The 57671-nt window shown below is 66.0% G+C and carries 51 protein-coding genes, 1 tRNA gene and 2 pseudogenes (1 of these 54 running past the window's edge); 24 read left to right on the plus strand and 30 right to left on the minus strand.

The features are described 5' to 3' along the window. From ACH34R_RS09895 to ACH34R_RS09910, 4 genes and pseudogenes are all read left to right on the plus strand, one after another. Window positions 1-554: pseudogene (locus ACH34R_RS09895) on the plus strand (hypothetical protein); the annotation flags it as partial. Between the two features lie 23 nt (window positions 555-577). Then, a complete protein-coding gene (locus tag ACH34R_RS09900; RefSeq protein WP_397561040.1) occupies window positions 578-1468 on the plus strand; it encodes a replication-relaxation family protein in 891 nt (296 codons plus the stop codon). Beyond that, window positions 1465-2379 (plus strand): C40 family peptidase, encoded by a 915-nt coding sequence (locus tag ACH34R_RS09905; protein ID WP_397561041.1) that lies wholly within the window; start codon window positions 1465-1467, stop codon window positions 2377-2379. The genes ACH34R_RS09900 and ACH34R_RS09905 overlap by 4 nt, the downstream gene beginning before the upstream one ends. A 294-nt stretch (window positions 2380-2673) precedes the next feature. After that, window positions 2674-4168: pseudogene (locus ACH34R_RS09910) on the plus strand (ISL3 family transposase); the annotation flags it as partial. A gap of 664 nt (window positions 4169-4832) precedes the next feature. On the opposite strand, the gene ACH34R_RS09915 reads toward ACH34R_RS09910, so the two are convergent. The 6 genes from ACH34R_RS09915 to ACH34R_RS09940 all read right to left on the minus strand — a co-directional run bounded on the left by ACH34R_RS09915 (window position 4833) and on the right by ACH34R_RS09940 (window position 10177). Beyond that, complete coding sequence (locus tag ACH34R_RS09915) at window positions 4833-7166, minus strand: ATP-binding protein (RefSeq protein ID WP_397561042.1); 2334 nt, start codon at window positions 7164-7166, stop codon at window positions 4833-4835. Beyond that, window positions 7163-7606 carry a hypothetical protein gene (locus ACH34R_RS09920; protein ID WP_397561043.1) on the minus strand — a complete coding sequence of 148 codons (444 nt, stop codon included), beginning with the start codon at window positions 7604-7606 and terminating at the stop codon, window positions 7163-7165. The genes ACH34R_RS09915 and ACH34R_RS09920 overlap by 4 nt, the downstream gene beginning before the upstream one ends. 390 nt (window positions 7607-7996) lie before the next feature. Then, window positions 7997-8257 carry a hypothetical protein gene (locus tag ACH34R_RS09925; protein WP_397561044.1) on the minus strand — a complete coding sequence of 87 codons (261 nt, stop codon included), beginning with the start codon at window positions 8255-8257 and terminating at the stop codon, window positions 7997-7999. Window positions 8258-8500: 243 nt separating this feature from the next. Next, window positions 8501-9148: a hypothetical protein gene (locus ACH34R_RS09930; protein ID WP_397561045.1), complete on the minus strand. Its 648-nt coding sequence runs from the start codon at window positions 9146-9148 to the stop codon at window positions 8501-8503. Window positions 9149-9271: 123 nt separating this feature from the next. Continuing rightward, window positions 9272-9526, minus strand: coding sequence for a hypothetical protein (locus ACH34R_RS09935; RefSeq protein WP_397561046.1), 255 nt, complete (start codon window positions 9524-9526; stop codon window positions 9272-9274). Between the two features lie 144 nt (window positions 9527-9670). Then, window positions 9671-10177 (minus strand): hypothetical protein, encoded by a 507-nt coding sequence (locus ACH34R_RS09940; protein ID WP_397561047.1) that lies wholly within the window; start codon window positions 10175-10177, stop codon window positions 9671-9673. A 358-nt stretch (window positions 10178-10535) separates the two neighbouring features. Here ACH34R_RS09940 and ACH34R_RS09945 point away from each other — a divergent pair, with 358 nt between their 5' ends. Then, the gene (locus ACH34R_RS09945) at window positions 10536-11477 is read left to right on the plus strand and encodes a hypothetical protein (protein WP_397561048.1); all 942 of its coding nucleotides are present in this window, start codon (window positions 10536-10538) and stop codon (window positions 11475-11477) included. A 121-nt stretch (window positions 11478-11598) separates the two neighbouring features. On the opposite strand, the gene ACH34R_RS09950 is transcribed toward ACH34R_RS09945, so the two are convergent. The 8 genes from ACH34R_RS09950 to ACH34R_RS09985 all read right to left on the minus strand — a co-directional run bounded on the left by ACH34R_RS09950 (window position 11599) and on the right by ACH34R_RS09985 (window position 18972). Next, the gene (locus ACH34R_RS09950; protein ID WP_397561049.1) at window positions 11599-11934 is read right to left on the minus strand and encodes a hypothetical protein; all 336 of its coding nucleotides are present in this window, start codon (window positions 11932-11934) and stop codon (window positions 11599-11601) included. A 32-nt stretch (window positions 11935-11966) separates the two neighbouring features. Continuing rightward, window positions 11967-12329 (minus strand): hypothetical protein, encoded by a 363-nt coding sequence (locus ACH34R_RS09955; protein ID WP_397561050.1) that lies wholly within the window; start codon window positions 12327-12329, stop codon window positions 11967-11969. A gap of 50 nt (window positions 12330-12379) precedes the next feature. Further along, window positions 12380-12709 carry a hypothetical protein gene (locus ACH34R_RS09960; protein WP_397561051.1) on the minus strand — a complete coding sequence of 110 codons (330 nt, stop codon included), beginning with the start codon at window positions 12707-12709 and terminating at the stop codon, window positions 12380-12382. A gap of 72 nt (window positions 12710-12781) precedes the next feature. Beyond that, window positions 12782-13783 (minus strand): DUF932 domain-containing protein, encoded by a 1002-nt coding sequence (locus tag ACH34R_RS09965; protein ID WP_397561052.1) that lies wholly within the window; start codon window positions 13781-13783, stop codon window positions 12782-12784. A gap of 160 nt (window positions 13784-13943) precedes the next feature. Continuing rightward, window positions 13944-15179, minus strand: coding sequence for a hypothetical protein (locus ACH34R_RS09970; RefSeq protein WP_397561053.1), 1236 nt, complete (start codon window positions 15177-15179; stop codon window positions 13944-13946). Between the two features lie 937 nt (window positions 15180-16116). After that, window positions 16117-17754 carry a BTAD domain-containing putative transcriptional regulator gene (locus ACH34R_RS09975; RefSeq protein ID WP_397561054.1) on the minus strand — a complete coding sequence of 546 codons (1638 nt, stop codon included), beginning with the start codon at window positions 17752-17754 and terminating at the stop codon, window positions 16117-16119. Between the two features lie 151 nt (window positions 17755-17905). Further along, on the minus strand, window positions 17906-18271 hold the full coding sequence (locus ACH34R_RS09980; RefSeq protein WP_397561055.1) for a hypothetical protein: 366 nt from the start codon (window positions 18269-18271) through the stop codon (window positions 17906-17908). 83 nt (window positions 18272-18354) lie between these two features. Further along, complete coding sequence (locus ACH34R_RS09985) at window positions 18355-18972, minus strand: hypothetical protein (RefSeq protein WP_397561056.1); 618 nt, start codon at window positions 18970-18972, stop codon at window positions 18355-18357. 480 nt (window positions 18973-19452) lie between these two features. Here ACH34R_RS09985 and ACH34R_RS09990 point away from each other — a divergent pair, with 480 nt between their 5' ends. The 3 genes from ACH34R_RS09990 to ACH34R_RS10000 are packed head-to-tail and all read left to right on the plus strand — an operon-like array spanning window position 19453 to window position 21409. Further along, window positions 19453-20328 (plus strand): helix-turn-helix domain-containing protein, encoded by an 876-nt coding sequence (locus ACH34R_RS09990; protein WP_397561057.1) that lies wholly within the window; start codon window positions 19453-19455, stop codon window positions 20326-20328. After that, complete coding sequence (locus ACH34R_RS09995) at window positions 20325-20789, plus strand: hypothetical protein (protein ID WP_397561058.1); 465 nt, start codon at window positions 20325-20327, stop codon at window positions 20787-20789. The genes ACH34R_RS09990 and ACH34R_RS09995 overlap by 4 nt, the downstream gene beginning before the upstream one ends. Continuing rightward, window positions 20786-21409: an HAD family hydrolase gene (locus tag ACH34R_RS10000; protein WP_397561059.1), complete on the plus strand. Its 624-nt coding sequence runs from the start codon at window positions 20786-20788 to the stop codon at window positions 21407-21409. The genes ACH34R_RS09995 and ACH34R_RS10000 overlap by 4 nt, the downstream gene beginning before the upstream one ends. Window positions 21410-21452: 43 nt before the next feature. Here the strand turns inward: ACH34R_RS10000 and ACH34R_RS10005 are convergent, their stop codons facing one another. Next, a complete protein-coding gene (locus tag ACH34R_RS10005; protein WP_397561060.1) occupies window positions 21453-22328 on the minus strand; it encodes a DMT family transporter in 876 nt (291 codons plus the stop codon). Window positions 22329-22356: 28 nt separating this feature from the next. Beyond that, window positions 22357-23448, minus strand: coding sequence for a hypothetical protein (locus ACH34R_RS10010; RefSeq protein ID WP_397561061.1), 1092 nt, complete (start codon window positions 23446-23448; stop codon window positions 22357-22359). Between the two features lie 584 nt (window positions 23449-24032). Between ACH34R_RS10010 and ACH34R_RS10015 the strand changes: the two genes are divergently transcribed. The 3 genes from ACH34R_RS10015 (at window position 24033) to ACH34R_RS10025 (ending at window position 25924) form a co-directional block, all read left to right on the plus strand. Further along, complete coding sequence (locus tag ACH34R_RS10015; RefSeq protein WP_397561062.1) at window positions 24033-24380, plus strand: hypothetical protein; 348 nt, start codon at window positions 24033-24035, stop codon at window positions 24378-24380. Between the two features lie 79 nt (window positions 24381-24459). Beyond that, window positions 24460-24660, plus strand: a complete 201-nt coding sequence (locus tag ACH34R_RS10020) for a hypothetical protein (RefSeq protein WP_146607232.1) — start codon at window positions 24460-24462, stop codon at window positions 24658-24660. A gap of 376 nt (window positions 24661-25036) precedes the next feature. Further along, entirely contained in the window at window positions 25037-25924 is an 888-nt protein-coding gene (locus ACH34R_RS10025; RefSeq protein ID WP_397561063.1) for a phosphotransferase, read from the plus strand. A gap of 60 nt (window positions 25925-25984) precedes the next feature. Here ACH34R_RS10025 and ACH34R_RS10030 read toward each other — a convergent pair whose 3' ends face one another. The 8 genes from ACH34R_RS10030 to ACH34R_RS10065 all read right to left on the minus strand — a co-directional run bounded on the left by ACH34R_RS10030 (window position 25985) and on the right by ACH34R_RS10065 (window position 35934). Next, the gene (locus tag ACH34R_RS10030) at window positions 25985-27079 is read right to left on the minus strand and encodes a hypothetical protein (RefSeq protein WP_397561064.1); all 1095 of its coding nucleotides are present in this window, start codon (window positions 27077-27079) and stop codon (window positions 25985-25987) included. A gap of 1 nt (window position 27080) precedes the next feature. Next, entirely contained in the window at window positions 27081-29318 is a 2238-nt protein-coding gene (gene fxlM, locus ACH34R_RS10035) for a methyltransferase, FxLD system (protein ID WP_397561065.1), read from the minus strand. Between the two features lie 34 nt (window positions 29319-29352). Further along, window positions 29353-30609, minus strand: a complete 1257-nt coding sequence (locus ACH34R_RS10040; RefSeq protein ID WP_397561066.1) for a lanthionine synthetase C family protein — start codon at window positions 30607-30609, stop codon at window positions 29353-29355. After that, the gene (locus ACH34R_RS10045; RefSeq protein ID WP_397561067.1) at window positions 30606-33680 is read right to left on the minus strand and encodes a lantibiotic dehydratase; all 3075 of its coding nucleotides are present in this window, start codon (window positions 33678-33680) and stop codon (window positions 30606-30608) included. The genes ACH34R_RS10040 and ACH34R_RS10045 overlap by 4 nt, the downstream gene beginning before the upstream one ends. A 115-nt stretch (window positions 33681-33795) precedes the next feature. Then, window positions 33796-33969, minus strand: coding sequence for an FxLD family lanthipeptide (fxlA, locus tag ACH34R_RS10050; protein WP_397561068.1), 174 nt, complete (start codon window positions 33967-33969; stop codon window positions 33796-33798). A gap of 294 nt (window positions 33970-34263) precedes the next feature. Next, complete coding sequence (locus tag ACH34R_RS10055) at window positions 34264-35133, minus strand: helix-turn-helix domain-containing protein (RefSeq protein ID WP_397561069.1); 870 nt, start codon at window positions 35131-35133, stop codon at window positions 34264-34266. Window positions 35134-35143: 10 nt separating this feature from the next. Beyond that, entirely contained in the window at window positions 35144-35680 is a 537-nt protein-coding gene (locus tag ACH34R_RS10060; RefSeq protein WP_397561070.1) for a DUF6879 family protein, read from the minus strand. After that, on the minus strand, window positions 35677-35934 hold the full coding sequence (locus ACH34R_RS10065) for a hypothetical protein (protein ID WP_397561071.1): 258 nt from the start codon (window positions 35932-35934) through the stop codon (window positions 35677-35679). Before ACH34R_RS10065 ends, ACH34R_RS10060 begins: the two co-directional genes overlap by 4 nt. A 436-nt stretch (window positions 35935-36370) precedes the next feature. Here ACH34R_RS10065 and ACH34R_RS10070 point away from each other — a divergent pair, with 436 nt between their 5' ends. The 3 genes from ACH34R_RS10070 (at window position 36371) to ACH34R_RS10080 (ending at window position 40458) form a co-directional block, all read left to right on the plus strand. Then, entirely contained in the window at window positions 36371-37234 is an 864-nt protein-coding gene (locus tag ACH34R_RS10070) for a phosphotransferase family protein (protein WP_397561072.1), read from the plus strand. Between the two features lie 699 nt (window positions 37235-37933). Next, complete coding sequence (locus ACH34R_RS10075; protein WP_397561073.1) at window positions 37934-39013, plus strand: pentapeptide repeat-containing protein; 1080 nt, start codon at window positions 37934-37936, stop codon at window positions 39011-39013. A 380-nt stretch (window positions 39014-39393) separates the two neighbouring features. Further along, window positions 39394-40458, plus strand: coding sequence for an integrase core domain-containing protein (locus ACH34R_RS10080; RefSeq protein ID WP_397561074.1), 1065 nt, complete (start codon window positions 39394-39396; stop codon window positions 40456-40458). Here ACH34R_RS10080 and ACH34R_RS10085 read toward each other — a convergent pair. Then, entirely contained in the window at window positions 40433-40753 is a 321-nt protein-coding gene (locus ACH34R_RS10085; protein WP_397561075.1) for a hypothetical protein, read from the minus strand. The two genes, ACH34R_RS10080 and ACH34R_RS10085, sit on opposite strands and share 26 nt — an antisense overlap. Before the next feature lie 75 nt (window positions 40754-40828). Next, window positions 40829-41986 carry a hypothetical protein gene (locus ACH34R_RS10090; RefSeq protein ID WP_397561076.1) on the minus strand — a complete coding sequence of 386 codons (1158 nt, stop codon included), beginning with the start codon at window positions 41984-41986 and terminating at the stop codon, window positions 40829-40831. 290 nt (window positions 41987-42276) lie between these two features. Here ACH34R_RS10090 and ACH34R_RS10095 point away from each other — a divergent pair, with 290 nt between their 5' ends. From ACH34R_RS10095 to ACH34R_RS10115, 5 genes are all read left to right on the plus strand, one after another. Further along, the gene (locus ACH34R_RS10095) at window positions 42277-42513 is read left to right on the plus strand and encodes a transposase (RefSeq protein ID WP_397561077.1); all 237 of its coding nucleotides are present in this window, start codon (window positions 42277-42279) and stop codon (window positions 42511-42513) included. Window positions 42514-42655: 142 nt separating this feature from the next. Continuing rightward, a complete protein-coding gene (gene hsdR, locus ACH34R_RS10100; RefSeq protein WP_397561078.1) occupies window positions 42656-45115 on the plus strand; it encodes an EcoAI/FtnUII family type I restriction enzme subunit R in 2460 nt (819 codons plus the stop codon). An 86-nt stretch (window positions 45116-45201) separates the two neighbouring features. Then, window positions 45202-45675 (plus strand): hypothetical protein, encoded by a 474-nt coding sequence (locus ACH34R_RS10105; protein ID WP_397561079.1) that lies wholly within the window; start codon window positions 45202-45204, stop codon window positions 45673-45675. A 5-nt stretch (window positions 45676-45680) separates the two neighbouring features. Beyond that, on the plus strand, window positions 45681-47156 hold the full coding sequence (locus tag ACH34R_RS10110) for a class I SAM-dependent DNA methyltransferase (protein ID WP_397561080.1): 1476 nt from the start codon (window positions 45681-45683) through the stop codon (window positions 47154-47156). Further along, window positions 47156-48289, plus strand: a complete 1134-nt coding sequence (locus ACH34R_RS10115; protein WP_397561081.1) for a restriction endonuclease subunit S — start codon at window positions 47156-47158, stop codon at window positions 48287-48289. The genes ACH34R_RS10110 and ACH34R_RS10115 overlap by 1 nt, the downstream gene beginning before the upstream one ends. 232 nt (window positions 48290-48521) lie before the next feature. Here ACH34R_RS10115 and ACH34R_RS10120 read toward each other — a convergent pair whose 3' ends face one another. The 3 genes from ACH34R_RS10120 to ACH34R_RS10130 all read right to left on the minus strand — a co-directional run bounded on the left by ACH34R_RS10120 (window position 48522) and on the right by ACH34R_RS10130 (window position 52342). Continuing rightward, entirely contained in the window at window positions 48522-49175 is a 654-nt protein-coding gene (locus ACH34R_RS10120) for a RadC family protein (RefSeq protein ID WP_397561082.1), read from the minus strand. Between the two features lie 76 nt (window positions 49176-49251). Then, window positions 49252-50946 (minus strand): DUF262 domain-containing protein, encoded by a 1695-nt coding sequence (locus ACH34R_RS10125; RefSeq protein ID WP_397561083.1) that lies wholly within the window; start codon window positions 50944-50946, stop codon window positions 49252-49254. A gap of 208 nt (window positions 50947-51154) precedes the next feature. Then, a complete protein-coding gene (locus tag ACH34R_RS10130) occupies window positions 51155-52342 on the minus strand; it encodes a hypothetical protein (RefSeq protein ID WP_397561084.1) in 1188 nt (395 codons plus the stop codon). A 356-nt stretch (window positions 52343-52698) separates the two neighbouring features. Here ACH34R_RS10130 and ACH34R_RS10135 point away from each other — a divergent pair. From ACH34R_RS10135 to ACH34R_RS10150, 4 genes are all read left to right on the plus strand, one after another. Then, window positions 52699-52828, plus strand: a tRNA-OTHER gene (locus ACH34R_RS10135). 673 nt (window positions 52829-53501) lie between these two features. Beyond that, window positions 53502-53687 (plus strand): hypothetical protein, encoded by a 186-nt coding sequence (locus ACH34R_RS10140; RefSeq protein WP_397561085.1) that lies wholly within the window; start codon window positions 53502-53504, stop codon window positions 53685-53687. Between the two features lie 531 nt (window positions 53688-54218). Continuing rightward, on the plus strand, window positions 54219-55577 hold the full coding sequence (locus ACH34R_RS10145) for a helix-turn-helix domain-containing protein (RefSeq protein WP_397561086.1): 1359 nt from the start codon (window positions 54219-54221) through the stop codon (window positions 55575-55577). Window positions 55578-55867: 290 nt separating this feature from the next. After that, window positions 55868-56275, plus strand: a complete 408-nt coding sequence (locus ACH34R_RS10150) for a hypothetical protein (RefSeq protein ID WP_397561087.1) — start codon at window positions 55868-55870, stop codon at window positions 56273-56275. Window positions 56276-56921: 646 nt separating this feature from the next. Here ACH34R_RS10150 and ACH34R_RS10155 read toward each other — a convergent pair. Beyond that, window positions 56922-57275 carry a hypothetical protein gene (locus ACH34R_RS10155; protein ID WP_397561088.1) on the minus strand — a complete coding sequence of 118 codons (354 nt, stop codon included), beginning with the start codon at window positions 57273-57275 and terminating at the stop codon, window positions 56922-56924. Between the two features lie 290 nt (window positions 57276-57565). Between ACH34R_RS10155 and ACH34R_RS10160 the strand changes: the two genes are divergently transcribed. Next, window positions 57566-57671, plus strand: partial view of an ABC transporter ATP-binding protein gene (locus tag ACH34R_RS10160; protein WP_397561506.1) — the 5' end (the start) only. It continues 569 nt past the right edge of the window; 106 of the gene's 675 nt are visible here — the first part of the coding sequence; its start codon is at window positions 57566-57568; its stop codon lies beyond the right edge, outside the window.

A 57671-nucleotide genomic window follows, 5' to 3' on the forward strand; every position in this document is an offset into this window, starting at 1 on the left:
CCGAACGGGACTTGCGGAGAGCCGGATGCTCAGAAATGGGCACGTCCGGTTCGGGAAGCGGTCCGGAGAAACCCACCGGTGGAAACACTGGCAGGGCGCTCCGGGCCGACTTTCACCACAACTTCCTCAACCTGCCAGGCCACATCAGCGACGTCCTCGCCGAGGCGCGCGGCTACCGCCTCTCCCTCGTACTCGCCCATCAGCACCTGGACCAGCTCCCCGCCGACCTCCGCGAAGCCCTGTCGGCCGACGCCCGAAACAAGATCTTCTTCACCGCCTCTCCCAAGGACGCCAACGACCTCAAGGCGCACACCGCGCCTTTGATCACCCCGCACGACCTGGCCCACCTCGGCGCTTACCAGGCGGCCGTCCGGCTGATCATCGACGGTCGGCAAACCCAGCCCTGCACCGTACGCACCCGGCCGCTGCCACCGATCCAAAGCGGCCGTGAAGAAGCGATCCGCAAGGCCTCCCGCGAGCGCTTCTCAACCGCCGCCCCCGAACCGGCCCCGCGCAACAGACGACGCAAGCCCGCCGACCCACGCACCCGCTAGCAAACGAACAGGGAGAAGATCACATGCCGGTGACCAGGACGCCCATCGGACTGCCCCGCCTCGACGCCGCCGCACTGGCCGAGCTGGCCGCACGGCTGACCCCGCGCGACCACGAGATCCTCAGCCACTTGCACCAGCACCGAGTCCTGACCACCCACCAGATCCAAAAGATCTTCTTCAACCTGCCGCAGCCGACCCGTCGCCGCCTCGGCATCCTGCACGCGTTCCACGCCATCACCCGCTTTCGCCCCTGGACCGCGTACGGCGGCGGCTCGGCACCCTCCCATTGGATCCTCGGCCGAGCGGGAGCCGCCGTCCTGGCACTCAAAGACGACACCACCATCGCCCAGCTCGGCTACCACCCCGACACGGCCATGGCCATCTCCGTCTCCAAGCGGCTCGGCCACCAGATCGGCGTCAACGACTTCTTCGCCGACCTCCACCACCACGCCCGCCGTACCACTCGGCAGGCCGAGGTGGGCGCATGGTGGTCCGAACGCCGCTGCGCGCAGCTCTGGGGCGACCTCGCCCGCCCCGACGCCTTCGGCCGATGGAGCGAGAACGGGCGCCAGCTCGACTTCTTCCTCGAACACGACACCGGCAGCGAAACCCTCACCAAGGTCATCGCCAAACTCGCCGACTACGCCAACCTCGCCGAAGCCACCGGCATCGCCACTCCGGTGCTGCTCTGGCTGCCCAGCCGAGCCCGGGAGACCAACCTGCGCCAGCGGCTGACCAGCGCTGACGTCCCCGTGGCCACCGCCGTCCACACCACGATCGGAGACGGCCCGGCAGGACCGGTATGGCTGGCGGTCGGCTCCGAAGGCCCCCGGCTACGCCTGGCCGAACTCAGCGATGCCTGGCCCCACCTCAGCCGCGTCGCCGACTCCCCGGCCGGAGCCGACAAGGAGTGAAGTACGCCGCGGCCGGTGCTGCTTTCCTTCTGCTCATCGGGCTGTTCATCGCGGCGGCCGGAAGTGTCCTCACCAGCTCCGGCGGCCCCGGCTGCCTGGTAACGCCCGGACCGGACAGCTCACAACAACCCGCCGGAACCCTCGACGAGGAGCAGAAGCGTAACGCCACACTCATCATCCAGGCCGCGCTGCACCGTGGCCTGCCGACACGGGCGGCCGTGATCGCGGTCACCACAGCCTTGCAGGAGTCCCATCTCCGCAACGCCACTCACGGCCACCTCGACTCATTGGGCCTGTTCCAGCAGCGCCCTTCGCAAGGATGGGGAAGTCCCGAGCAGATCCTCGACCCCGCCTACGCGACCAGCCAGTTCTACGACCGCCTCGCCAAGATTCCCCGCTGGGAGCGACTTCCACTCGCCCACGCCGCGCAGGCCGTACAACGCTCCGCCTTCCCCGGCGCCTACGCGAAATGGGAGCCGCTTTCCCAGCGCTTGGTCGATGCCGTCGCCGGCTTCTGCGTCGTATCCGCTGAAGGGGAAGGCGTCTCCGCTGTTCTCGCATACGCGCACGCACAGCTCGGCAAGCCCTACGTCTGGGGAGCCGAAGGACCAGCCACCTTCGACTGCTCCGGCCTCACCATGCGGGCCTACCAGGCGGCCGGACTCACCATCCCGCGCGTAGCGGCTGACCAGTGGCGCTACGGCCCTCCCGTCCCACGAGGTCAGGAAAAGCCGGGCGACCTGGTGTTCTTCCGGATGCACCGCGGCGAACCCCAGCACGTCGGCCTCGTCATCGGCAACGGACAGATGATCCACGCACCGAATAGCAGAGACGTCGTCAAGATCGCGTCTTACCAATGGCCGGATCTGGTCGGCTTCACACGCCCGATAGCCCGCAAGGCCGCACGGTAACGACCACTGCGGAGCTGCTCCATATCGATGTCGGCCGCACTACGGAGGTTTCACGGACCATGAGCCCATCCAGCAGCGGCTCGTAATGGGCAGCCCACTCGGGCAGATAGCCGGGAGAACGGAACCGGTACGGCACGACAACCCTCCGCAGCGTCCGGCATGGATAGCCACCGGCCCCGGTGGGACTGTACGGGTGGTGTTGTTGTTTTCGGCTCTGTCCCGTAATCGGTGGTAGCGCTGAGTGCTCGCCTGCCAGGCTGGGCCGTGCTGAAGATCGACGATCTCGTGGGTGCGGTGTTTGCAGGGCTGTCTGCCCTGGTCATCGAGGATATAAGGGACGAGGACGACCTCATTCGGGTCATGGCCCGTACGCGCCGCGAGTCGGTGCCGTGCCCGGTGTGCGGGGCGCTGACCGGCCGGGTGCACGGCTACGTCGGCCGGACGGTCACGGATGTCCCGGTCGACGGGCGGCGGGTGGTGGTGTCGCTGCAGGTACGGCGTCTGGCCTGCCCTGTGCGGGGATGCCCTCGGCAGATGTTCCGTGAGCAGGTTCCCGGGCTGCTCGAGCGCTACCAGCGTCGCACCAGCAGGCTCACCGGCCAACCGGGCGCAGTGGTCACAGAGCTGGCAGGCCGGGCGGGTGCGCGGCTCTCGGCGGTCCTGGCCGTCGCGGTCTCCAGATCCACGGCACTGCGACTGCTCATGCGGCTGCCGCTGCCCCCGCCGCGGATTCCGCACGTGCTGGGTGTCGATGATTTCGCACTCAAGCGCCGTCACCGTTATGCCACCGTGCTTATCGACGCCGAGACGGGCGAGCGGATCGATGTCCTGCCCAGCCGCAGTGCCGACGTCCTGGAGACGTGGCTGGGCTCCCATCCCGGGGTTGAGATCGTCTGCCGTGACGGGTCGGGCGCTTACGGTGAGGCGATTCGACGCCCCTGCCGGACGCGGTGCAGGTCAGCGACCGGTGGCACCTGTGGGCGAACCTCTGCGACAAGACCCTTGCCGAGGTTCGTTCCCATAGTGCCTGCTGGGCCGGGGTCAACCCGCCCCGGCCCGCCGGCGTCCGCGAACAGACCACCCGCGAGCGCTGGCGGCAGATCCACGACCTACTGGACAAGGGCGTCGGCCTCCTGGAATACGCCCGCCGCCTGGACCTGTCCCTCAACACCGTCAAGCGCTACGCCCGCACCCGCGAGCCCGAGGCATTGCGCCGTGCTCCGCGCTAACGGCCCACTCTCGTCGATCCTTACCGCGATCACCTGCCAGAGCGGCGCGCCGCCGACCCGGCCGTTGCAGTCCAGCAGTTGTTCCGCGAGATCAAAGACCTCGGCTACACCGGCAGCCTCAACCTGCTCTACCGCTATATCACTCAAGGCCGAGCCGAAGGAGAGCGGCCCGTCATCACCCCGCGCCGCCTGGCGCGTCTCCTGCTCACCCGCCCCGATCGGCTGCGTGAAAGCGACACCCGGCTGGCGCAGGAGCTCACCGCCGCCCCCGAACTGACCGAACTCGCCCGCCGCGTCCGCGGCTTCGCCGAACTCCTCACCCCGGCCGAAGGCAACGACGCCAAGCTCACCACCTGGATCACCACCCTCCGAGCCGCTGACCTGCCCCACCTACACAGCTTCGCCAACGGCCTCGAACTTGACCGCGACGCCGTGAACGCCGCCCTCACTCTTGCGCACCACAACGGCCGAACCGAAGGCGTCAACACCTGCACGAGAGGATCATGCGCCAGATGCGCGGCCGTGCCGGGTTCGACCTGGTGCGCCACCGCATCCTGCTGCATGAAGATCACCCAACGCCGCCACCGATTACGGGACAGAGCCTGGTTTTTTGCGGTGTACCTCCGAACTCGGAGCGGACCCGACTCGGGTGGAGACCTTTTCGGCGACGATCTTCTCGCGCGCAATGCCGTGCGCGGGCAGAGCATCAAGTTGGGGCCGAAGTTCTGGGGTGAGGCGAAAGCAGCGAGTGTAGCCGATACGGATGTCTGTGCTGGGGGTCTCCGCCGGGAGCGGCGCCAGAGGCGCTGTGCCCGACCCGCTGGCTGTCCTGAACCTCGGTCGGCCGGGGTGGGCCCGCGCAGCAGCTTCGTCAGCCGAGGTACTCTGCCGAACCGGGCGGTTGTGGTAGGTGCCGGCGACCGCGTAGGAGCGCGTGTGTGGCACGGCGTGCCCGACTGGACGGCACATCGCGGCCATGCGAGCCGCTCAACCTCATCAGCGTCGGACACACGGCGGTCTTCGGCTCGCTGATCACTCCGGATTCTCCCTCTCGGAACATCCTCGCCGTCACACCTGCGTGAGAACGCGTTCCGAGACGACATCTGGTGGCAGCCCGGCGGCAGGCTCTGGCGGCGCTTTTCCGAATGGGCCGTTTACGAGAACGGCCTCACCACTCGCGCATGCGGCAAGGTCTGGGCAATTCCATTTACGGTCAGGCTGTGATCATTGAAGGCTACTCAGTATCAGCCGGGCTTGATAGGTGGCCTTGAACGCCTTGATGTATCTGCGTTTTCCCCGCAGCGCGAGTCCGAGGTTGTGCAACGCTATGCCTTCGCCGTGCCGGTCGCCGGTCTCCTGGAAGATCTGGGTGGCCTTGGTGTGAGCGGTGATCGCCTCATCAAAGCGCCGCACTTTCTGAAACGCGATACCGAGGTTGTGCAACGCCATGCCTTCGCCGTGCCGGTCGCCGGTCTCCTGGAAGATCTGGGTGGCCTTGGTGTGAGCGGTGATCGCCTCATCAAAGCGCCGCACCTTCTGCAGCGCGGGCCCGAGGTTGTCCAGCGCCATGCCTTCGCCGTGCCGGTCGCCGGTCTCCTGGAAGATCTGGGTGGCCTTGGTGTGAGCGGTGATCGCCTCATCAAAGCGCCGCACTTTCTGAAACGCGATACCGAGGTTGTCCAGCGCCATGCCTTCGCCGTGCCGGTCGCCGGTCTCCTGGAAGATCTGGGTGGCCTTGGTGTGAGCGGTGATCGCCTCATCAAAGCGCCGCACCTGCCGCAGCGCGGGCCCGAGGTTGTCCAGCGCCATGCCTTCGCCGTGCCGGTCGCCGGTCTCCCGATAGATCTGGGTGGCCTTGGTGTGAGCGGTGATCGCCTCATCAAAACGCCGCACCTGCCGCAGCGCGATACCGAGGTTGTTCAACGCCTGGCCTTCGCCGTGCCGGTCGCCGGTCTCCCGGAAGATGGTGGCGGCGTGCTCGTAGGCGGTGATCGCCTCCTCAAAGCGCCGCACCTGCCGCAGCGCGGGCCCGAGGTTGTTCAACGCTCGGCCTTCGCCGTGCCGGTCGCCGAGATCTTCAGCAGTGTGCAGAGCGATGGCGGCCAAGGTGATCCAGTCGGTGAAGTGGCGCCTCCAATTAAGGTAGGCCGCGAGGGTGAGGGGCAGGTCGCGGGCTAGGATGCGGTGCGGGTAGGAGGTGCTGGTGGCGCAGTGCTGGACGGCGGCGATGAGGTTGGCCAGCTCGGCATCCAGCCAACGCAGCGCGCCGTCTCGATCAGGAAAACGCGGCGAGGTCGCCGCCGTCGGCGGGCGGAGGTGGCGGGCGGCCTGCTGGGCGGTGTCCCAATAGTAGCCGAGGAGGCCGCTGAGGGCCTGGTCCCGCTCAACAGAAAGATCGCCTGAATCGATCTTCTGCGCGGCGTACAGGCGGATCAAGTCGTGCATCCGCCAGCGCTGCCGCCCGGGCGCAGGTTCGATCAGATGGGTACGCGCCAGCTCGGTCAGCGTGCGGCGCGCGCTGGCCTGGTCCTGGCCGGTCAGCGCCGCGACCGCGTCGGTGGAGATGTCAGGGCCGGGATTGAGCGGCAGCAGTGCGAACAGGGCTCGCTGCTCGGCGGACAGGCGCCGGTAGGACAGATCGAACACCGCGGTGATCGTCTCATCGCCGTAGCGCAGCTCATCCAGCCTGCGGTCGGCGGGCAATAGCTGGGCGACCAGCTCAGCGACCTGCAGGGCAGGGTTTTCAGCCAGCAGGGCCGCGGCGAGGTGCAGGGCGAGCGGCAGCCCGCCGCACAACCGGGCCAGATGCCGGGCCTGCTCCGGGTGGGCGGCGATGCGCTCATCGCCGGGCCGGGCAACGGCCACGGCCCGCTGCAGCAGGGCGACGGCCTCGGCCTCGTCAAGGATGTCCAGATCGAGCAGGCGGGCACCGAGCCGGGCCAGGCGTTCGCGGGAGGTGACGATCGCCTTGCAGGTCGGGTGGATGGGCAGCAGCGGTGCGGCCTGGTCGGGGCCTGAGACGTTGTCGACCAGCACCAGGATCGGGCGACCGGCGGTGGCGTAGCCGTCCAGGATCGACCGGTATAGCGCCAGGCGGCCGTGCGAGTCGGCGGGAATGTGCTCGCCGGGCACGGCCAGAGCGCGCAGGAAGTGCTCCACCGCCCGGTCGGCGTCCCAGCGAAGGACCGGGTCGTAGCCGAACATGTCCGCGAACAGCACCCCGCCGCCGAACCAGCCGCGGCCTCGGGCGATGTGGGCGGCCTGGACGGCCAGGGTGGTTTTGCCGATCCCGCCCATGCCACCGACCGCGGTCACCACTACCGCACCCTCGCCTTCACCCGCCGCCCTGCCCGTGTGTGTCTGCGTGGGCGCCAGGACCTCCAGCAGGGCCTGCAGGTCGCGGGTACGGCCGGTGAAGGACGGTTCGGCTGCCGGTAGCCCGGCCAGCGCAGGCGTGATCCGCGCGGGCAGGTGCAGCGTGATGCGCTCGCCCTGGATCACCGGCGCCAGGAACAGCCCGCCGGTGATGACGTTGCGGGTCCCTTCGGTGCCGGTCACCGCTCGGCCTGGCCGTCAGGATCAGAAGCCGGATCGGTGGGACGGTCCGTGGCCGATGGTCTCGGCAGTGGTCCCGGCGGTGAGGTGCCGAGGGGGACAGGCCCGATCGTGCCGGACTGGATCACTGGCGCGTGGAATACCCCACCGCTGATGTTGTTGCGCACCCCGCCCCTACCGGCATCCGGCAGGGGGGGCGTGGGGGTGAGTGGCTCGGGCGCAGGCATGTCGGCACCCGCCGATCCTGAAGGCGGCTGTGCGGCACGGCCGGTGACCGTGCCGTAGACCGACAGGCACAGGCCCGCCAAGCCGAGGAATACGCCGATCACACTGGCGAGTTTGTCGGCCCGATCCAGGCCGACCGCCACGAAATACCCCGCAAGCCCCGCTACGGCCGTAACGGCGACGGCTCCGCCGAACCACTTCGCGCCACGTGGTGACATACCGCCATCATCACGCTACGACGCGGCCAGCGAGCGCGTTCTGCCGGAACCGTAACCGTCGCCCTCCCCCTCGGGCTGCGGCTGGTGCCAGCGTCAGCCGTCACCGAAGATCAGGAGCGCGCCAGCACCGCCCACAGCGTCTCAGTCAGCGCATCGGCGTGCGCGTCCCCTGCAGGATGCTCCAGCCGCAGCAGCCCAGACCAAGCCCCTCAGTGAAGTTCGTCGCTGCACTGCGAGCTCGCAACCCGCAACGCCAAAGCCGCCGCAAAGCACAAACGCAGCATATGAGTGATTTAGTGGTGCGTGCACCACGGACTTGCGTTAGTGGCCGGGATTCCCGTTCCACGTTTTGAAGGTCAGTAGCCACAGACGGCAGGCGCGAACCTCACGTCAGGTGCGGCCCCGCATCGCCGATCGCTCAGCGCGCAAAAACCCGGGAGCGGGGTCCGCCGCCGGGGTGATCCCGAGTGGCAGCAGCATCAGCACCACATTGAGCGCGCCGACGAGCGCACTGGCCGACTCGTCCGACAATGGCAGCCCGAACGCGATCACGCCGGTCAGGATGTCTTCACCGCGCCCGTCAGCGCAGACACGACGATGGGGCGTCGCGACGGCGACGGCTAGCGCCACAACGCCGCCAGCGATCGTCATCACCCACCCGGAGACCTCCGCGGTGTCAACGAAGAGGCCGCCGCCTCATCCCGGGGTGAGGCGGCGGCCGGAGTCAAAAGAAGATAGAGGGGGCAGTTGCCAGCGGCCCCCGAGGCTCGGTTCGCCACGAACGCGCGCACGGCCGCAGTGTCCTCCCGGGTGCAGGCGTGCGGGAAAGCATGGATTGGGACCCAAGATCATGTTTGCTGACCGGTACGTGTTCCTCCTGGGAACCACCCCGGGTCACACGTGATCACGGTCTCGTAGCCGCTGTTCGACGGCGTTGCCGGTAAGGCCGACCGCGCGGCCGATGCTCGGGCGGCTCGCCCCGTCCGCAAGCAGTTCCCGCGCGATTGCCGCCCACTGCCCCGGCGTGGTGGCGGCCTGCAAGCGCGCGGTCTCCTGTTCGGTGAGGTCGCGTCCCCGGCGAGCGTCGCCTTCGGCGGTGCTGGCCACTCCGGCCCCCGGCCGGTCGTTCAGCAGGTTCACGACGTCGCCTGTGCGGTAGAGGGTGCGGGCCCCGTGGTCGCGGTGTTCCGCGTGCGCGTCGAACGTTTGCCGGTACTGGGAGAGCGTCTTCCCGGCGACGCCGAGCAGCCGGGCGATCGCATTCAGGGTGCGCATCTCGTTCGGATCGCCAGGGACCTCATAGCGACGGCGGGGGCGGGCGCGGGCCTTCTCCCATGCGGCGAGCCAGGTCTCCAGCGCATCGCGGTCGTACACCGGCTCGCCCGGCCCGCGAGCACCCGGCCGCCGGCGGCGACCGGCCGGGCGCGGGAAGCCTGGTGTCGGCCGCCATCGGATGGCGATGTGCTCGGGCGTGCGACCGACCTCCTTCGCCCACTCGGCGAGGGTGATCGTGCCGCTGTCCTCGTCGTCGTCCCTGGTCATGTCCACCATCCTCCAGCTGGGTCAGAGTCGGTCGATAAGCTAGGGGAGTTCCTTCCTTCGTGGGTGGGACCAATCGGCGGTCGGTGTGTGCGAGCGGGCGTTGCCCGTATCACCGGCCGCCACTTACCTTTCGTCCTCCGGCGGGGGCGCGCTGTCGGCCAGCGTGGCCAGGACGGACCGGAACGGCGTCGGCGGCCCGGGGTAGCGGGTCAGCTCGGCGGCCACAACGCCGGTCGTGGTGTCGGTGATGGTCCAAGTGCCCGTCTGGCGCGGCTGTCCGGGCCGGTCGCGGGTCAACTCGTCAAGCCGGGCCTCGGCGAGGGCCAGCGTGTCCTCGCTGCCGAGGGCCTGCCCGGCCTCGTCGCGGATCTCGAACATGATGCTCCTTGTTGATCATGAGTGGTCGCGCTGGTGCTTCCGTCAGGATGGCCGGTCCGCCCCGGCCCGCGCTGAACGGAGCGTTGTCCTGTGGATAACCCCGGGGGGCGGCCCGTACGGGCCGCCCCCCGGGGTGCTGGGCGGCTACTCGGCCCGGCGTCGCGCTCGGCCCTCCTGGTCGAACACCGCGTTCGCGGCTGCGGCTGCGACCCGCCATGTGGCCACCTGCTGGTCGTACGCCTCCCGGTCGTCGGCCACGATGGTCAGCGGCCCGACCACCACGGCCAGTTCCCCGCAGCCGCTGCGGGAGTGGAGGTAGGTGCGGGCGAACACCTCCACCGACTGCTTGCCCTGCAGGCCGATCGTGATGTGGCTGGTGTGCCGGTTGGCCACCTCGTAGCCCCCGGCGCGGCGCGCACCGAACGTTCGCTCGGCGATCCCGGCGGCGTTGCGCCAGGCGGTCATCATGGTCCAGGCGGCCCGCTCGTCCCAGAGGATCACGATGGCACCGGGGATGTAGACATCGACCTGGGCGCGGTCCTGGTGGCGGCGGGGGACGACACGGTTCTCAGCCGCGCCGGTCAGGCGGATGGTGACGCTGGGCAGGTAGTGCATGGTCCGGACGGCCGGGATGGCCTTGGTGGTCTGCATGGGACTCCTTCGTGTGTTGGGCGGCAGGTGTGCGTCCCGCCTTATTTCTAATTACAGTATACCCAAAGAGAGTCACCCAGAAACCCGGAAATGCTGCCTGAGCTGGGATTTTACCTTTCCCGAACCCTAGCCCCGCACTGCTTGCCGCCTTTTGCCGGTCACCTGCAGCGAGCAGGCGGGCGGGTCGTGGTCGGCCAGCACGAGCCCGGCAGCTCGGCGCGGCGTATCCCCGAGGCGTACAGGAGGGCGATCACCACGGTGTCGCGCAGCGCCCGCCAGCGGGCCTGCTGACGGGCGGGCCGCGCCGCGCGGGTCCACTGTGGCCTTGCCTCAGCAAAGCGGTTGTCACAGTTAGCTATTGATCCGCTACTCTCCAGAAGATCTGGACTGGATTCACGACCTGGGGAGACATGAGATGGAAGGGCACATACCCACACAAACGATACTGACGACACTGATCCCGGCGGACCTTGATGCTCCATTGGAGATCAGCATCGGACACTCTGTCGTGAGTATGGCTATTGCCGAACGCGCCCATCTCTCCCGGCTCGCTGTCACCTGGGATGTACCAGGGGCGTACCTGCTTCTGGATCGACCAGATTCCCAAGGGCGTTGGGGCGCCTACGTCGGCAAATCCTCTGTTCCGGGATTGCGCACGAGAATCCGGCAACAACTTCGCACTCGCGGCCATTGGTATCGGGCCCTGCTGGTTCGCCGAGAAGGAGGGGCAAGTCTGCACAGCGGCGAAACCGGTTGGCTAGAAGGAAAGCTCTATGACATCCTTCATGATTCTTCGCAGGTCGATCTCCATAACGGTAACCGACCTCGCGATCTCAGCATCTCCATCGACGACCAAAGGAACATGCTGGCCTACGTTCCGCCGGTCCTCTGCGCCCTGCGCCTGATCGGCCACGGCGTCGCGACGGGCCCCATGAGCAGGCCAGCGGCGGCGGAGCACCGTAGATCCCGGCCTGGTGACCGCAGGATGAGAAGCGCGACGACTCTGGCCGACCTCGTCGCGGCGGGGCTGATCCAGCCGGGCGCGAGACTGTTCTCGTCTTCGCCTTCCTATCCGGCTGAGGCGGTACTGGGTGCTGACGGTTGGATTCGCTATGGTCAGCAGTCCCATTTGAAACCGACCAGCGCCGCCTGCGCGGTCACAGGTACCAGTGTGAACGGATGGGACTTCTGGCAGGTCCAAACCTCGAATGGCCTCGTCAAGCTGAAGGAGTTGCGTCGCCGGCTCGATGAACGCCTCGCGGCGGAGGGCGGTGATCAGAACCTGCTCTCCCCGAGTTGAATGCCGACCGCTGACCGGTAAGCCCATTGCTCGGAAGTGACCCGGTGATGCAGGAGGTGCGCCCCGGCCGCGCGCACGAGGTGCGCGGACCGGGGCACTCCACCTGCGCCACCGGGCGCGGTTACCGCCAGCCGTATCCCTTCTCGCCGCCGTGAATCCGACAGATCCGCTCCTCCTCTGGGGTGAGGAGAATGGCGGGTAGCCGGTCCGTTCCCGTGGTCAGGGCCTTGTAGATCCGGTGCCAGCCGTCGATAACGAGCGGGCCGCCCGCATCGGGCACCGGGACCGCGATCACCGGTTCGGACAGGTCTACATTTGCAGCGTGGTCAGGGTCGATCGTGATCAGGGACAACAGGCCAGTCCATTCGGCTGGTGCCAGTGTGCCCTTCGGGGTGCGGCCCGCCGCGAACCCTTTGGCCGCCGTGATGTTCCAGCGCCACGCCAGCAGATGGAACACCTCGATCTCCGCACCCTCACCGGCCGAGACACTCACCGGACCTCCTCCTGGGAGAAGGCGTGCAAGGTGAGGAGTTCTCCGCTGGTGGTGAGGAACTCGCGTGCCGCCGCCCGGGAGGCGTGGGCGATGGCGTGATCGAACAGGGTCCCGGGCACGCTGGAGGCGGGCTCGGTGGTGAGGTACTGGCGGACCCAGGCTCGCACTCGGCGCAGTGCGTGGTCTGTGGTGATCTCGTTTTCGTTGATCTGCTTGATCACTGTGCCCCACCAGGTACGCAGGTCCCGCCCATAGGCGGTGCCGTACAGGCACGTGGACGAGAGCCGGTGGCCTTCGCTGATGCGGTAGGTCAGCTCGGCGGCTTCCGCCGCGTGCGCCCGCGTGACCGACTCGATCACCTGCCGCAGGTGAAGGTCCAGAGTGCATGGCTGTGCGCATGGCGAGATCATCATCGGCTCCTCTCGGGGGTGGGGAAAGCGTCGGCGAGCATCTGCGTGACGGCGAGGAACCGCTGGGCGGCCTGGCGACGGGGCTGGGCCATGGCCTGAGCGAACAACTCACCGCGATATGCCGGTTCCTGTCCGATCAGCAGTCGCTCAGCCCGGACCCGGGTACGCATGATCACGTACGCCGGTGCGGCTCCACCGGTGTTGACCTGATCCATGGCCGATTGCCACCAGCCACAGACGTACTGGGCGACGGCGGCGCGGGAGATCTCCTTGGCGGTGAAGTCCTGGCTCTGGTCCGCATCGATGGCGTGGAACTCGAAGTAACCCATGCTTTGTCTCCTTTCAGGGGTGAGGTGGGGGATGGGCGGTACGCCCGGGTTGGTGAGCCGGGCGTACCGTGGTCAGGCGGCGAGCAGGTGGAAGGCGCGGCTTTTGATCTTGCTGTTGGCGTGGTCGTCCAGCAGCGCGCGCTCGGCGCGGACGATTGCGGCCTCGCGCCGTCCGATCACCGGGCTGCGGTGGTCCAGCCGTTCGGTCACCGCGTTGTAAGCGGCCCACCGGGTGCCCCGGATCGGTTCGTTGGTCGGGGCGGAGGTGAAGAGCCACTCCAGTTCCCGCATCGCCAGCTCGTGGTTGCGCCGGGTCAGGTCTTTGGCGTCCGGGCCGAGTGGGTGCAACGCGGCGGCGAACTGGCGGAACTCCTTGACGTCCATCGGTGTGGCCAGCAGTTTCTCGGCTTCGGCGGCGAACGCCTCACCGTGCCGCCACGTCAGCCGTAGCGCGTCGCGGGCCTCGGCGATGCGCCCGGCGATGTGACCCGTGTGGCGAACTCTGAACATGGCGGCATGGGTGCGCAACGCGGCACGTTCGGTGTTGGCGCACACGACACGGACGGGCGTGGCGACAGTAGTGAACGCGCCCCATCCGTCATGCCGGGAGAACGCCGCGAGGTAGAGATCGACCTGGTCGAAGCCGCCGACCATAAGAGGTTCGGGTAGGCGCATGGTGACGAACACCCGGCGTCCGCCGTTCAGCGAACCGCCGGTGTCGAAGACCGCGCCGGACTCGTCCACGAGGGTCTGGAGGAACTCGGCAACCTCTTCGTTGTGAACGATCTTGTAGTCCTTGCCGACCATGCCGAGCCGTTCCGGCGCGCCGGTGTGCGGGTTGGTACGCACGATCAGGAAGTCCTCCTCGGCCGCGACTGTCTGGCCGGTGTCCGGGTCGGTGACCTGACCGACGGGGACCTTGCGGACGTTCCAGCCGCCGAGCTGAGCGTGGGCGAGCAGTTCCTCGGCGGTCATCGGGCCGGGGGCGGTGTAGCCGAGCCGGTGCCAGCCGGGCTTACCGGCGGCGGCGAACGCGGCGGAACCGTCAGCGAATACTTCGAGTTCGTGAGCCATGACAGACCTCTTCCTAATGAGATGAATGGGATGGACGGGCGGTCAGATCCCGCCCCTACGTGGGATGTGAGTGGCCGTAGAGGCCCGGCGGCGTATGGTGCCGGGTAAGGTCCTAGCGGGCCCGGGGGCGGGCTATAGGCCAGCCCGCCCCCGGCCCGTCTCAGGCACCCTGACCGGCGGCGACGGCGAATCGGCGGGGCCGTTCGCAGGTCAGCTCGGCCTGTCCCAGGCTGACGAGCCGGTCGAGCGCGTTGGCCACCGCGCCCGATGAGCTGTCGAGCACCCGGCCGATCTCGTACGGCGTGAAGTCCTTACCCGGGTGCTCGGTCAGGTGGGCCAGCACACGATCCCGTAGCGCCCCCGGCCGGACCGCCGCTGTGCCGGTCGCGCCACCGGACCGGCTGTCCGTTCCCCGGGTCGGACCGGGGCGGCCGGTCGCGACGCCGGTCAGGACCGCGCGGGCGTTCCGGTGCGCCTGTGCGGACTTGGCGATGAACATCTCCAACCGGCCCAACGCCATCACCCGGTCGCCATCGCCGTCCATCTCGGCGACCGCGCCGGTGAGCAGGTCGGCCAACTCCAGTAGCTCGGCCCGCGCACGCGTCCACGCCGGGTCCACAACCTGGGGGGATTCCGCCGCCGTCTCCTCCTCGTCAGCCTCGCTGGTGGAGTCGGTGACGGCGGATGCGGGGACAGGGGCCGGGCTGAGATCAGGGATGCTGTCGGACTCATCCCCCGGGACGCCCACCAAGATCTCCTCGCCCGCCGGTGAGGCGTCGAAATCATCGGTACTGACGAACTCCGAGGCGGCCGAGTCCCCGGTGACGCTGTCGGGCGCGTTGTCGTCGGGAAGATCAGCCGGGGCCACATCGGTCGTCGTGGTGACTACGCCGACCGTTGCGGCACCGTCGGCGTCGGCGTCAGTGTTGTCGTCGGGGTTGGGAGTGTCCGGGGCCGCGACCGCGCCGGTAGCGAGCGATCCGACCGGGGCATCACCCACGCTGTCCGATCCGGACCCGCCCACCACGCCGTTGTCGGCGTCGGACACCACGGGGAACCAACGGTCAGGGGTACGGCCCCGCCCGTCGTGACCGCCCGCCGTACGGGTAACCCGGCCCTCCGCCTCCAACTCGTTGAGGATCTTGCTGGCGCTGACCCGGCTGATTCCCGCCTCGGCCCCGACAGCGGTTGCCGACCCCCCGGGGTTGGCCAGCAGCGCCGCCCACACAGCCCCGTGGCGGTCCGTGCGGGCGGCGTCGGCGTCACCGGCGACTGACGGTGTAGGGGCCACGTCAGGGGCGCTGACGGCGGCGGTGTCGGTTGCGATGTCGGTTGCGATGTCGGTTGCGATGTCGTGGGCGTCCGTTGCGTTGGATTCGGTGACTCGGCTGTTCATTTGGTAAGGCTCCTTTCCGATTCCGAACCGGTTTTATAGTGGCCGGTTCGTGATTGGTGGAGCTCGACTATCGCTCGGCTCGCATAGGAATTGCAAGCGATCGCGAAACGTTTTTAGTCACCGCAACTGAACTGCCGATGCCTACATGAGGCGGAGCAGTTGAGCTGAACTCGCCAACCGCAATGGCTGCGCCTCGTCTTCGGATTTAGGAAAAGAGTCGCCAGAAACGATGCTCGTTCGGAATGACCTTACTGGTAGGGCCGTAAGTCCGCCGCTACCATTGCATATCACCTGCTACTGGGATCGTCATGTCCGACACCTACGAACCCGATCGAACCAATACGATTCCGTGTGCTCAAATGCGGCATATCGCCACAGCGATGTGGTCAGCGCCCATCACCGGGGCACCTCGGCATCACATCGGGCCGGCCTTATCCGGCCATGCAAGGATGGGGCCCGTAGGCGGGAAGAGGGAGGCTGGTGGTCTCCAGAGGAGACGCACGGTGATTGCCTTCATGATAGAAGCGAGGGACATCGTGGACGGGCGAGCACTTATTCGGGGTCGCCCATAGGCGAGTCGGGCGGCGCAACGCATCGTCCGCGCACAGCTTGACCTGCGGGTACCGGCCGTGAACGATGAGGCGATCTAAGCGGCTACACCGGTCGCACACATAAAAGATGACGCTGAGCGCAGCACCGAACGAACGCTTCCCTGTGGCAGCGCTCGGCGAACGCCACAGACGCCTCTCAGTCGGAGGCCGCTTCATCCTGTATCGCCAGGCACCCCCGCCGCTCCATTACGTGCGACGGGTCGGTGCCCAGCCATTAACGTCCCACTGCCTATGTCGTGTCAAGTCCGGGGGGATAGGGGATCGTCCATGCCGGGCGATGTCAGTGACACGAGGGCGACCGAAGCCTTGACCTGCGTTGCGCTCGGCTATCCGAGGAGCCGCTGATACGCTTGTCGAACTTGCCGACTTGGCTGAGCATCGATCTCCGCCAACCGTTCAGACATCTGCTGGAAGGTCCGCCGGACCGCAGGCAACCGGCCCACCTCGCTCTGAATCGTCATCATCTGACACCACAACAGCTCGTTGTAGGAATCGATCCGATCAACGGCCAACGTCAGTACATCCAGTGCCCTGTACGGATCGTTCCTCGACTCCAAATCAGCCAAGCGCAGGGCTGCATTCACAGCTTGGTCAGTAGCGGCCTGGCGCAGCGGAAGGCACCACAAATCGTCTCGGTCGGCAAGAAGCGGCCCTTGGTACAAGGTCACCATCTGCCGTAGGGCACTCAGTCGATCGGCCTCGTTCTCCGCCGTATTCGACTTGACATAGCTATCCTCGAACCGCCACCAGTCAACATCGAAGTAGACCGGTGCCAAGCGCCGCCGCTGCCCAGTCTTCAGCACGAACTTGACCTCGGCTGCAAGGCCTGTGGCCTGCCGCATCGATGCATTGATATCCATGATCGCCGACTCCAGCCTGCGTATGCCCCGCTCTCCTTCATCAGGCCACAGTCGGTCGATCACCGTCTCGGGGGACTCTCCATCCCGTGAGGTGGCCAGCAACGCGAACAGGTCCCGTCCCTCCGTACGCCGGAAGGACACCTCCTCGGCTCCTACGACCACCCGCAACGGACCCAGAACCTGGACCTTCGCCTTCGAGGAGCCCTTGGAAGGCGCGGAAGCGTTTTGGGCGGCTTCCTCTGGGGGATCCGCCACGGCATCAGGCGTGGGGGCCGCGTCCTGAGTCGCCAGTGGCCTGGAAGGCGCGCCCTCCAGGCCGGCCTCGGAGTAGGTGGGCGTCAGATCCACAGGCGAGCGCTGCACTGCCACCGCACCGGCCTTCGAAGGACTCAAGGCGACAGCGCGTGAATGTGAGGCACTGCGAAGGCGGCGGGCCAGCAGTGCGCTACCGAACATCACCATGACCCCGAACAGCAGGGCCGAGCCGACATTGACGCCAACCGACTGTCGATCCACCGTATCTACGCGGCCCATCTTCTTTTCGTTCGATGTCGCGGGCGAGAGCGCCGGCGATGGATGTGCGGGCGCGGACTCAGCCGTGGAAGGGCGTGCTGGAGCTGTTCGCTTGGCCGGCCGGGCCCTCTTCACTTGCGACCTATCGTGCTCTGCTTCCTCCTTTCCCTGCCCCCGGTGCATCTTCTTTCCTACACCCCCAGTCCATGGCTGGGGCGAGCCAACCACAATGGGCTGGCCGCGCCGATCATCTTCATTCCGCCTATCGATCGCAGGCGCCTCCTGATCAGGACGTGGATGTCGCCTGGCCGCCTCTTCTCTGTCGGGGCGAGATTTTGGTTGCGGCGGGATCGATGCCTTCGCGACAGGCGGCGAGTCGGCATGGGGTTCCGGAAAGCGCTGTGCCTCCTCAAAGCGGTTGACCACATTGTCCGACTTGCCGTTCAGTGCGTCCCGAGCCAGATTGTCGCAGAGCTTCTGCATATCCCAGTACTGATCGGCCAGTGGAGTCAGACCCTTTGGGCAGTCAGTACGTACCGCATTGGCCGATACAGGAGGAGCCAGCGAAGCGGCGGCAGCCAGCGGAAGCACGGTCGAAAGTTGCACCAACCGCAGCGACCGAGGAAGCAGCCGCTGATTCACTTGCAGGCCAAAGCCTCTTCCCCGCATTAGAGTAGCCTCCTGTTCAAATACGGGTCGTCAGGCCCCGCTATGAGCAATGCCTCTCGGTCATATGCCGAGATCATTTCCTGTGCTTGAGCCAGATGGATTGATCGCACTGTCTCCAGACGTGACGCTTGCCGTAGCAGAGCTTGAAGACATCGACGCGTCCCAGAATGACTCGGTCTACGGCGCAGCCCGCGAGGGCACCGTTGCTGTCGGCCACCTTGTGGATGGCCAGGAAGCTGGTCGCGTACTCAGCCTCGACGTAGGTGTCATCGGCCTGGAAGTCGCATACGGTGACGACGTCGCGTCCCGAGTTGACAGTGACACTTCCCCGCCGGTTGGCGCTCTCCCATACCCGGCGTTCGGCCGGGGCCGGGGCCGGGGCCGCCGGCATGAGGACACATGCGATAGAGACGGCGACGATGGCCGCGCGGATGAACATAGATGACCTCCGAAAAGAGAAATGGCTTGGTCGCCCCTGGTGGATCGGCAGGCGGGGGTGGCATGTGTTCCGGCGCTCTCCGGCTACATCCGCGGGGCTTTGCCGGAGCTGTCGCGACTCAGAGCAGCCGCCGCGGCGAGTGCGACCTCGATGTGGGCCCTCTGATCGGAGGGCGGTACCCCGCGAAGTACGAGCATGGAGGTGGCGGCGTACACCGCCATTGCCTGCTGGGCCGCGATACGGCCGGTCAGGGCCAACTCGGCCGCGCGGGTGCGGGCGTGGAACCACATGGCCGGGCGTGTACTGGGACGGGGATGACCAGGGCACAGTGCGATCACTGCGGCTCCGTGGGCGGTCAATGGTTCGCCGGGTTCCAGGGTCCGAAGCAGATGGCGGGCCGCGTACCCGGCCATCGCGCACAAGGTGACGTTGCGGTCGTAGCGCAGCGCGCCGAGGATCTGCCGCCAGGGGGTCGTCTCCACAGGACGGCGGGTGGTCAGCAGCGGGGGTACGACCTTGACGTAGGTAACGTTCGCGCCGCGATCGAGCACGAAGCCGGCCAGGCTGGGATCGAGCCGGGCTTCACTATCGTGCAGCCGGTTCACCCAATCGCCGACACGGCGAACCGCTGTGACGAACTCAGCGGCCTGGGGGCCGGGAAGCTCGGTCAACGCCGTCCCGTCCACTCGTCGATGCCGCATTTCGAGCCCATGGGGGCCATCGACCATGTGCAGATCGTCAGGCAGCGTCACTTGCTTCGCTCGAAGAGTGGCCAAGTAGCGGCGTACCTCGGCGGCTATGTCGCCCGTCCCAGGCTGGCCGGGCCAGCCCAAGCGTCTCCGGATCTGGCGGCCGTCGTCGCTGTGCGGGAGTACTTCCATCGTTGCGGCGACGATCGGGGTGTTCGTCGCGCCGGCCCGTATCTCCATGCCTTTCCTTTCGCTGGATGCATGAGGACGGTACGAAGGGGACCGGTACCTGATCGTCAGTGCCGCTACGAGGTAGGAGCCCCGCTCCGGCCCAGCACGGTGGTGAATCCGCTGAACTCCGGTCTGACCGGCCGACACCAGTTCGGGTAGGGCAGAGCTTTAGAAGCTCGCTCATAACGCAAGGTCATCTTGCGATTGCATCGCGTGAGATAGAGACTGGTCGTGACATCAGACCAGCGAGTGGGGCACGTGGTGGCCGTGGACAAGCATGATCTGTTGATCGCGCAGCGCATCATGGAAAGCCGCCGCCGCAGAGGGTTATCGCAACTGGAGTTCGGGGCCCTGATCGGCCGCTCTGAAAGCTGGGTCTCCAAGGTCGAGACCGGGGTGATGCGGGTGGACAGTCTCGCCCTGCTGCGGACGATCGCCACGGTTCTGCGAGTGGAGCTGAGCTACCTCATCGGTGTGGAGTCCGACCAGGCCGAAAAACGCGGCCACGGCTCGCAGCCGCCGATGACGCTCCAGCACCTGCTGATCGACCCCACCGGCTGGGACATCTGCGATCTTGAGCGACGGCGCTGGTTCCTGGCGCAGTCCTCGGCAACGGTGACAAGTGTCCTGCACCATCTCCGGCCCGGCATCGAAGAGGGCCTTACGGAACGGCTGTCGGCGGTCAAAGGGAAGAGCGTGCGGCTGGACGCCGACACCGTCCACGGTCTGGAACAGATCGTGTCGGGATTTCGGCAGTCCTACCGCTCGGCCAGCGCCCATTGCCTCCTGGCACCAGCCCACGGAACTCTGAACCTGCTCACCGAATTCGCCGCTGAGGCGGGCGCACAGTGCGACCGGGTGGTGTCGTTGATCGGCCAGATGGGTACGCTGCTGGCCACCGTGCTCGGATTGGATCTCGACGACCCTCTGGCGGCCAAGCCCTACATCACGATTGCGATGCGCGCCGCCCAGCAGGTCAATGACGCCGAGTTGATGGCCTTCACCCTCGGCGGGCGCGGTTCCTGGCCGCCTATGGAAACAAGGACGCGCACGCCGGTCTCGGATTCGCCGACGCGGCCCTGGACACAGCCCGCCGCGGGATCCATCCACGCACTCACGCCTGGCTGCTGGCCGTGACCTCCGAGATGCACGCCTCGCTCGGCGAGGAGCAGGAATGCCAACGCCGCCTCGCCCAAGCGGAGATCCACCTGACGCATGCGGCGCCCGCCCGGCCGTGGATCGGCATCGGATCCTTCGGCGGCGACAAGCTCCTGGCCTACCGTGGAGGAGACCTGATGCGCCTGGGCAGGTACCAGGACGCCCAAGCCATCCTGGCTCAGTCCCTGGCTTGCTTGGATCCGTCATTGAAACGACACCGCTGCACCGCCCACATCGACCTGGCCGAAGCCCTCGCCGCCACCGCGAGCATGGACGACGCGGCCGATCACGCGATCAAAGCCTTGGACATCATCGAGCAGACCGGCCACACTCCCAGCCTGCACCGAGTGGACCGGCTGCACCAGCACATGCGACAGACCCCCTCCGCGGCCGGACGCCGCCTGGGTCAACACCTTCACTACGTGAAAGGCATGCGATGAGGCCACGCGCGCTCCTGCTGGACTTCGGCGGTGTCGTCACCACCGATTTCTACGCCGCGATCCGCACCTTCTGCGCGAGCCAGAATCTGGCGGACAACGCCATCGAGCACGTCCTGGCGACTCGCCCGGAGGTCCGCGCCCGCCTGGCCGACGCCGAGCGTGGGCGGATCACTCAGCACGAGTTCGAGGAGACCTTGGGCGGCGCGCTCGGCATTCCCGGCCGCGGCATCATCGCCCGCATCGGGGCCTACCTGAAGCCCTACCCGCCCGTCCTGGACCTGGTCGCCCGAGCCCGGCACCAGGGCATCCGCACCGGCGTCCTGTCCAACTCCTGGGGCAGCGGCGACTACAACGTCTACGACGCCTACGACCTGGAGCGCCACTTCGACACCATCGTCATCTCCGACCAGGTCGGCACCAGCAAACCCGACACGGCCATCTACCAGCTCGCCGCCGACCGCCTGGGCGTCGATCCCCTCGAGTGCATCTTCGCCGACGACACCGCCGCCTATCTGGCCCCCGCCCGGGACCTTGGCATGACCGTGGTCCACTTCGCCGAGCCGGAAACCGGAATCGCAGAAATCATCGCACGGCTCGGCCTGTCCAATCCGGGTACATAGGCTCGCTCAGAGCGAAGCGCAGTGGGCTCGGCCTCGTGTCAATTCACAAGGCCGCCGTCTTCTCCGATCTGCCCGCAAGGGCAGCTCCCGCCACGATGGCTACCAGGCCTAAGGCGGTCACTGCGGTCAGCCGCTCGTGCAGCAGAGTAACTCCGAAGAGGACGGCGAACGCGGGCGATAGGTAGAAGGCAAGCGCGGCCCGTGCCGGTCCTGCTCTGCTCACCAAGGTGTAGAACAAGACCAGCGTTCCACCGGTGCAGACGACCCCAAGAACCATCAGGACGCCGAGGACCGACAGGTCCGGAACGCTGCTGGGCAGTGAAAGAACGCCAGGAATGAGCAGAGCACAGGTGGTTACCAGCATGGAGCACGTGGCGACGCCAAGCGGTTCAGCGTCGGCGTGACGACGGTGGATCATCAGCCCCCCGGCGGCATAGCAGACGGCGGCCCCTACAAGCAGTACGCCCCCGAGTAGTTCCTCCGGCCCACCGCGCAGATCGAACCCGAAAAGAAGGATCAGTCCAAGGAAGCCCAGAACGAGCCCGAGAATGCCGTGCCACCCTCGCGGTCGCTCCCCAGGCGCGAAACGCACCGCGAGCAGGGCGACGAACAGCGGTTGCGCTCCTACGAGAATGCCGGCAAGCCCGGACGGAACATACTGTTGCCCAACGGTGAGCAGCAGCAGCGGAGCCGTCGATTGCATCAGGGCGGTCTCGATCACCGCGCGGGGATGACGAAGAAGTGGTTGCAGGGCTCCGTAGCGAAGGGCCAGCGGGGTGAGCATCACCGCTGCGGTGGCCACCCGTCCGAGGACCACATGCACGGGCGATAGCCCCTGAAGGGCGATCTCGATGAGCGGGTATGCCGCGCCCCATAGGGCAGAAAGAAGGACGAGCGCCCACCATGTGCGGCGGTTCATGGAAGGTGCTGCACCGTGGGCGCCGATTTCAACTGAGTAGAAGCCTGCTGGCGAGCTCCTGTACGCAGGCGGATCGGTTCCATGGCACTAGCACTACCAGGAGTTCCCGCAGTCGGCGTAGGTTCCGTTGTGACGAGGTTGCCCGCGAGAGTTCGTCTGCTTGCGCCGCGATGCGGCATGCCTCGTCGATTTCTCCGGCCTGGGCCAGAGCGTTCGCCAGATCGATCAGTGTGCCTCCTCGTTCCCGCACATAGGTAGGGGGTAGTTGACGAAGGCTGTCGTTCAGCACCTCGATGGCCGCATTCGCATGCCCCAACCGAACGAGACATCTTCCTTTCAGGCGAGCCGCATGGACAGGGCTGTTGTAGAAGGCCAGCCAGGGCGGCGCAGTCGATTCGGTCACCTTGTCGAACGCGACCTCGGCCGCGTGCAGAGACGAGAGTCCGGCACGCTGGTCACCTGTCAGAGCGAGGGCTTCACCCCTCGCCTCCGCGATCCACGAGCGGACCGCCGGCGGCACGGCATGTGTGGCCATCTCACTTGCGGCGCTCAGAAGCTTCAGTGCGTCATGACCGCGACCGGCATGCAACGAGATGTAGCTCATCACGCCGAGCACATAGGCATGCATGCCGTGATCCTTGGCCTCTTCGGCGACCGTGAGCGCCAGTCGGCAGTGACGCTTGGCGGTTGTGTACTCCTGCCCATCGATCGCAAGCCAAGCTGCCAGTTGGGCGACATCGGCAGTGGCACAGAGCAGTTCCCTATTGGTAGCGGAAGTTCGACCTTGGTCCCTCAAGTCCAGCATGCGGCGTAGATGAGCGTTGACTTCGCCGTGTACGCTTCGCGCGCCGGATAGGTAGTCCATCTGGCGAAAGGTCTGTGTCATCGCGGTGAGACCTTCGAGAAGTCCAGGGGAAAGGTGCGGTCGCTTAAGAATGTGTCCCCCTCGCGCTACTGCCATTGCCGTATCCGGTGACGCGATCGAGCCAGGTGGTTGCGGGGCCCCGCTGGATCCACGGCGTTGATACGCCTGATCAAGATGCCGGAAGTCGTAGTGGTCCGACAGCAGGGCACTCACACTGCACTCGTACAGCTCGGCGAGCCTCCCCAGCGTGTCCATACTGGGGAGTCGGCCAGTGGCCTGGGGCCACGCCTCCCAATATGAAATGATCTTGTTGGTCTTCGGGTCATCCGGCCATCGCTGATTCCAGGCCCTCGCAGCTTCGCTTTGACTCCATCCTCGCGCTATACGGAAAGCGACCCGCATGTTCACGCGGAACTTCCGGTGAATCTGCTCAGCTATTTCCACCCATGTCGATCCCTGGGCGCGCAGCGTCGCCGCATGCCGCATCTGGGCCTGCCGAACTCCCTGACTGCCGGCCACGTTCACCGTCCCGAGTAACCGCGTTCTTACAACCGAACGCTACACCGGCAATCACGCCAACACTGCAGATCAACGAGCTTTTCCCCGTCTGACGGGGATGCCCGGCATCATGTTCCCCGTTCTGGCGGGTTGTTCGTGGTGACCAGGCCGCAGATTCTTTGGTGCCAAGAATCCCACGCACTCGGGACGACCGAGTAACAGAAATGTCCCGTTCACACCATAACGGACAATTGGAGGTCGATCATGCCTTACGCCACAGCGGGCCAAAGAGCGCCAGAGACCACCGAGCTGGATTACGCCACTACCCCGGCGGCCGGCTGATGAACGCCTTCATGCTCGTCTACCGGCCGACCCGCCCAAAACCTTCGGCACCTCCACTTCTACAGGAAACCGCCCGAAGGCTTCAGGACGCGCTCGCCGCGCACGGCATCCACACCGACCTCACCAACGATCAGAGGAGAGTCTTGGTGTCGGTCTGCCACGGTCTCGTCGCCATGGTTCAAGAGGACGGGATCTGGTGGCACAGCCCGCGTGAGCTCAGACCCGGTATCCCGCTTTACGTGCATCGCGGCACTGTGGCCGGGGCCGCCGAAGCCTTGGTCGACGACCACGCGCTGCTGACCCCAGTACAGATCGCGGAGGAGCCCCATGACGCAACTCCCGTCTGACTGCTCCCACCTCGGTTGCACCGCACGCCCCCTCCTCGTGGTCTGGGAGGTCGAAGCCCACGACCGCAGCGCTGGCGGTGTGAGCGATAACGAACAGACGGCCGAGACCGCCATGTTCGAGACCCTCGACGCCCTCCCGTCAGGTCGTGGCCGCGTACGGTACGCGCGCCTGTCCGTCCTGGGCATCGGCTACCAGTACGGGGAGACGCTGCTGACCGCTTACCGCAAGAACGGCGCGACCGTCGCGGTGGCTGGCGACGCCTGGGAGAGCATTCCATGATCGGGCACGGCGGCGTAGTGCGGATATGGGCGCCGCCGTGCCGTACGGCGGGCCGTCGGGGGCCCGCCCGGCGCGGGCAGGCACGAGGCCTTCTCCCTGCCCGCGCCACCCATCCACCCAAGACGCGCGGCGGCCCCATACCTTCCCAGGCCGGACCGCGCCGCACGGGGAGTCTGGTAGCTCCCGTGCCCGCGTGGGCGGGCGGCCCACCACCCCCAGGTTCGCCGCCCGCCCGCGCCCTTCCCAAGAGGGGTGCCATTGGACTGCCTGAGCGTCTTCCGGACACGTCTGCCGCGAAACATCAGCGATGGCCCCGCCCAAGCCGACGAGCCCTCCGAAGGAGCTGTCACCCCGAACGGTGAAAGGAGGAGCGCTGATGCGCATGCGATGGGAGAACCTGCCGCAGCCGCTCCGCGCCGACATGGAGACGTACCTTGGCGCGGTGGTCAAGGCTGAGTCCAGGGCCATCGGCCCCGCGCGTTGCGTTACGGCCCGGCTGCTGCACGAGTCCGGCGCAGGCACATGGCTCAAGGCGTGCCCTGCCGACCATCCAGCCGCCTGGCTGTATGAGCGTGAGCGCCAGGCCGGGCGGATCCTGCCCATCGTCGTGCCGGCCCCGCGCATGCCGTGGTCCAGCGCTGACCACGGGTGGATCGCGCTGGCCCATACCTACCTGGACGGATCACCGGCGGTCTTGTCACCTGGTTCCCCGGATGTGTCAGAAGTACTGGCGACCGTCGCGCGGTTGGGCGACCTGCTCACGCCGTGTCCTCCGGGAGTGCCGCCATTGTCCAGTTACATCACCCGCATGCTCGCCAAGGCGTACGCCATGCTCGACGACGACAACGCGCTTCCGAGAGGCGACCGTGCGATGTATCGAGCCGCGCTCGACGGGCTTGATGTGGCCGGACTGGAGGGCGACACGCTGCTGCACTATGAGATGCACATGGGGGCCTTCCGAATGGTGGGCCGGAGCGTCTTCGTGCTGGACTGGGGATTCGCTTGCCAGGGCGCTACGTGGTTCGACGCCGTGATGTTCACGCCGTGGCTGATCTCCGCCGGTCACACCCCGCAGCAGGCGGAGAATTCGCTGATGGACATGAGGGAGTGGCGATCCGCGCCAGGCGATCTGGTGACAGGGCTCGCAGCACTATGGACTCTGTTCCGCCTCCACAAGGCTGTGTACGGACCCGAGTCCGCCCGCGCTGGTTATCAAAGTGAAGCCAGGGCCGGGTACACCTGGCTGAAGCACCGGCTCGCATGACGAGATCTGTGCAGCGAAAAGATGCATGGATCGAGTCCCTTACCTCAAGGGCAACACCGGTCATGGGATCAACTGAGCTTCGGCTCTGGCGACCGAGGCCATGAGATCGACCAGAAGACCGTGCGGTATCGCGCCGCTTCCAAGGCCGGCCGCCTGGACCATGGCCTGCATCGCTCGCTGCTGTCGCGATGTCATCGCCGAGCGAAGAGAGGCGTGCCCAAGTACTTCTCGGCTGGCATAGGCGTCCGACATCGCTCCGGTCATCACGGCCCTCTGCAAGCGGAGGGCAGGCTCCCGGTCGTAGCCCGCAGTCAGGTCGAGTGCGGTCAGGCCGACCCGTGTGCGGAAGACCGCCGTCGAGGGGTCGGCATGCTCAAAGAGTTCGAGGGTGCGCAGGATCATCGCGGTGATGTCCTCATCGGTACCGATGCCCGCCGCCTGTCGGCAGTAGACGCGTAGCAGCCCTGCCACCGCCTTCTCCCAGGGTTCAGCGGGCAAAGTCTCGCCCACCATGGCAGTGGCCTTGTCAATGTCGCCGCGTTCTACAAGGGCCACAATGGTGACTTGGCGACCGTCGAGCAGGCGGGTGCCGACGCCGCGGTTCTTGGCGGCATGCTCGGCGGCCTCCTGCCAGCGTCCGGCCAGGGCGAGCGCACGAGCGCCGTCGGCGAGAAGTGCCGCCCACAGCAGCTTGCTCAACAGTTCGTGATCGTCCGGGCTTTCGGTCAACCCTCGCAGATCGACCCGCCAACCGGCGATCTCGGTATCGGTTCGGTTCAGGGCGGCGATGAGGAGCCCGTGGAGGACCTGGTAGGCGCCATCGCCATCACCTTCGCGAATCAGTTGGCGAGCGATGTTCAGTACAGGTTGCAGGGCCAGCTTCCCCGCCCACGCCGGGAGGGGACGGGTTTGAGTGAACGCGTCGTACTGTCGCCAGCACAGCTCGCGGGCGAGGTCCGGAAGAGCGCAGTCCGAAGCGATCAAGGCCGCCTTGTTGCACACTTCGCAGGCCCTGATCACTCGCTGGTGGTCGTCGAGCCCGGACGATTCCTCGGCGATCTTCCGGAGCTCGGCGACCCGGGCTTCAAGAGTGAGGCCCGGGGGCCGGGAGCGGGAGACCAGCGGAAACCGGCGGGCTATCGTCTGCCGGTCCATCTCAGTTCCAGTCGATGGCCAGCCGGACATTGGGCTTGTCGATGACGAACTGGCCGGTCAGCGAGGCGCGATGCGCACCTCGCGCCATGCGGATCGTCGGCGTGGTGTCACGGTACTCATGGCCCCATACGCGCAGGTGCTCGGCGACCTGGGCGGCCAGTTCACCACCGCGAAGGCCGTGTCCGATCAGGCCCCCTTCCCAGTAGGGACCCTCATCATCGTGCCCCGCACGCAGAGTGAGGTAGGCGACGGAGTCGCCGTCCACGGCCGCCATCGCCCCCCAGGGGAACTGGGGACGTACCAGTCCGGATCGCACGGCCGGGCCGTCCGCGGGCATGCGCACGATCCCGCCGGGCAGCGCGCAGGCCAGATACAGGTTGGTGAACTCCCATGGGTCCCCCTTGCGGAAGATCACCCCCGAGTAGACCTCGGTGGCGGGCTGTCGCAGGACGGCCGCCAGCGCATCGGAGTCGATGTGCTGATCACGGTAGGTGTGCAGGCTGACCTGGCCGTCATCAGTCAGGGGGATCACACGGCGAGCGTCATCCGCGATGCCGCGCAGCGGCATGAACGTGCACATCTCATGAGAGATAGCGTGCCAGTGCTCGGCTCCTTCGCTCTGGTCACGGACGAATCCGATCGAGCGGGAGACGCCGCCGCGGATTCGGAGCGGCACGAGGAGAAGTCCGTCGGGAGCGAGCTGGTCGAGCCAGGCGGGAGGGACGTCGCCCGCGCCCACAGTGGCGATGATCCGCTGGTAGGGAGCCGATTCCGGGTGGCCAAGAGCGCCGTCTCGCACAAGCGGCGTGACGTTGCCGATGCCGGCCGCCTGGAGGTTCGCCCGGGCGTCGGCGATCAGGTCGTCGTCCACATCCATCGTGACGACGTTTCCTCGCGGGCCGACCAGGTGGCCGATCAATGCGGCGTTGTAGCCGGTCCCGGCGCCCGCCTCAAGCACGTTGTCGCCGGGCTGGGCATCGAGCTGCTCCAACATCATGGCGACGATGGTGGGCTGGGAGGCGGCGGAGATCGCCTGGCCGCTACTCGGGTCGTGTTTGGTGTAGATCGCCGCGTCCGCGTAGGCGTCCACGAGGGGCACGCCGGGGACGAACTTGTGCCGTGGGACGGCCGCGATGGCGTCGGCGATACGCGGCGAATGGATCACTCCACGCTCTCGTAGTCCAGTGACCAGGTGGGCCCGGAGCCGAACGGCTTGCTCTTCGGCGTCGGCGAGGGTGTCCGCCTGGGCAGCGATGCTCTTGTTGCCCTCAGAAGTAGGGATGGCTGGTTCGTTCATGATGACTTCTTTCGCGAGGTAGGAAAGGACGGCCTGTTGTTCGGCGGGCAGCCCTGCCCGGTTGAAGGAGAAGATGAGGTGGTGGGCGAGGACGGCGCGCAGGCCTCGCTGCAGTTGCCCGGCACGCGCGAGGTGAGCGAGTCGGCGTCCGGTGGTCTGGAACGCGGCCAGTCGGGCGGGCCAGTCCGCACCGGCCCGGTGTGCCGGAGGGATGGTGGTCATCAGACGGCGCATCGCGCTTCGCGCATCGGCCACCTGTCCGGGCGGTGGCGACGGCGGCGCTGGGCGGTGTTCGGCGACCAACGCCCATACCGCTCCTTGCTCGTACCAGTCCAAGCCTGCCGCGCGCAGAAGGACGCTGGCCAGCAGGACCGCGAGTTCGCGCCGACCTGGTTCGTGGGGAGCGGGTACGGTACCGGCGGTGGTCAAGGCGATGCGGGAGTCGGCGCAGAACAGCGTGTGAGCCACTTCCATGGCGGCCGGGCCACCGAAGGCGTATTCCTCCGGTTCGTAGACGCCACGCGTCCACCCGCTGATCTGGCTGGCAGCGGTGAGGTTGTTCAAAATGCTGGTCAGCCGGTGTTCTGCTGCTTCGTTGTTGTTGGGGCGGACGCGCAGCCGTAGCCCGCCCTCCTTGTACAGGAAGTGGAAGCCGTCGATCACGTAGTCGTCCTCGGCCTTGCTCAACTCGGTCGCGAGCCGGGCCAATGCGGTGCGCGAAAGTCCAGGGCCGGTGGTGTCCTGGCATGTGCTGGTGAGGGTGACTTGGAGCCAGGCCGCCCGTTCGGCCAGGCGCAGCAGCGCCGCCTCGCCGGCCGTCCGATACAGCTCCACGGCGTTGCGCAGATCGAGTTCGGGGTACTGGAAGCGGTCGGCTGCGACTTCGCAGGACTCCCCGGCCAGGACGGCGAGCACTGCTTGTCCGAGGCGTTGTGATGTCATGAGCGGGCGGCTCCCCGATTGAGGGTGTGGTGGGTCAGGCGATCAGTAGCGCGCGATCCCAGCGGGTGCGCGGGCATACGGCCAGCGCGTGCAAGGCCAAGGCGACGCCCGCCTTGCCTTCCATCCAGCCGGGGTCCTGCTGGTTGGTGAGGTGACGCGTGAGCGGCTCCAGAAGAGGCGCGATCGTGCTGGCGAGCGTGTGGGGCGTAGGTGAATCGGCGGCCATCAGTCCGGCGATGTGGACCACTCCGGCGTACCCATGACACAGGGAGGAGTCGTTGATGAGGCGAAGCTGGTGCGGATCGGATAGGGCCGCCGCGGCAGCACCCTCGGCATGTGCTCGGCGGCGTGGGTCACCGAGCGCGATCGCGGCCAACTGCTGTGCACGGGCTACGCCCAAAGTTCCATAGCACCATGAGGGCCGCTGTGGCCGCCGTTCGATGGGCCCGCTTGTGTGCAACATCGGTCGGCTGATCCAGTACGGCCACCATGGACCTGCCGGGCCCTGCTGCTGCCAGCGATCCAGCCAGGCCAGAATTCGTGCGATGGCGGTCGCCTGCCCGGTGACGGCGAATCCCCGCTGGAGAGCCACGGCGAGCACAGCCAGCACACCGGCGATTCCGTGCGCCATCCCCATGTTGGCATGTCCGCCTGTGAAGGCGACGGACAGCGTGCCATCAGGCGCCAAGTCGCTCCACCAGCCGGGCAGCAGGTCCGGCTCCTCACTGAGCGGTTCAGTCACCGCCACCAGGTGCGCGAGCACCTGGTGGAGTGGGCCGGTAGCGGGGTCGTCACGACAGAGCAGGACGGCGCTGAGTCCGGCCAGGCCGCGGATGACGTCGAACTCGGCAAGTGCCGGTCGCCGCCGGAGGTTCAGGCGGTGCCGAGCCGCCTCCAGGCGGTGACAGATGACGCGATCAGTGGCCACCTCAAGTGCCGGAAGGTTGTGCTCGGCCAGGCCGTGGAGATGCGGCGCGGCGGCGTGGACCATGAACTCCACGGCAGGAGCTCCGAAGTAGAGCCCGGCGTTGGCGCCGATGCTGAGTTCGCCAGAGGTGACGAACCTCAGCCAGTGCTGAGCCGGGCCCCAGGATGCCCTGCCGCTTGCGGCGCGTTCTATATGCAGCAGCGCGATGCCGACGCCACCGTGGGCGAGGGACTGCGGCCACCAGTCCGGCAACCGGTCATCGAGCCGTGGCGGTACGGCAAGTTCTTCGGCGAGTCGATCCGCGATCTGCTCGGTGGCTCCGCTCTCGGCTGACAACTGGGCGGCTGGGGCGGTGGAGGTCACGCTGCTCCCTTCGCGTGCAGATAGGCGAGAGCGGCGGCGCGCGCAAGATGCAGGCTGAGGTGGCGCTGGACGTCATCCGCACCGAAGGCCCGCCGGGCGTGGGCGTCGAACAGCGCAGCCAGCATCGCATCCAGGCCGTTGCGTGCGTCCTGGTTTGCCATGTACCGGCAGGTGTCGAGTGCCTGGGCGCGTTCTTGCCACGCCTCACGATCGGCCGCTGTGCTGCCGAGCCCGAGGTGGAGGGCGGCGAAGCCTTCAGCCGGATTCGCGAGACGGACCGCGTCGGCATGGACTCGGCGGGGCACAGGCGAGGGGGCAGGGCGAAGCCGAGGCCGGTCGGCGAGCCAGCGCATCGCCTGATCAGGACCACCGAGGAAACCGGTGGCCAACGCGACGAGGTTCGCCGCGCCGACTACCATCGCGTCGAATCCATGCGGCATCGCGAACTGGGAGAGGACCACCCGGGAGTCGGTGTGGAACACACGCTCGGCCGCGGCCAGTACCTCGCCGGTCCTCCACTGCCCGGCCTGGGGGGTGTGGCCGGCAAGCCGGAGTCTGCGCAGCAGCCCCTGCGCGCGTAGCGCGCCGGCCCACGAACCGAGGGCCTCGGCCGCCTCCCCGAAGCCCGTTTCCCTGGGCAGCACGATGTGTAAGTGCAAGACCGCCTCGCGGTCGCCGTGGCGGTCGAACCACCACACGGTGATAGGGCTGAGTGACTTCATCAGGTCGGGTATGCGGAGGAGGACCTGGGTTTGTACGTCAGCGGCGACTGACAGCTCGGCATCCAAACGAGGTCGCGTTCCCGGCATGGACCCCTGGTCGCACAGGCGGATCACTGTCGAAGCACCCACATGGGGCGATGGTGCCGACGGTTGAGTCGAGACGAGCGGGACGACGAGGCTGTGGGCCCGCCCTCCACACCATCCGAGGTCGCTGGGCTCTGGACCCTGGATCAAGGTCGCTCGCCCGGCGCGGTTCAGGTGATCGCGCAGCAGCTCAGCCGGACCATGTTGATCCAGGGCGAGAAGTAGGTGCTGGTCGCCTTCGGCAAGCAGGACTCGGGTGGGCACATGGCACCGCTCACGCCAGGCGTACAGAGCGTCGATCCACTCGGCGAAGGGCGCCTGCGCACCGGGCAGATCGACGTGGGACAGCCTCCAGCGCGCAGGGCTCAAGACAATGCGGCCGTACCGCAGCGCGGGCAGAAACGGCAGCCCACCGGCCGCACTCCAGTCGAATCCGGTGACCTGCGTGGTGGAGGAGCGGGAGATCTCGGCCAGGAACCGGGCGAGTGGAGGAGTGTGCGCGGCGGACCGGTAGTTCAAGGACGTCAGAGCCAGTGTTTCGATCACGCACCCCCGTGACATCGAGGCGAGGAACAATCGACGGTCGGCTGTGCAGCCGACCGCCACGTCCTTCAGCGAGACCTGGTCCGCTGCCGGGTCGGGATGTTCACCAAGGCTGATGACAGACGGCGACAGGAGGGGAGCGCGCACCACGTGATCAGCCCGGACGTGTAGCGGTGCGAATGACAACTGGACGGCGGTCGCCTGGTCCGTGACGGTAGGCAGGCGGTTGAGCGCGGCGACCATCCCCGGCCTGTCTGTCGGCTCCAGCAGGGCAAGGAAGCGTCCGGTCATGGTCCCGGCCGCGCGTGAGGCACCGAGCACTCGTACTGTGAACGTTCCCTTCGCCAGGGCGTCGAGCGATTCGGCGTACACCTGCACATTGAGCTCCAGATGCGGCGGCAGCCGGGAATGGGCTTCTTCTTCCGATGCCCGCAACTCTGTGATCATCGTGTCGGTCAGAATGACCTCGATGGCACCATCAAGTGCCGCACGCTGCGCCAAGGCGAGTAGACGCTCATCACGCACCGTGAGCGTCGGCGGGGTCGCTGGCGCAGAAGTGGGATACCCCGCCGGGTAGCCCATGCCCAGCAGGGGATCGACGAGTTCAGTGACAGGGACCAGGGCCGCGGGCCCGTATCGGCGTGCGAACCGTTCGGCATACTCGCGCCAGGCGGGCGTGCCCTGCCGGTAGGCGGCAAGGCGGGCCAGTACCTCGGCGGCCCTCTCCACTTCACGGCCAACCGTGTCCGACAAGACGATGCGCCCGTCCATCCGCACATCGACGACCAGCGGTGCGTCGCCTGCCGGTGCGAGTTCGCGCATGCTCTCCATCACGCTGGCGCGCGAACTCCGGCTCTCCTTGGAGAAGATCCGCACGTTGTCCAAGTTGGCCATACATGAGCGGATCTCGGTCAGCATGCGAATTTGGCGGGCCAGATGCAGCAAGGTGTCCGCACCGAGCGCGTAGAGCTGATCGAGGAGATATCCAAGAGGGTCCGGTCTGGTCGCGGGCAGGCGCAGAGCGGTGATCAACACCTGCCGCGTCACCAGCTCGCCGAGCAGCGCGTTGATATTCTCCAAGGACGCGCCTTGGAATTTCGCCGCCAGTTTCGCGGCCAGATCTCCGAACGGCACCGGCGATGCGGCAACGTCCATGACGAAGGCCACCGCAGGGGTCAGCCGTAAGGAAACCTCGCGCGATCCTGTGTCGCTGGCGGCCCGAGCGGGAACCCGCAGCCGGTCGCCGACGATTCGGCACAGCGTATTGGCGACCACGGGAAGGCGGGGCAGCAGCACCAGGTCGTGCTCAAAACGAGAGATCACCATGTCCAGCCACTCGGCACTCGGCCTCAGCCGACCACGATGCCGCTGCCCGAACCGCGCATCAGGCACGGCACCGAATTCAGCCGGAACGACACCGGCGAACAGCCCGTACGGAATCGCGCGTGACCTGGCCCGCAGTACATAGCGGGCGAGCGCGAGCGCCATCCGCCGCGCGCGCCGCGCATCGATCACTGCTCCGCCGACCACAGCCTCGATCCGAGCGGCCAAGGCTGGACTGGCGACCTCAACGGAATCAGCGATTCTCTCGTCGGTCCAGGTCTGACGCAACCACGCGACCCATCGGTCAGGTCCGGCCTTCGCCGCCTCCTCCGGCGTCGGCCACAGCGGCAGCGCCGGTTCCCCGGGTTGGGTGGCGGCTCGCAGTAGCGCCCTGTCCATCCGCCGGAATCCATATCGACCCTTATCAGACGGCATCACGAGCACCCGCTGGCCGTAGAGGCGATGCCAACGGGAAGGCCCTTGCCACCGTCGCGGGAAGCGCCTGCGGGCCGGGCTATGCGCCGGCCGAAGTGGTGCAGGTGCTCGGGCAGGTGGTGCCACAGTTGTCGTCCGTCATGGCGATTACTGCGTTCGCGTTCGGCCCGTGCTCGATGAACGCGATGTCCAACCTGAACAGGTCCGCGAGATCGGCATCGGAGCCCGTCAGACCAGGTGTCTGAGCAGCCATGATTTCCCTCCTTCTGATCGTAGGGCTGGTCGGCAACGTGACCTGGAGCGAACAGGCCACCCTCAGCCCGCGAGCCCGGCGGCCTTGCGATGCTCGACACTCCTGCCGGTGTGGCACGGAGGTGCCGCCGCAACGCCCTACGGCAGCAGGAAGAGAACGGTGTGCTCACAGACACTCTCCAGGCACGGCCGTGATATCGCCGCTAGCGTGGCATGCGCGCCGCCCGAAGATCGAGGAAGTTTCTAGAGATTTCTTTGAACTCAGCCCTACCCAGCAGCGCAGCGAAACATCGAGCTACGAGCCTGCGTCATCATCGTCGGGCAGGCTCGCATGTAGGTCCTCCATCACCCCGGTGATGACCGCGCGAGCATTCGCCCCATAGGACGCGACCGAGGACATGGCCCCGAACACCTTCTCATGCAGGTCGATCTCCTGATCCTGGGTCAAGGTCAACTCAGCCGAGAAGATCTCCACAAGGACCTGACGGTCGTCGAAGATCCAAAACCCGGAGCCCGGAGCGATCACGAACGGCGCCTCGAACGGGATGACGCCCAGCCGGACATTGGGCAAGGTAGAGGCGGCGACCAATCGATCGAGCTGGGCCAGCATCAGCGCCGGCGGGCACAACCGGTAGCGCAGAACCGCCTCGGTGATCACAAAGTGGAAGCGTTTGCGCTGGTCGTAGAGGATCTCCTGGCGGGCCAGCCGGGCGTGAACCGCATCGTCGATGTCGTCGCCCAGGCCGAACACCGCGACGGCTTGGGCAAGGCGATGCCGGGCGTATCCCGCCGTCTGAAGCAGGCCGGGCACAAAGGCCGGCTCGAAGACGCGCAGCCGCGCGGACTTGCGCTCCATCTCCGACCAGGTGTTCTGATGGTGACGGGCGCCCCCACTGAGCAGCCGTTGCCACTCCGCGTGCGCCGACTCCATGGTGCGCAGCATGGCCAGCGCCGATGCCGCGTCCTGCTCGTCATCGCTCGTGGCGCTCACCCATGCGATGACGTCGCCGTCGCTGGGAGTCTGTTTCCCGTTCTCCAGTTTGGAGATCTTGGAGGCAGGCCACGAGAGACGTTCGGCAAGCTCCCGTCCTGTCAAGTCGGCGGAAGTGCGCAGAATGCGCAGCTTGGTGCCGAGCGCCTCTCTGGCCCGTTGGACGCTGGTCACGCGTCCTTTTCTACTCAGGCGCCCTACTCCCTGCCAGACTTGCGAGAAACTGCTCTCGGGTGACCGCTCGATGCCAGGCATCGTCACGACCGGCCGCCAGCTCCGCGACAGTAGCCGGATCAGTGACGATCTCAGCGCCGAGCAGCACGTCATCGTCGTCGAATCGCAGCACAGCGGCCCACTTGGAGTCGAACAGCCAGTAGTCGTCCTGGGGCAGGCCTTGCGCTTGCGCTCGATCAAGGTAGCGGATGTCCTCACCGGCCTGGAGGGCGAACTGCGCGCACCACAGGCCGAAGCGTGAGTACTCCGACAACGGGACCGACACCACCCGTACCCGATGCACGAACTTCCGCTTGGCCGCATGCTCGGCCATCAGATCAAGCCAGGGCCTGTTCCAGGCCAGGTCATCCGGCTCGCCGGCAAGGAACCGGCGAAGTGGCTCCTGCTCACCAGGAGAGTTGTAACGCTCCCGCGGTTCCAGCCGGAACGCCGTGTGCTCGAATGACCTGAACAGATCACCGAACGCCTCACCGGAGACCAGCGTCAACGCCCCTCCTTCGCTCTGTCCTCCGCCGTCGGCGTGCTCGTCGCTTCGTCGTGGGCGGTGGGCGGCGTGTAGTAGCGCAGCAACTCCAGCGGGATCTCGATGTCGGCCTCGCCCTGGGGCACCTCGCCGAGATCGGCGAGCGCCTGCGGGTCTATGATCCGGTAGCCGCGCACCACGAGACTGTTCCGGTCAGTCGCGTAGAGGGTCGGCGAGCCGCCGTTCTGCGAGGTCGAACCCAAGAAGGTGATCCTCATACGTGCCTCCGTGGAGAAGCTTTCGGGAACTTTCTCACACAGAGAACGACGCTCCAAGGGGCAGGGTCAACCGTCATGCCGATTCGTTCTCGGCTCTTCTATGTATCTATCGGGGCACACAACTCGAACCCGATAAGTGAGGGCATAGCGCGGGCCCGCCTGCTTCCAGACCAAGGCTCACCACAGCACGGGAAACAGAGGCCGGCCTACCGGCCGATTCCGATGGCATCGTCGCCCAGAAGCACGTGCAGGGACGGGCTAATACGCCCACTGACTCTATCCAGCGCCGATCCGGCTCCATGTCCACCGTGCAGGCCGTCCAGCACACGGTCCAACAATCAGCCGCCCATCAGACCAACCTCAACGGAACCCCGGCACGCCCAGCCGACCATGCATAGGCTGACCAGCGCAATCACAGCATCATCATGGAGCTTGCATGCACGCCCCAGTACCGACCAGGCTGCTGTCCGAACTCCGCACCGCGCTCGCCATCGGCGTCCAAGCCGGGATCGAGGCCGTGTGCGCGGCATGGGCGCTGCGCCCGCTCACCGGCGGCCGGAACAACCTGGTCTACGGCCGGGCGGACTCGGGCCACGAGACCTGCATGAAGCTTTACAAGGTCGATGAACGACGCCGGGTAGACCGCGAGTGGGCGGCCCTGACCCTCATGGCAGAGAACGACATCGATCAGGTCCCCATACCGCTCTGGTATGACCCAGATCCCCGCTCTCCAGCAATAGGCATGACCATGGTGCCTGGCAAGCACCTGGACAGCACGGACGTCTCACAGCTCAAGGCCCTGGCCACCGCCCACACCCGCCTGCAGCAGCTCCCCCTGCGCGGCCTGCTCGCCGAAACCGACCGCATCGACTCCGCCGCGCACTACATCCACCGGCTCACCACCATCTGGCCACAACAACTCGCCGACCACCGCGACGACCCGCTCACCGCTGACATGTTCCGCCTGCTCAGCCAGTGGGATGCCTCCGGAGACCGGCAACTCCTGACCGAACCCGCCGAGCCGGTCTTCTCCCGCGGAGACGCCAACCTGCTCAACTGGCTCTGGGCGGACGGCACGATCGGCTGTGTCGACTTCGAGTTCGCCGGCCGGAGCGACGCCGCCTTCGACGCCGCAGACCTGATCGAGCACATCAGCGCCAGAAGCGTCAGCGACGAGACCTGGCACACCCTCATACCCGAGCTCGGAGTCGACCACTCGTCGATCAAACGCTTCAGCGCCGCCCGACGCACCACCACCCTCCGCTGGCTGGCCGTCCTCTGGAAACAACGCCATCAGTGAGTGGTGGAATTCGTCGCCCAACTCACACGTGTCCGCATCGTGGGAGAGGAAGGCCCTCACGATGCCCCGATGACGTATTAAGGGACCCCGTGAGCAGGCTCGGCGGCCCGCCCTTCCCATGGCGGAGGCCATGTCGCGTCGCACGGGGGAGTGGTAGCGCCTGCGGCCTTACGCAAGATCTCCTCCTCGCGCAGACTCTTGTTCTCGCGTAGCAGCCGGGCCGGCTCGTCCTTCTCCGCGCTGCTCAGGCCGCCTTGGCAGCGGCCGTCATCCATGTCGGCCTAGCGCACCCAGGCACGGATCGACAGCGCGGAGGGCTGGAACTCCTTGGCCAGTTCCTCCGGCGTCCGCCCGGCGCGCACCAGCTCCACCATCTGCCGGTGAAATTCCAGCGGATAGTTGTTCGGTACAGCAGACTCCTCCTTCTGGGAATATGTATTCCCGTGAGCGACTTCGTGCGCTTGTGAACGCCCGGAACGCCTGGTCGCACCGCAGGGGCCAATGCCTCAAGGTTTCCGGACAGGCGCGCGGCGGCCACGGTGGAATGGGGGCATGGGTCCTCGATCCCCTCGTGTACCGCCGCGTGCGGTCATCGCTGCCGCTGCCCGGGCCCGCCGGGCCGCTCGTGAACCATCCCCGCCCCCAACGCCTTCACCGCCTGCCGAACGGCCGCGGCGGGCCTGGCGGCGATTAGCCACGGTGGTCCTGGCCATCGCGGTGATCGCGGGCTGTGCGTGGGCGGCCGTGGTGGTGCCGGGGCCGGACTGGGCTCGGTGGGTGCTGGCCGGCACCGCGCTGACGGTGGTGGCCGGTTCGGTGCTCGCCATCTTGATCGGCCCGGCCGCCCGACGCCTGGCCGGAGAGAACGCCCCGCTGAGCGCCGCCGAGCGCGCGCAGATGACCGCGACCGAGCGGATCGAGGCGGTCAACGCCGCCCGGCACACGCTGGTCCAGGCCGCCACCGGCCTGGTGGTCATCGGCGGTGTCGTCTTCACCGCCCAAGGGCTCTGGTACACCGCCGCGTCCCTGGACACCGCCCGCCAAGCCCAGTCCGTCGCCGAACAGGGCCAGATCACCGACCGCTACACCAAGGCCGTCGAACAGCTCGGGTCGGCCAAGACCGATGTGCGGCTGGGCGGCATCTACGCACTGCAACGCCTGGCCACCGACTCCCCCCGCGACAAGGACACCATCCGCCAGGTGCTGGCCGCCTTCGTCCGCGGACACGACACCTGCACCACGCCCCCCGAGCAGAAGACGGCGCCCCTGCCGAAACAGTGCACCACCACCGACCCCAAGGTCCTCGCCGGCCTGCCGTATGCCCGGCCCGAACCCGATGCGCTCGCCGCATTGACCATCGCCCCGACCTTGTCCACTCCCAAGGGAAGAGAGGACCTGGACCTCACCTGGCGCGCGGACTTCTCCAAGGTGCGGTTTCCCCGCGCGGACCTGACGCTTGCGAACCTGTTCGGCGCGAATCTGGGCGGCGCGGACCTGCACGGCGCGTTCCTAGCTGGCGCGGACCTGACGCTTGCGAACCTGTTCGGCGCGAATCTGGGCGACGCGTTTCTGTTCGGCGCGGACCTGGAGGACGCGAACCTAAATAGCGCGTACTTAAGCGGCGCGAATCTGGGCGGCGCGGACCTGCACGGCGCGGACCTGGGCAGCGCGAATCTGGGCGGCGCGGACCTGCGGGGCGCGGACCTTCGCGGCGCGTTGGGCGTGTACGAGCAAGAGGTGCGGCGGGTGGCCAAAGTCGATGAGTCCACCAAGTTCTAATGATCGCCGGTCGGCAGGCCCGTCCCGGACTGCATGACCATGCATCGGGGCCGCATAACGGGGTGACAAACCACCACAAACCGGGCAGAGTGCGGGGGCAGGTCCGGCGTTCCGGACGTTTGCCCAGGTCGGCGCCCTGATCATAGGCATCAGAATTGACGTACTGTTCCGTTACCCGCCGGTAACACGGGCACGCCAGCACGCTGGCGTGCCCGGCACGCTCGCGGACGAAGCCGTCCTCCGGCGGCGTGCGGCGACCTGGTAACGGCCGCGCCCGGGCCGCCTGAAGGGTGTCAATACTCCGTTCACGGTCGTGAGCTGCGGGTTTGTCTCGGCTTCCTGGCCGAAGCAGTGGCCTGGGTCGGGCATGCTCGAGGCTCGTGACGCTCCGTCTCTTCTATCTGATCTCCTGCCGCATCATGGGCTGGCTGACGCTGCTGCCCCGTAGCGACGCCTCCAGGAACATGGAGATCCTCGTCCTGCGGCACGAGGTCGCAGTGCTGCGCCGTCAGGTTCGCCGTCCAAGGCTGTCATGGGCGGATCGAGCGGTGCTATCCGCGCTGGCCCAGAGACTGCCGAAGGCGCTGCGCGCCCACCGACTGGTGACACCAGGCACGCTGCTGCGCTGGCACCGGCGTCTGGTCGCGCGTCACTGGACCTACCCACACCGGAGGATGGGACGGCCCGCGACCGATCCGGCGGTCGTGGCATTGATTCAGAAGCTGGCACGGGAGAATCCGCGCTGGGGCTACGAGCGTATCCGTGGCGAACTGCGCCATCTGGGCCACCGAGTTAGCAGTGCGACGATCCGCCGAGTCCTGAAACGAGCGCGGCTCGGTCCGGCACCGCGTGCTGATGACTGTTGGTGTGACTTCCTGCGCGCCCATGCCGCGAGCACGCTGGCTTGTGATTTCTTCACGGTGGACACCGTCACGCTGCGCCGGTTGTACGTCTTCTTCGTGGTGGAGGTCGGCATCCGGTTCGTGCACGTGCTCGGCGTGACCGCTCACCCCGATGGCGCATGGGTTGCTCAGCAAGCCCGCAACCTTCTCGCCGATCTGAAGGACCGTGCCGACGCGTTCCGGTTCCTGATCCGGGATCGGGACACGAAGTTCACCAGCAGCTTCGATGAGGTCTTCGCCGGCGACGACATAGACGTGCTGAAGATCCCAGCGCGGTCGCCTCGCGCGAACGCATTTGCCGGGCGATGGGTACGGACCGCACGCACGGAGTGCACCGACCGACTGCTGATCTTCGGCGAGCGGCATCTTCGCACCGTGCTGAACGAATACACCGATCATTACAATCGTCACCGGCCACACCGCTCTCTCGGCCTCCGAGTGCCCACCGACGACGGCTCCGACGTGATCCCGCTGACGACAGGCCAGATCAAGCGCCGCCACGTCCTCGGCGGGCTGATCAACGAATGCCAGCGAGCTGGCTGATCAACGAGGCGCTGTCACTAATACGCAGGTCAGCGTCATGGGCCTGGTTTTGACACCCTTCAAGCCGCTGCAGTGCCTGCGGACCGATCAGCCTGGCATGTTCGGCAAGGTTCCAGCAGTTCTTACGGTCGATGTCGCCCAGCAACCCACGCACGTACGCACTGGCTGCGCGACGAGGTTCGACGCGGCCGAACCGGCCGGCGATCCGGGCTATCAGTTCATTGAAGATGATTATCCAGCGGTCAGGGTCTACGCTGTGGCTCGCGGCCACCGCACGATCTTTGGTTGTCTTCACAAACTACGAATGATCACGCGGTGGCCGTCGCTATGCGACTCCGACCCCTCAAGATCGCCAAGTGTCACTGGAGTACTAGATCCTCAACCGCCTGCGCACTCGAGCAACCTCCTTGGTGAACGCCTTCAATCTGCGTTCGTCTACAGATATTTCTAAAGTGATCTTGATATGCCGCGGTGGCGGGTTGGGCATCGCAAGCCACGCGGGAATCTCTCCAAATTCCCGAATGACTCGATCCATGAAGAAGAGAATTTGACCTATGGGTTGCCCAAGGATTGCCGATAGCATATCCGTGGCCTGACGAAACTCGTCCGCATAGACCGTTCCTCTGACCTCACTTGCAAGATTGAGAAGGTCTTCGCAAGTGGAGACTATGCGGCCAGCGAATTGCACGATGGTACCGACATCGCCAGCGAATCCCGGCGGCCCAAAGGCGCGGACGCTTATGTCGGATGCAAAGATTGCATTTAGTCCTTTCGCTATCAGGAGTCCGTCATTTAATACCCCCTCAAGCTGGGCCAGAGATGACGGCCGGTCTAGATACCTGCCCGTTCGGCGTCCATAACCATTCTGATAGTCACGCCACCTTAGATCTAGAGCGACACGCCCTTGCAAGAGCACACCGGCGAAGAGTAGGTATTCCCAGGCGCGTGGCATCTGCTCGATCAGCGCCCGCTGCTCATCCGGGTTTCTGGGCACCCAATTTATTGCCGGCGGCTTCGGCGGGGCGAGCGAATCCAAGCGCCTCATGACATCGTCAAGCTTCTCGGCGACCTCGTTAGCCATTAGATTCGGGAAGAGCTCTCGCAGGCCCCTGAATCGCTGAAGTCTATCCGCAAAATACTCCGGCCCTCGCCAACTGACTTCAATACCAGCGGCATTACCAGCTTGCGCCATACTGGCAGCGATATGTTCCGGCATGGGATAGTTTGAAAGGAAGGTCCAGTGGTTTATATCCCAGGCCCGATCTTGCTTGAGCTGGATCGCCTTCTTGAGGTCGCCAGCCATCTTCGTCCTGATCTCGGCGTCAATGCTGCGGTTCTGGGCTCGCTTAAAACAGTGTGCGGCAAACATTCTCCGCTCGGACTTCAAGAAGCCGTCGTTTCCCCTATCGGGTCGGTCATCATCAATCGGAAGGAAGTCGTCCCCATGCTCTGCCTGCAGAACCGCATTACACAGCTGGACAAAGTCCTGCGGGTTGGTAATGAGCTCAATCTGCGCCTGCAAGTTCACAGACGGAATTGTACTAACTGAGCCACCAGAAATCTACATCGTTGGGATTTTCGACGCTTGTTCCGCTCGAGAACACGGTTTCGCGCTGCGATCTGGGGTTTGCTTCGCGATCAGAGCGACGGCTGCGACCGTCGTCAGGCATTGTTGTCGCTTGTCTACCGGCGGGTGAAGGGCTTGTTCGGCCTGCTTGCAGTGCTGGTACGTGCTGATCTGTCCAAGGACGTTGTGGGGGCTCAAGTGAACCGCCCCGGGTTTGATGGAGACATCGAAGACCCGGAAGGATCCCGTGAATGGCTGTTCCTCGTAAATACCCCGACGAACTCCGCGAGCGCGCGACGAGGCTGGCTGTGGAGGCACGCAAGGACCCCGCCACCCGTGAGGGGGCGATCAAGCGGATCGCCGATCGGCTCGATGTGCATCCCGAGGCCCTGCGGACCTGGGTCAAGCGCGCCGAAACCGACGAGGGGCTGCGAGAGGGGACCCGAGCGAGGACGCGGCCTGTAGCGCCGAGCTGGAACGCGAGGTAAGGTCGGGCCGTCCACGGGCCGCGCTTAGGTCTGCCGGTCTGAGGTAGTTTCCGGTCATCCTGCCGAAGATCCAACCCGCGTTCAAAGGGGGTTTGGGATCGATAGTCCGGAAATTGTCACACCCTCCGGGTAGAAATGAAGGGTGACTTCCAGTAGCGGCAACCCCACCGAGGACGAGACCTGCAAGCGGTTCGTCCTGCCCGCTCTCGTCCGGACCGGTTGGAATGTAGAAGACCAGGTCAAGAGCCAGTACCGGATCAACCGCGGCCGGATCCAGCCGACCGCCCGCCGCCACCATCAGCAACGCCCTCTGATCGCCGATTACGTGCTGGAGTACTCCGACGGCCTACCGCTCGCCGTCGTCGAAGCCAAACGCTCCCGCATTGATCCCGCTGAGGGTTTCGAGCAGGCCAAACGCTACGCCGAGCTACTGGACGCCCCATTCGCCTACTCGACGAACGGCACCCGCACCATCGAGATCGACTACCGGACTGGCCTGATCTCGGAGATCTCAGAGTTCCCCACACCGGAGCAGCTCTGGGCCCGGTACCGCGATGACCGATCCCTCGCCGACGACGCTCATGCCGACTTGGCGTCCGCGCCGTTCATACTGACCCGCAACTGGGACGGCACTCCGAAGGACCCCCGCTACTACCAGCGCAACGCGATCAACCGAGCCGTCCAGGCCATCGCCAAGGGGCAACGACGGTTGCTCCTCGTGCTGGCCACCGGCACGGGCAAGACCCTGGTCTCGGCGCAGATCGTCGCGAAACTGTGGAACGCAAACTGGCCGGAGAAGGGGCGGCGGCCCCGTGTCCTGTATCTCGCCGACCGGAACATCCTCATCGACCAGCCCAAGGACGACTACTTCACCGAGATGTTCGGCGAGGCCGTCCACCGGCTCGGCCAGGGCAGAGTGCAGAAGAGCCGTAACATTTACTTCGCGCTGTACCAGTCGCTGTCGCAGCCCGGCGGGGCGCAGGACTTCTACACGAGGTTCGACCGGCACTTCTTCGACCTCATCATCGTCGACGAGTGCCATCGGGGCAGCGCCTCGGAGGGTTCGCAGTGGCGCGAGATCCTGGAGTACTTCAAGCCCGCCGTCCAGCTGGGGCTGACGGCCACGCCGATCAGCCGTAAGGACGTCGACACCTACCACTACTTCGACGACGCGATCTACGAGTACTCCCTCGCCCAGGGCATTCGCGACGGTTTCCTCGCCCCTTACCGGGTCCGCAACGTCCGGATCGACATCGACTTGTACGGCTGGCGGCCGGACGCTGGTCAGCTCGATATGTACGGCAGGGAGATCCCCGACGAGCTGTACGGGCCGAAGGACTTCGAGCGGGTCGTGGCGATCCTCGACCGCACCGACGAGGTAGCCCGCTACCTGACGGAGTATTTGCACAAGACCGGCCGCATGCACAAGACCATCGTGTTCTGCCAGACGAACGACCACGCGATGCGCATGGTCGAGGCGCTGACCCGTGCCAACGCCGACCTGTCGCAGCGGTACGGCCACAAGTGGGTCTGCCGGATCACCGGAGACGACCACGACGCCGGCCGAGAGCGTCTGGACGAATTCCGCGACGACGCCTCCGAGGTCCCGGTCATTGCGGTGACGTCGCGGATGCTGTCGACAGGCGTCGACATTCCGACCGTCCGCAACATCGTGTTGTTCCGGGTGATCCGCTCGATGCCGGAGTTCAAGCAGACGATCGGCCGCGGCACCCGCCTGTCGCCCGAGACCGGCAAGTTCGCGTTCGACATCATCGACTTCGTGGACGCGACCCGCTTGTTCTACGACCCCAAGTTCGATGGCCCGCCGCTTCGGCGGCTCCGCGACGAGGCAGACCCGGACGGCAGCTTCATCACCTTCCCCGAGGACCTCGACATCGAGCCCGACCCGGACCCCGACGAGGCGGCCGAACCCGAGGCTGGGTATGAAAGTCACGACGGCGGTGCCCTTCCGCCGATGATCACCGACGGCGAGGAGATCGACGACATCCGCGCCGAGGGCCGCACCCTCTACATAGACGACGTCGAGGTGAACATCCTCGGTTCGGCCGTCTACATCACCGAGACCGACGGAACGGGCCTGCGGCTGCGCCTCGTGCGACTGGAGCAGTTCATCAAGGACAAACTGCACGAGCTCGACCTGTCCCCGCACCAGCTGCTTGCCCAGTGGGCGCATAGCCGGAGTCGTAAGGAGCTGCGGGAGCGCCTGGAGGTTATCGGGATCAGCACCGCCGACCTCGGTGAGCTGACGGGCCGTCCCGACGCCGACGCCATCGACCTGCTGATCTATCTCGGCTGGGGCCTCCCCGTGCTGTCGCGCTCTGAACGCGCCCTCCGCTTCAAGCTCCAGCACCGTGAGTTTCTGGAATCGTTCGCCCTTGAGGCCCGCGCGATCCTCGACCGCGTGCTGGCGCAGTATTCCGCGCACGACGAGAGCGAACTGGAAGTTCAGTCCATGGACTCCCCCGCCTACCAGGAGTTCGGCACGGTCGTCGAGATCGCGGAGCTCTTCGGTGACCGCTCCGGCGCCGGGCTGCGCACCGCCGTCGACCACCTGCGCGCTCAGCTGTACGAAGCCTCCTGAGTTCTTTTGGGGCAAACAGGGCGAGACCCGCATCGTGCACAAAACTAAAAGTGACTATAAGTTTCACATACGCTAGCCTAGTGACCGTGAGGCAGCGGGAAGAGGAACCCCGGACCCGGCTCTGGCGCCGGGCCGCCCGTCAGCGCGGCTTCTTCACGGCGGCCCAGGCGCTGCTCGACGGCTACTCCTATCAGTCGCAGTACTTCCACGTCCGCCGGGGCAATTGGACGCGCATCGACCGGGGCCTGTACCGCTTCCGCGAATACGCCGACCTCCCGTCGAGCGACCTGGACCATCTGGTCCGCTGGTCCCTGTGGAGCCTGGACCGCGCGGTCTTCTCCCACGGGACAGCCCTGAGCGTCCACGGCCTCGCGCCGGTCGACCCGGCCGTCGTGCACATGACGGTTCCGCCCGGATTCCGCCAGCGGGACCCCGCCGTGCTCACCCACCGCGCCTACCTGCCCCCCACCGACGTCGAGCACCGCGACGGCTTCCGCGTGACGACTCTCGCCCGCACCCTCATCGATCTGAACATCCAGCCGACGAACAAGGATCTCTGACGACCATGGCCCCACCCGCGAAGAAGCAGGACACGACCTCCCGCGCTCGTCTGTCGGCCGTCATCAAGTCGGCCCGCGACATCATGCGCAAGGACGCGGGCCTCAACGGCGACCTGGACCGCCTGCCCCTACTGTCCTGGCTGCTGTTCCTGCGCTCCTTCGACGCGCTGGAGGCTGAACGTGAGGTGTTCGGCGAAGACCCGATCATCAAACCGGAGTACCGGTGGCGGGCCTGGGCCGACGACGAGACGTTCACCGGCGCGGAACTGCTGGCGTTCGTCAACGGCAAGCTTCTGCCGGAACTCGCGAGCATGCGCAGTGACGTGCCTGGCGACCCGCGCAACATCCTCGGCCAGGTATTCGCCGGCGTCCAGAACCGGATGCTGTCGGGCTACCTGTTCCGCGACCTGGTCAACCAGATCCGCGGCATCGACTTCAACAGCAGCGACGACATCCACACGATGGCGTTCCTGTACGAGGACCTACTGAAGCAGATGCGCGACGCCGCGGGCGACTCCGGCGAGTTCTACACCCCGCGGCCCGTTATCCGCTTCATGGTCGAGCAGACCTTCCTCAAACTCGGCGAGTCGATCATGGACCCGGCGTGCGGCACCGGCGGCTTCCTCGTCGAGGCCTACACCGAACTGTTCCCGCAGGCCACCAGCAAGGTCCTCCAGCAGCAACTGTTCAACAACATCCGCGGCATCGAGAAGAAGCCCCTGCCGTTCCTGCTCTGCATGATGAACCTGACCCTGCATGGCATCCCCTCCCCGAAGGTCCTCCACGCCAACTCCCTCCGCGTGATGATCGATGAGAAGGGCCCCGGTTCCCAGGTCGACGTCATCCTCACTAACCCGCCCTTCGGCGGCGAAGAGGAGGACTCGATCGCCAAGAGCTTCCCCTCCGGCTACCAGACCCGCGAAACGGCCTGGCTCTTCCTCCACGCCGTCATCAAGAAACTGAAGCCCGGCGGCCGCTGCGCCATCGTCCTCCCCAACGGCGCCCTCTTCGGCGAGGGCGTCGGCGCCAAGATCCGCAAACAGCTCCTCGAGGAGTGCGACCTCCACACCGTCGTCCGCCTCCCCCAAGGCGTCTTCGCCCCCTACACCCAGATCCCCGCCAACCTCCTTTTCTTCGACAAGACTGGCCCCACCAAGGAAACCTGGTTTTACGAGATCACCCCACCCGAGGGCAGCCGCGGCTACGCCAAGACCAAGCCCATGCGCTACGAGGAATTCGAGTCCTCCGCCGCATGGTGGGGCGGCCCGGACCGCGTCGATCGTATCGAGAACGATCACACCTGGCGCGTTCCGATCGCCGACCTCCTCGCCTCCGGCTTCAACCTCGACCTCACCAACCCGAACACCACCGACGACCTGTCGCACCGGTCGCCAACCGAACTTCTTGCCGAGCTGATCGAAACCGAGCAGGAGGTCCTCAGCCTTCTCACCTCTCTCCAGAAAGACGTGGAGGACCGCTGATGGCGCTTCCGGAACGCCCCCTCGGTGAGGCCATCACGCTCGCGCGCTGCTCGGTCTCTGTGAATGCCGACCACGAATACCGCATCGCGGGCATCTACAGCTTCGGCAAGGGCCTGATCAAACGCCCGATCATCACCGGCAACGAAACCGCCTACAAGGCGCTCAGCCGTCTCAACACCGGTCAACTCGTGATGAGCAAACTCAACGCCTGGGAAGGCGCACTTACCGTCGTCCCCGAAGAGTTCTCCGGAGCGCACGTCTCCCCGGAATACCCGGTCTTCGACATCATCGAGGCGGAAGCCGACGTCCGCTACATCTCCCACCTCGTCAGCTGGCCCACACTATGGGACCGCCTCACCCCGCGCGGCTCCATGGTGCGCCGCAAACGCACCACCCCCACCACCCTCATGTCCACCCCAGTCCCCCTGCCAGACCTGGGCGAGCAGCGCCGCATCGCCGCCCGCCTCGACGCCGCCACAGCCAAGATGGGGCAGATCGGGCGGCTTAAGGACACTGCCGAGGCCGCTCGTCGCGCCCTCTTCAGCTCGCTGATCACACGCGCAGGGGATCCTACGCGGATACGCGATTTCCTAATACCTGTCAACGACTCCGTGCCCGTCGAGGCGGACACCCTCTATCGAACGGCTGGCATCTATAGCCACGGTCGCGGGATGTTCACTCGGCCACCAATTAAAGGTTCCGAGACAAAGTACGCAAAGTACAACCGCCTAAGGGCGGGGCAGTTCATCTACAGCAGGCTCTTCGGCTGGGAAGGCGCCCTCGCTATCGTTCCTGACGAGTTCGACGGGTTGTATGTCTCCCACGAATTCCCCACATTCGCCATCAACGCCGACATAGCCGACCCCCGATATGTCAAGCACCTGGTTACGTGGCCGGTCCTCCATGCCGCGCTCCGCGACAAAACCACGGGCATGGGTTCCAGACGGCAGCGAGTCAGTCCCGAACGACTCCTTGCGACTGAGGTACCGCTTCCACCGATTCCAGAACAACGACGGCTCGCCGATGCGCTTGATTCACTGGCCAGTTGCCTTGCGGCGTCCGCGACGCAAGATCGAGAGCTAAAGGCCCTTGGATCCGCTCTCCTGAACTATGCGTTCAACGGGCGGTTGTGAGTGACGGGCGCGGCCTCAGGTCTTGCCCGTCCTGTTGGTCAGAGCCGATTGGCGCGTAAGTCCGTCGGCGGAGCTTCGCCGATGGGCTCCCGGCGTGTGGGCTTGGTACGGGCGTGCGACGGGCACCTGGTGGGTCTATCTGCCGGGGCCGCCCGACCGGCTCGTCGAGGTCGGCGACCGGATGGGCTCGTGCGAGCCGTCCTCACCGGTTGGACCGGGACCGGTGCAATGGTCACGGGATCCTGGCCCACGAAGTCTCGGTGACGATGACGTGGTCGAGCAGGCGGAGCCCGACCGTGGTCGCGGCATCGCGGAGGCGGGCGGTCACCCGGACATCCGCCTCGCTCGGTTCCGTCCGGCCGCTCGGATGGTTGTGCGCTACTGCGAAACGGGCGCCACCCAGAGCGAGGACCAGGCTCAGGACGTCGCGGACTGGGATCTGGGCGCGATCCGCCGCGCCGTCGGTGAGCGTGGCCGTCTTCAGAATCCGGCCGCCAGCGTCGCAGACGACCACGACCGCCCTCTCGTGCCGGAGACCACGCAGCAGCGGTGCTGCGGCGACCGCTATGTCTTCGGTGGCCGTGATCCGGCCGAGGCGCGGCGGCGTGGCCGCGCGTCGCGCCAGCTCGAACACCGCCGTCAGCCGGGCCGCCCTGGCCGGGCCGATCCCCGCCGATCGCTGGAGCGCGCCCGGATCGGCCGCCGCCACCGCGGCCAGCCCGCCATGGTCGGCGAGCAGCCGGGACGCGAGCTCGATGACGTCCACGCCGGGACGGCCCTCACCCAGCACCAGCGCCAGCAGCTCCCGGTCGGCAAGCGCACGCGGGCCGTGCTCAAGCAGCCGTTCCCTGGGTCGGTCGGCCTCGGGCAGATCAGTGACGCGCATCGGACTCACCTCCCATCACTAGGAGACCATCCGGCACCGACAGAACGTGGCCGTCCCGAACACCGCCGCCCGGACCTCAGTCGTCGGTGTCCTCGTCCACGACCTCGACCTCGTTCGCGAGCCGCAGGCTCTCCTCGTCGAGCTCAGCCGGCGCGGCCTCCGTCGCCAGGCCGCGCTGGATGAGGTCCCTCGCCCACTCCAGCAGGGTCTCCGACCGGGCGGCGAGAAACGTTTTGTAGTCGCCGCGCATGGCCGCGTCGAAAGCGGGCGCGGAGACGAGGCAGGTGTCGAGCCGCTCGCGGATCGTCCGTTCGTCACTGAAGTCGATTTCGGCCTTCAGGTAGGCGGACGGCGGCAGGTCGGAGAACTTCTGGTTGCTGATCGCGGTCAGCATGACGATGTTCGCGAGGACGTTGGCCTGCTCGAACCTGATGCCGTCGCGTAGGAGGGCCGCTTTGGGAAAGAAGTGGTGGAACTGCAGGTAGTTGTCCCCGGCCAGGGTCTTCCCCACGTCGATGGCCGCCCCGGTGATCAGGTCGACGGGGCCCCGTGCCGCGAGCATGAGCGCGAACGTCTTCTGCGGCGCGGTGCCCCGGTCGTACTTACCCGCCCACAGCCGCGTGCTGGGCGGCGGGACGTCCACCTCGATGCCCTTGGTCTCGCCCTTCGCGAACGCCGTCACCGCTGCGAGGTCTGCCGCCATCTTCCGTGGATTCCAGCCCTCGTAGTAGCCGCCGAGGACAGTCCGCCAGAACCAGCTGCGGAGCTGGGCGAACTGCTTGCCGTTCGGCCTCGGGATCTGCCGGAAGATCTCGATGACGACGGCGAGCTGGTTGGCGTGGGGCAGCGCGGCGGCCGTCGGAGTGCCTATCTCGGTGGTGAGGAAGTCCACGGCCTTCTTTGCGGCCTCCTCGGTCTCCTCGATGGCCGCCAGGAGACGCTGATGGCCCACGGACGGCAGCCGCTCCATGTCGGACTTGGCGAACCCGAGTCCGGCCGCCGCCGAGATCGCGCGGAGTAGCAGCATCTGGTCGATCAAGCCGTAGTTCTTGGCCGCGAGCACGTCGCGGACGCCGTCGATGGCGTCGAGGAGATCGAAGTCGCTGCGCCAGGTCACCGCGCGGATGACCTGGACCGCCGTCAGCGGTGTGCCGCGCGTGTTGACCCGTTCGAAAATCCGGCCGACCTCAGTGATCGAGGCCGTCTTCAGCGTCACGACCGAAGTCTCGTAGTTCGCGAAGTTGTCGAACAGCTGCCCCGCAGCCTCCTCGAACTCATCAGGAAGCCGTTTCGAAGCCCACCTGGCGTACTGATAGGGCTGGGCGAGCAGCCTCAGCGGAATCTGGTGCGCGGGCGGCTCGTCGAAGTCCTTCCGGTGCGCGAAACGTTCCTCCTCGAAGTCGTAGACCAGGTTCCAGAGGCTCTTCGGATCGCCCTTCGGCTCCCAGTACAGCGCCCCGCAGATGGTCGACAGACGCTGGCAGCCGTCGAGCAGGTAGGCAGTACGTTCACGGTTCGGCGCCTGGTCGATCTCGATGCCCGCGATGTCGTGGTCGCTCGCCAGCCGCAACTCGCTGTCCCACAGCAACAGGCTGCCGATCGGGTAGTTCCGTGAGATCGAGTCGAGGAGATCGAGGACCTGGTGGCCCTTCCACACGAACTGCCGCTGGAACTTCGGAAGCCTGATCTCCCCCGCTCTGACACGCGACGCGAGCTCGGTGATCTTCTCTAATTGGGGGCGGTGAGCGCGCTCATGAGGGATCGGCGACATACCCCAAGATTTTCACGAACGCCCCGCCGTTGTCACCCGAAGCACCGGCGGGGGTGACCTGTCCGGCTTTGCCGGAATCGTCGGGGTGATCACGATCATCTGGCGTGAGGACTACTGGAGCGACGGCAGCCTGCCGACCGCTCTCGACCGTTTGCGGCGCTGACAAGGGTCATAGCCCCTCGCGACGTCGTCATCCGAAGGGCACAAGCTATTCCAGGATGTATCTGCTCGGCTCCGTGAGGGGCGGCAGCAGGTCACGGGCGCGTGAGTTCAGGGGATTGAGCCTGCCCGTCGCGGGGTTGAGGCCGTACACGAATGCTTTGGCCTTGTCCGCGAACTCCGCTGCTGGTCCGCTGATCCTGCCATTGGTGATCACAATCAGCCTTTTCGGCAGTTCTCCGCCAGCCGCTGCGGCCAAGCCGTTCAGCCGCTGGATCTCGGACTTTGACAGGTCCTTGGTCCCGCCGCTCCACTCGACGTGATAGGTGTCGGAGTGAATCAGACTGTCCGGTCCGCCTTCGCGGATGTCTCCGAAGCCGAAGGTCGTGAGCTGCTCCAGAACGGCGTCCAGGTGTTCCCGTGCGCCTGCCGGCCGTAGGGCCGGCTCGGTGAGGAACAGAGATCCCTCTACGTCGGACCACGTCTCGACGGATGCTCGCGACGGCTTGGACGTCTCCCAGGGAGCGCCGCTCTCGACCCATGCCTTCGGCCCATCGCAGATTAGGTCGGCGATCCGGCTCACAGGAACGTCGGCGCGCGGCATGCCCGGCGTCGGAAGTTTCCTGCACCCTAGGGAACCGCCGAGATCGACACGCGTCCAGGCTTCACGCTCCGGGTCGTACATGTCGACCAGCCAGCCGACGCTGGCCTTGATGGAGACCCGGACGAAAATGCCGGAGAGCCTGGCCTCGACGTAGGCTCCTTCACGCCCGTCTGCGATGTGGAGCTTGGGCTCGTAGCGCGGTCCATAGGCGAAGTATCGGTTCCCGGCCGCCACCCGTTGGACGTGTACTCCTCGTTCGGACAGGAGGTCGGCGAGCTCGGTCATGTCCGACGGTTCGCTCTCGTGCCAGCGCCAAGGCGACGCTACCGGCACTCCGGCGAGGTGGGCAGTAGCGTGGGCGTGAATGGCGTCGACGAGTACCTCGCTGGATGTGGCCAGCGGCCAGATGGAGGGCTCACTGCCCAGCACCGGATCGACGATCAGCCATACGAATGCGTGGCCGAGTCTTGACTGGCTCAGCACGACCCCTCGGTCGCCTGGCAGTTTGACCATCAGGTACAGCTGGGATCCGGTGGAGTTGAGGTGGACTCGGTCGCCCAGCTCGAGGTGGCGTTCATGCAGCAACCGCTCCAGACTCTGGAAGTGCAGGTGCGTGCCGACGGCGGCGACCATGTCGCCGGGAGGGAAAGACAAGGAAAGAACGCTCCTCTGAAGTGGCCGTGCGATCCGCGATGCAATCATCTGCGAAAAGTGTAGAGCAGGCTGGCTTTCTTGATCAACGCTTACAGTCGGCCTCGACGTGTTCAGAAGCCGATCCTTGACCAAGCACGCAGAGGGAGTTCAGCTCCCGGTGTCCAGCGGCCATTGATGCGCCCTGGTTACTCGGCCCCCAGCAGCTCGGGCACTCTACCTAAGGCTAGCGTCAAGCATATGTAATCGTGTTTGGGTAAACCCGATGGGGCAACTGAGGGTTGCTCGGCGATTGCTCATTGGTACGCGATACGGGACGGCATTGCGCATCACCAGCGGGGACTTTGACAGCGGCAAATCCGGGCAGTCTAATAGGAATGGATAGCCTGCGGGCATTGACTGACACTAAGTCCGCATACTTTTACAGTAATCTGTAGGTTCAGGGTTCGAGCCCCTGGCGCCCCACCATCCCCACCCCATCTGACCAGCGCTTCCTCCCCCATGGCGAGTGGTTGATCTCGTGTGGTCGCTTGCCGGTTGCTCGCGGGCACGGACCGGGCACATGAATGATCGTTTAGGCGCTGGCATCTGAGGCGGCGGTGGCCGAGTGCCGAGCCCTTCGGGCGATATGCCCGGGTGGGGCATGTGGCCGCTTGTTCCTGATCAAGCTCATTTCCGGCTGATCGTGGCGACTGCCGGTGACAGGGGCGGGCCCGCCGCAGCTCGCAGCGGGCCCGTCTCGGTCAGGTGTGGGCTGTGGTGTCGTCCCCCGCGACCTTCAGCCGCCGTGGCCGCGCTGTACGCCCCTGCCGTTCCAACCGGCCTGCGCGGGCGGAAATCGGTGGCGGGGCTGGGGTGGTGATGAGGGCGGCGGTTGCTCGGCCGCTGCCGCTGCCCGGTCGGTGTAGTGGTGGTTCCATTTGCGGACCCCGGGCTGTCCGCTGTCGCGGGTGGAGCGGACGTGGCCGTGGGTGGCCAGACCGTAGGGAGGAGAGGTCAGCACTAAGCCGGCCTTGCCGCGCAGGTCGGGGAGGAGCTGCGCGATGCGCCGGGCGTCTCCGGTGACGACCCCCGGCCCTCGCCCCGAAGCGTGGACCCCTTGAGTACCGGATGATGGAGATCCGGAGACAAGGAGTTCCAGGTGGCGATGAAGTCGTATCCGCCGGAGTTCAAGGGCCAGCTCGGCCTGGAGCTTCACGGCGCCAGGACCGTCATCGGCGTCGGCGCCCGCATCGTCCAGCGCATCCTGGCCCTGACCGCAGCCATCTGGCACAACCGCGCCACCGGCCAGCCCATCACCCGATCCCTGATCGCCTACGACCACTGACCCGACTTAGGCGGACTTACTCGTCCTAGGGGCGGGGCATCGTACGGGCGTCGATGTGGAACAAGGTCAAGCATTGGCCGTTTGCGCACATCACAATAGATTGGCGCAGCCGACCGCTGAGCAGCATGAAGTGTCGTCAACAGCGGCGCTGCAACCACCACGACCACGCGCGCGGCCCGCGGCCCGCGGTGTCGGTGACGAGTTCGGGGGCGGAAGGGCCGGGTAATCTCGGGCCAGCCGGGCGGCCAGCCACTCCTGCAGGCCAGGGTGGACGGTGTGGTCCCAGCCGGATAGCGGCAGCAGGACCGGCACCGGGACGACCTCGCCCTCACCTCCGGTGGCCTGGTCGGCGGCGCGGGTGGCTGGCAGTGCAACAGCAGTTGCACCTGCCAGCGTGGTCTTGCCCATACCGGGCTCGCCGGAGATGACGATCCGGCGATGTGATTCTCCCCCTTACTTTTGTCATTCTCCTGGCGCGCTGGAGTCTGCCCGAGTAGAGTCTGAGTACTCAGTGAGCACTCAGGAGGATCTGTGATCGTAAAAGAGGACGTTAAGGCTGCAAGGGAGTCGTTGGGACTCAGTCAGGCAGATGCCGCCCGTCGTGCCGGCATCTCCCTAGCGACCTGGCGGCGAGGAGAAGCAGACCTCGATGCGGTGGGGGAAGCAACGAGGAGCAAGATCCGCAAAGTGCTCGCCGCTATCGTGCAGCCAGTCGACTCGTGGGTGCCTCTGTTCAATACCCGGTTCCGGGGCGACCCGCTGACTCCCTCGGAAGCCCACATGCTAGGGACAGAACTCACGATGAACGGGGAGAGCTTCCACCTCGAGTACGAGAGTATCTGGGATTCCCACGTTTTAGGCGAACTGCCGGACGCGATCCTTATGAAGGTTTCCGAACGTCCCCAGTGGCTGAGACGCTTCTTGTCGACTTCGCAGAATCTTGGCAGCCAACTGCACTCAGGGCACGTGCCCGGTGCTCGGAATCTGGCCGAAGCGGCGGCACTGTACATCGCTCTTACCTCCGCCTCGCTGGGGGAGTTGACGAATGTCTCCGAGTACGCTTACACGCGGTATCCCCGTGATCAAGAGCGGAACTGGTCCTGGTCAAAGATCAGGCGGATGCTCATTTCTCCTCGTCTCGTGCAGGCATTGCGGATGCTTCAGAAGCCACGGTACGCAGCACATATGCTGGCGCCCGCACAGATCGACGGACGCCTCGTCACCTCCCCACTCCACCCCGATCGCTGGTGGGAAGCATGGTCGGGCGAAGCGCAACACTGGATGCATACGGCAACTTCGATCCGTCCGCTGACCTTCGCCGTGGATGGGCAGCAGGACCTCATCGACGACAATCGTTCCCAATCCCTTGCCATGGCCTGGGGAATCTTCGAGTTGCTCGCGCGGTGTGAAGCGGAACTCAATGTGATCCTTGGCTACACGCTCCGCGGCGAACGGATTGCGTTGGTTGAAGAGGACTCTGGTTCGGTCGTCGTGCTGGAGCGTGAAGCAGGACAAGACATCCTGGTCAAAGTTTGCTGCCGTGACCACAGCCGTGGAGGGGAAGCGTTCCCTAGTTTCCAGGACGACGATCCTGTCTCCTCGGCAACCTTCGCCTGGTCTCTGCTCGACCTGCTACAGGAGGAGGTAGGAGAGCTTGATGAGGTGTTCGAGGCGGATTTGATCCGCACAGGTATGACGGTGGACGGTGGGTCGGTCGTCGTCCTGCCGGACGCAAGCGGTTTTGACCTGCTGTTGGCCGTGGCCGTTCGGCAGCGGACGCCTGAGCGAAGTGCCCACGTCGACGCTGCTCGCGTGGCCTGGGAGGAGCACAAAAAGGAGATCGAGGAAGAGATTCGTGCGTGGGAGGCGGAAGAAGAAGAGGAGAACTGACCGGACACAGACCATGCGTTCCACCACTAGCCAGCTCTGTACTAGTGAGCAGTCGCGGCCTGCCTGGGTTCAAGCGATTTGGAGGGGCTTCGCAACGGTGCCTGCTACCACGAACCCGTGTAAGCAGGGCAGTTTGTGGCTATTCTCGGTGACACTGGCGACTGTGCTTAGTCTTCGTGTCGGATCGTGGAGGTAGCGCAATCATGCAGGAATCAGGGGTAAGGCCTCGGACATGCGGACGCCAGACCAAGGCTGGCACGCCTTGCAAGCAGGTCGTGTATGGCCACGACATGGCCTGCAAGCTCCACGCTACTGAAAACGACCGCGCCTTGACTGCGGCCCGTGCAGAGGGCTGGGAGGCCGGGCTCGCCCTTGGCAAGCAGTTGGGCGCTGGTACGGCGCGAGCCGAACGGGAAGAACTGGACCGCCTTCGCGCGAAGGTCAAGGACCTGGAACGAATGCTCGAAGATGTTTCACGCTACTACGAGTTCAACGGAGACCAGGTGGTCGAGGTCGACGGCTATGGCTATCGCTGGACAGGATCCGATCAACTAAAGGTCGGCGACCACGTGCTGCTCCCCGAGAACCATGTGAGCAGGCTCAGGCATGGCCCTGGGCCGTTCGAGGGGGTGGTGACCAGGCTCGGCTCGACTTATCGAGGTAGCCTTTCCCGAATTATCCGTCGGTCGCGGACGTGAATGTTCCCACACATACTGAGCTTTGGAACTGCTCCGGATTCTACCGTCTGCGGTGATGGCCAGGAGTGCCTTGAACTGGTGCCGAACGTATTGAAGGCGTTGTAGCTCTCCGGTGCAAGTGTTCGATGGCTGGATGCACCCAGGGGTATTGAGTCAAGTCGCAATTCTGTGGTGGCGCCCCGTTCGAGATCGCCTAGATTTCGCGACCCCTCGACCCCTCGACCCCTCGACCCTTTGACCAGTTTGGTCATGTGCATGTTCGCGGTAAATCTGCGGCTGACTACCTCGTCCCGAGGAAGCGGTGACAGGGACCTACTTCCAACAGCCTCGGGCGGGACATTGCCCGTTTCCGGGAGTGTAGGGTTTGTGTGGCGGGCATAGGTTTGTGGTTGCTCGATGGTTGCTCGCGTGCATGCGATACGGCACGGCAGCCGTAGTCACGGCCTGGCACTTCTATGGAGTCAGGCGTGTCCTGAAGGCCGCAAAGCGGTACGTCCTGGCAGAGTGTGGCAGTGATCAAGGGCGCTTATAATCTAATTCCGGACGGGCCGAATTCGATGGCGCATCAACTGCAACATCATCATGGCCAGCAATTGGTTGACATCCCCGATTTCTGCGACTGGAGGGCGAGAGTTCGTCCGGGATGCTACCCAGCGTGATCAACGATCACCTTAAAAGGTTCAAATTTGTAGGTGTGTTGCTCAACTTCACGCTGCACTTGATCAAGTGGTCCAGGGAGTGTAAAGATCAACGGTGAAGAGTCAGGCTGTGGGCGGAAAGCTTTGGGAGGCCCCGCCCACAGCGCATCCAACGATGCGAGAAGGAGGATACCTGTGTTGAGCAGGTTAAGGCGACCCGTAAGGCCGCTTGCCATTCTGGCGGGCGCGGTGCTCGCGGCCTTGGCGGTGGCCCCGGTGGCAGGCGCGTCGGCGATCAACGTGACCAACAGCAGCGGGTCCGCCCAGTCGTACACATACGGAAGCAACGTGGTACGCCTCATCAATCACTGCTGGGCGACCAACCCGTGCCACGTGTACAACCAGTACTTCCGAAGTGCCTCTCCAGACAACCAGCGCTCCTACGGGTTGGAGGGATCGGATGGTGACTACGTCGATAGCAACACGGGCTCCACGGTCACTCGGCTCCGGGCGTGCGAGACTATCTCTGCCTGGCCGGATAACTGCAGCGAGTGGGGTTCCTAGCAGTCGGCGCTGAGTGAATCGATGCCGGGCAAGGCGCGGTGCTTGCCCGGCATCCCACCTATACGGAAAGGTGAACATATTGGCCAACGTGCCTTCGGTGCCGCTTCTGCAGATCGAGAAATTGTGCTATTCGACCGCGACTGCGGACATATTCGTGGACCTCGACCTTTCGGTGTGGGCCGGTGAATCGGTGG

It is taken from the genome of Spongiactinospora sp. 9N601 (assembly GCF_044326295.1).
Classification (GTDB): domain Bacteria; phylum Actinomycetota; class Actinomycetes; order Streptosporangiales; family Streptosporangiaceae; genus Spongiactinospora; species Spongiactinospora gelatinilytica.

Coding starts and splice junctions, on each gene's coding strand:
- ACH34R_RS09935 (WP_397561046.1), bottom strand. CDS start 9,526: ATGTTCGAGATCCGCGACGAGGCCGGGCAGGCCCTCGGCAGCGAGGAC.
- ACH34R_RS10005 (WP_397561060.1), bottom strand. CDS start 22,328: ATGAACCGCCGCACATGGTGGGCGCTCGTCCTTCTTTCTGCCCTATGG.
- ACH34R_RS10030 (WP_397561064.1), bottom strand. CDS start 27,079: ATGGACCGGCAGACGATAGCCCGCCGGTTTCCGCTGGTCTCCCGCTCC.
- ACH34R_RS10110 (WP_397561080.1), top strand. CDS start 45,681: ATGGCCCCACCCGCGAAGAAGCAGGACACGACCTCCCGCGCTCGTCTG.
- ACH34R_RS10115 (WP_397561081.1), top strand. CDS start 47,156: ATGGCGCTTCCGGAACGCCCCCTCGGTGAGGCCATCACGCTCGCGCGC.
- ACH34R_RS09980 (WP_397561055.1), bottom strand. CDS start 18,271: ATGTTCATCCGCGCGGCCATCGTCGCCGTCTCTATCGCATGTGTCCTC.
- ACH34R_RS10150 (WP_397561087.1), top strand. CDS start 55,868: ATGGCCTGCAAGCTCCACGCTACTGAAAACGACCGCGCCTTGACTGCG.
- ACH34R_RS10025 (WP_397561063.1), top strand. CDS start 25,037: ATGCGCATGCGATGGGAGAACCTGCCGCAGCCGCTCCGCGCCGACATG.
- ACH34R_RS09940 (WP_397561047.1), bottom strand. CDS start 10,177: ATGCAGACCACCAAGGCCATCCCGGCCGTCCGGACCATGCACTACCTG.
- ACH34R_RS10015 (WP_397561062.1), top strand. CDS start 24,033: ATGAACGCCTTCATGCTCGTCTACCGGCCGACCCGCCCAAAACCTTCG.
- ACH34R_RS10155 (WP_397561088.1), bottom strand. CDS start 57,275: ATGAGGCGTACCACGTTGCTTCCGTATGTGTACGACTGGGCGGACCCG.
- ACH34R_RS09965 (WP_397561052.1), bottom strand. CDS start 13,783: ATGGCTCACGAACTCGAAGTATTCGCTGACGGTTCCGCCGCGTTCGCC.
- fxlM (WP_397561065.1), bottom strand. CDS start 29,318: ATGACATCACAACGCCTCGGACAAGCAGTGCTCGCCGTCCTGGCCGGG.
- ACH34R_RS10130 (WP_397561084.1), bottom strand. CDS start 52,342: ATGGTCGCCGCCGTCGGCACGCACCTGCACTTCCAGAGTCTGGAGCGG.
- ACH34R_RS10000 (WP_397561059.1), top strand. CDS start 20,786: ATGAGGCCACGCGCGCTCCTGCTGGACTTCGGCGGTGTCGTCACCACC.
- ACH34R_RS09920 (WP_397561043.1), bottom strand. CDS start 7,606: ATGTCACCACGTGGCGCGAAGTGGTTCGGCGGAGCCGTCGCCGTTACG.
- ACH34R_RS10010 (WP_397561061.1), bottom strand. CDS start 23,448: ATGGACACGCTGGGGAGGCTCGCCGAGCTGTACGAGTGCAGTGTGAGT.
- ACH34R_RS10095 (WP_397561077.1), top strand. CDS start 42,277: ATGGCTGTTCCTCGTAAATACCCCGACGAACTCCGCGAGCGCGCGACG.
- ACH34R_RS10120 (WP_397561082.1), bottom strand. CDS start 49,175: ATGCGCGTCACTGATCTGCCCGAGGCCGACCGACCCAGGGAACGGCTG.
- ACH34R_RS09970 (WP_397561053.1), bottom strand. CDS start 15,179: ATGAACAGCCGAGTCACCGAATCCAACGCAACGGACGCCCACGACATC.
- ACH34R_RS10125 (WP_397561083.1), bottom strand. CDS start 50,946: ATGTCGCCGATCCCTCATGAGCGCGCTCACCGCCCCCAATTAGAGAAG.
- ACH34R_RS09925 (WP_397561044.1), bottom strand. CDS start 8,257: ATGACGATCGCTGGCGGCGTTGTGGCGCTAGCCGTCGCCGTCGCGACG.
- ACH34R_RS09900 (WP_397561040.1), top strand. CDS start 578: ATGCCGGTGACCAGGACGCCCATCGGACTGCCCCGCCTCGACGCCGCC.
- ACH34R_RS10045 (WP_397561067.1), bottom strand. CDS start 33,680: ATGGACAGGGCGCTACTGCGAGCCGCCACCCAACCCGGGGAACCGGCG.
- ACH34R_RS10065 (WP_397561071.1), bottom strand. CDS start 35,934: ATGAGGATCACCTTCTTGGGTTCGACCTCGCAGAACGGCGGCTCGCCG.
- ACH34R_RS10070 (WP_397561072.1), top strand. CDS start 36,371: ATGCACGCCCCAGTACCGACCAGGCTGCTGTCCGAACTCCGCACCGCG.
- ACH34R_RS09960 (WP_397561051.1), bottom strand. CDS start 12,709: ATGGGTTACTTCGAGTTCCACGCCATCGATGCGGACCAGAGCCAGGAC.
- ACH34R_RS09930 (WP_397561045.1), bottom strand. CDS start 9,148: ATGACCAGGGACGACGACGAGGACAGCGGCACGATCACCCTCGCCGAG.
- fxlA (WP_397561068.1), bottom strand. CDS start 33,969: ATGGCTGCTCAGACACCTGGTCTGACGGGCTCCGATGCCGATCTCGCG.
- ACH34R_RS09985 (WP_397561056.1), bottom strand. CDS start 18,972: ATGCGGCATCGACGAGTGGACGGGACGGCGTTGACCGAGCTTCCCGGC.